The sequence below is a fragment of the uncultured Bacteroides sp. genome, assembly GCF_910586915.1.
GTDB lineage: Bacteria > Bacteroidota > Bacteroidia > Bacteroidales > Bacteroidaceae > Bacteroides.
In genome coordinates, this window is sequence record NZ_CAJULN010000020.1 from 1 (window position 1) to 52204 (window position 52204).

The window sequence follows — 52204 nt, forward strand, 5'->3', positions numbered from 1 at the left end:
GTTTTTTTGTCCGATAGTAAAACAAATGTCAGAACAAGTCTTGACTATTACATATCATCAAATGGTCGAGAACGAACATTTGGTACCCGACACTTATCTCTCTGATGACAAGACAATGGAGACACATTTGGATTGTCAGCAACTCCTGAGCCAACTTAGAGGTACTGTCAATCAAAAACGCGAGTCAATCGACAAACTTAAAGATATAGTGGTTAGTTTCAATCGCAACTTCAAGCCTCAAAATACTTTCCGTTTCAACACGATGCCTGTGACGGACAATGATTATCTGCAAATTGCCGTTGATTTGCAGGAGTTCATGGACAATAACAAAATCGATGAGTTCCGCCGACGTACCAGCGAGCATTATAAAGACATTTTGGGACGTATCTCAACCGAAATTGGTTCGCTGATGAAACGTAGATCGGATGTGGACGGAGTGATACTTGACATCAATCGTGATTTTGTAGAAAAGAACTTTGCTGGAGTCATCAAGAGCATTGAGCTAAGAGCGAATGAATCCTCAGACAAGCTCATGCAACTGCTTATATCCATTCATGATTATACCGTAGAAAATGCGCTCTCTATCGGTGAACTTAATCTTTTCTCAAGCAATAATCGGGATGAAGTGAACCTCAAGGTCGTGGATTATCTGAAGAGTTTATCTCATCAGTTGCAGAACGAACCGAATCGTTCATCTGTATCATTGAGTGACGCATTCCGCTTACAATTTCGAGTAAAGGAAAACGATAACGACACGAACTGGGTCGAGCGTATTAATAATGTAGGGTCAGATGGTACGGACATTCTTGTGAAGGCAATGGTCAATATCATGCTCATCAACGTCTTTAAGAAAAAGGCAGCCCGAAAGAGTGGTGATTTCATTGTACATTGCATGATGGATGAGATAGGACGCTTGCATCCTAACAATATCAAAGGTATTCTCCAATTTGCCAATTCACGCAATATCTATCTCATCAATAGTTCCCCCACATCCTATAATCCTTACGACTATCGTTATACCTATCTTCTGAGTAAGTATGGAGTGAAGACGAGAGTGGAAAAATTATTGAAACGAATAAAATAGTCGGATACAATATGGCAATAAGTGCGTCTATACAAGCATTGATAGCAGGTGAACAAGTCACAGGTTCAAAACTAAGCAGTAAGTTACGGGATGAACTATTGACCGAGGGTATGCTATTAGTTACCTCCCACGGCTCAAGAAAATCATATCGTGCCCGTGATACTGAAGCTTTAAAAAGATTTCTGATCGATAAGGATGAAAACTATCGCATTCTCGAAGTAAATATCTCAGATTCACGCGCTTCTATGGCGACAGAAACAGGTAACTCCAAACTTGTTATGGTTCGTTCCTGCCCAGGATTCCCTGTAAACAGCTATGAGCCTATTGGGTGTAGGCTTAACGGAGAACCTTTTATGGTAAACCCACAAAAAGGGAGTTTTGTTTTTGTCGCAGAATGGGAGACGTTCACAATACCTAAAGACGTAGTAGTGATAGGTATCGAGAATATGGAAAATTTCAGAATGATTCGCAATCAAAGAGTATTTTTCGAAAAATATCTTCAAGCGCATAAGCTTCCGAAAAAAGCACTCTTTGTGTCCCGCTACCCACAATCAACAGATCTTAGAAGATGGCTATGTACTATTCCCAATCATTATCTTCATTTCGGTGATTTTGATTTAGCAGGTATTGGCATATTTCTCTTTGAATTTCAACAATATTTAGGAGCGGAACGTTTTTCATTTCTAATTCCTTCCGATATTGACTCTCGTTTGAAGTCCGGTTCCGGAAAAAGATACGATGAACAGTATTGTCGTTTTAAGGACATTAAGTCAGATGAGAGTGATTTGCAGCAGTTGATAGATCGTATCCATCATGAACGAAAAGGTTATGACCAAGAAGGATATATTATGTTTGAATATTGATATTGCTCCCTCATCTTTTATTCGTTTTAAAAAGTGTAATAAGTCAGATTTATTCGCTTGAAAAAATGTAATTGCTTCCGTTGTCCACTATGGAAAATATTTGTATGCCCTAATAGGAACACTTATATTCAGGTAACAACTATTATATTCTATCGGGTATAATTCTGTCTATTGCATCATTATTATACCCGAAATGGTATAAATCAATATATTTGACAGAATTCCATAATATCGAGCATCTGATATAGTATTCCATCAATAGCAGAATGCCAACTTTGATGAAAATGCCCATAATACCAATGATTTATCGGATGATTGTTGGTTTTGAGATGGTTTAGAAGCATATCCATCGTTTTTCGTTCAAATTGTATATCCTCAATTAATGAAGGATCGTTCTCAGCCCATTGGTTAAGATTGCTTTTTGAGAATAGTTCGCAATATGAAGGTGCGGTATGTGTGACAACTGTATCAATCAAGAAGTTTGCACGGATGGTATTCAGCTTATCAGAATCGTAAATAGGAGCTTTGTTCTGCCAATATAAATTGCGAGAAATATCATTTTCTTGCGGTTCATTTGAATGAACACGGTATTTGCGTTTATCCCATTCATTTATGCGATAGATACGGTCAATAGAGATAGCTCCACCAACACAAAGGATGGTATGATTACAGGCTTGTAGAATAGTATAATCTGGAATAGCGATGAAGCGTTCGAAGTTGAACATTGCTCCATCGAAATAAGCTGGATTATCATGATTACCTCGCACAAACACAATCCAATTGTTGGCTTGGTTCATTCGCTTGACATTTCGTCTAACCATCTGTTCATAGTACTCTTTCTTTTCGAAGCCAAAGCCACAATCCCCGGCTACAATTAGCAAGGTGTCCGTAAGCTGATATTGGATGCAGAGTTTGAACACCAACTGATTAAAGTCTCCATGAATATCACCAGAGACAATAATTGTCTTAGCTTCGGGAAAAGATAGTGAGAATATGCCGTTATGGTTCATCTTATGTTCCTGTTAATAGTGTTTATAGATAGAATTAATCTTTACCAAACAACCCTTTCTCTTTCCACCTCTTGAGTTCCTTATCAAAATCTGAAAGAAACTCATTATCTTGAATCAAGCGAAATTTATCATATTCAGCGTATGCCTTTTCTTTCGCTTGTTCGGCGGAAATGGTGTCAGCCTCATTATATTTATCATACTCATATAGAGTCAAGAAATCATCCAATTGCTTTTTCCAATCTGCCATTGTGGAAATGATTTGCCGTTCGGCACGAAGTTCAGCCAAATCAAGGAAAGCGGTTGAAAGACGATTGAAAGCAGAAACTTCTTTGTCTGATAGGTAATTCTGGACGATAATTGTATCCGACTTTTGAACTCTACCGTCAGGAGCGTTTTTCCACGTGGTAAGTCCCATGTGGGGCATTTGGGCATCTGCTCTTGAATAGATGATTTCGGTAGCCGTTTGATGTGAAGTAGCCCAATGCATCATATCTTGCACCATTTTGAAGAATTGTAGGGTGGTCTCTGCCTTAGGGTCATAATCGGCACTACATTCGGCATAGATATCGGTGATTTTCTGATAATACCGACGTTCTGAAGCTCGTATCTCTCGGATACGTTCTAATAGGTCGTCAAAATAATCTTTGCCAAAATGTTTGCCCTGTTTCAAGCGTTCATCATTCAATACAAATCCTTTTATGCTCATTTCTTTTAGAACCGATGTAGCCCACATCCGAAATTGGCCCGCTTGATAACTGCCCACACGATAACCAACGGCAAAAACCGCATCCAAATTATAGAACAATGTATCATCGTTTTTGCCATCATGGGCAGTTGTTCGAATTTTTCGAATAACTGAGTTCTCGTTCAATTCACCGCTTTTGAATATATCTTTCAGATGATTGTTAATCGTATTCGTTTCGACACCAAACAAATCAGCCATTCGCTTTTGCGACATCCAAAATGTTTCACTATTAAAGATGACCTCTATACGACTTTCTCCTTGTTTCGTCTTATATAGCAATATCTTGGATGATAGACTATTGTCGATTAATTCAGGAGTTGATATTTCTTGTTTGAAATATTCTCTTGCCATTTGCACTTGCGGCTTCTTGCTATCGGCATTTTCCGCAATCATCAAACAAGCGATTCGTGATAGATGTATATTCTCCACCTTACGAAAGGAACCGGAAGCCTGTTTTACCATTTCAATCGTAGGGTTAAAATGCCCGGTAGTATTACAACCTTTCTTATTGGCTATGGCGATAGCTCTGTTTAGGATACGATTGAATTTTTGATATGTACACTATAGCCTAGTGCAGTGCACAGCTCACGAGAAGTCCAGTACTCTAAACCTTTTGCGTCTCGCTTTTTAATTCGCTCAAAGTCGGATTGAATAGGGGATGTGTTGTTCTCGTCTATCATTATTTCAGATTGTTTGAATTATACACCGCCAATCCTTTAATCGTCAACATATATTTCTGACGAGGATGACGGGGCTTGTCTGGGTAGAGCATAGAAACAAATCCCTCTTTTATGGCTGGATTGAGTGAGTATTCCATAAAATTCTCACGGTTCTTTAATCCTACGGAAGCCATCATCTCTTTAACTGATAATCTATTGTTTGCAATAGCCTTTATTAAGCGGCTGATATTCTCATTATCTATTTGTAAGGGATTGTCTGAGCTTGTCGGGGTAGAGATAGCGATATCTTCGGGTGCATTAACCACCATGAAACGATTCCTCAATTCATTGTTTTCTCCTATCAAAAGGTTGCGGAAGAATCGTTCCAAGTAGACAGAATCTCTTTTGATGCCCTTTTGTTGTTTTGATAATTAGCTCTAACTAAAGCATTACGGAAATACCAAGAATGATTGGCGAAAAGGTTATTCTCAACATTGAATCCCATTGAGCGTAAATACTGGATGGTGAACACTGCTGTAGTTCGGGTATTGCCTTCTCCAAACGGATGAATCTGCCACAACCCGGATACGAATTGGGTAATATGACTTACTATTTGGTTTATATCCAATTCCGTATAATCAAAAGCCTTTTCTTGTTCAAGGTCATATTCTATGGCTCTACGGATGTCGGGAGCAGACACATAGAACACCGTATCGCCACGAAGCACCCATTCTTTTTGGGTGATATTGTAATCTCTGATTTGTCCGGCAAACTTGAATACTCCATCAAATATCCGCCGATGAATGGCGGTCAATCCAGCTACGGTAAAGGCAAACGAACGCTCATTCAATAGCTTGGTTATATTGGCAGAAACTTTATCGGCTTCCTCTGTTTCATTATCCTTTTCAGTACGAATGTCTTTTGAATCGTAGTAACTCTTGATAAGTTGTTGTACTTCATCAATGGTTATGTCTCCCTCAATATGCTTGCGAGCAGTTTCAATAAGATAATTTGAGGGCTTCAAGCCATCTACTGCTTGAAGTCCTATTGCTGTTTGCCACGCATAGCCTTTTTCACGCTTTTGCGGCTTGCCTTGTTGGGATGTATTCGTCGAAGTTAATCATTGAATATGTCTGAATTAATCCGCTTCTATTATATTGGTTGATGTTAAATAATTCTCAGTATACCTATAAGATAATCCAAACATATCCCAATTTTTTGGTAAGGTTTTAATTGTGGATTAATTGACATAATTACACTAAGATAATTCAATAAGATTGCAGGATTATAATCTTTGGTTGTTATTTCCAAAACTTGTTGAGAATATTTTAGCCATACACCATACAAGTCCTCTGAAAGATTATAATCTTTCATCTGTTTTAATCCGTCATCAATCAATTCACGAATATATTTGCGGGTTAATTCTTGATTTCTATTATAATTATTCATTTGTATGTTCTTTTTGAATGTCTTTTAATTGCTTTTCTAATTCGGTCGGATCTAGAGTATCACTTTGCTTAATAACATCGTCTCTTAAGAGTTTGATTTTATGTGTTATTTCATCTTGTTTAGCTTGTTCTTTATTAAGCTTAAAACCGTATCCTTCTATACTATTGATAAGAGGCATTATTAATAACAATAACCATAAAATTAATATTAAACTATTTCCGTCAAATTTGCAAATAAAGCATTGATTCACAAGTGTATCAAAGTTTTTGAACACATATATTGATGAGATAATTAACAATATTATGTACCATCCTTTTTTTACCCACTGCAGTTCACAGTTCACTCTACTTGTATCACATAGGAAGTTGTGAATTTTAGAAAATATCTTCATCTCTTTTATTCTAATTGTTTTCTATAAACAGAATCTAGAGTATTTCCATCTTTGTCTTTCCATACCAACCAGCCGTTATTGCTGCTACCAATACAGAAATCTGCGGCAGTACTGGGGCTTGAAAAAGTTTTATCCGATGTTAATACCAATATTCCGTTCTCGTTGGAAGTGTAATCTTGAAGCATCTTTTCTCGTTTTTCTTTCCAGTTGAAAGACGGAACCATTGTTTTGGCAACAATACTCCCTTTTAGGACTGTAAAGCCATCGGAACTGTAGAAGCCCTTTGCATTGCACCCTCTACCTTTGGTGTAGAATAGATGTTCCTCTTTGGGTTGTGATACTTCAAAGATATTGCAACCGATAAATGATGCCAGAAATTTCACATCTTCAAAAAATTCATCCATTGAATCTTGTTGATGCTCTGGTAGATTCGGTGCTTTAGGGATTTGTTTATTATCGCTTAAAACAAAAGCGTTTGCTTTCTTGGCTTCAGCTATCGCTTTATGTTCTAGGTATTGCACATCAACTTTAGTCATATCGGCATCTTTCGACACGAATATAAGTGCTTTTTGCCAAAACACCTTCTTGCTGTCGTGGTCTTTCACACGCTCTTTAAAATTTTCCGTTTCACCAATGTATGCCTGCGGCTTAGTTGATTCATCTTCGCCCAGTAATATATAAAATGCAGGTTTCTGCAACTTCTCTTGAGTATTCAGATAAGAGAGGTTAGAACGTGGCACGACAAACATCTGGCAAATCTTATTGCTGATGAATGCATATTGAGTTCCTTTCGGGTCTCCGTCTATGAGATATGTTGTTACTGTCTTCCCCATAATTATCTTCTGTTTTCTATTGTTCTTTTATTTACGCCGCAATCACCCTACTGATTAGTTTTACATAATCAATAAGTGCTTTAGGGCTATCACGGAAGATAGCTGTGAACTTATTGAAAGGTGGTTGCTGCAATACAACAGTGGCAATATCCCCATTTTCACATACATAACGAATGAGTGTACGCAGATACTCCTCTTGCATACGAGTCAGTTCCGCACCATGAATCAATGCACGATATTTTTCCAATGCTATATCCTGCTCCACGCCAATGATGGAACGGATGAAAGCTGCCACATTATGCTGGTATGGCTTGGTTCTTGTTTGTGCCTCAAACTCTTCTTTTGAACCCAACTCTTCCCAGAAAATCTGTTCCAATCGGGCGATGTCTTGTTCGGAAAGCGGGTCAAGGTGGTATATCTTCTGCAATGTATCGTCATCCGACAAATGTTCTTTGAGATAATCCTCCACCCGGCGGCGATAGGTGCGGATAGGGGTTACATTGACTCCCGAATTATCCTCTTCAAACGTGTCTGTCACATTGATGGTAAACGTTTGTCCTACCGTACCGCCATCCAAGTATTGGATGAGTTCACGAAGCTCTTTCCTGATACGTTCGAGTGAACCCAAACTTTTGGATTCCCAGAAGTGGGGAGACAGCACTTCGTCCAGTACATCCATCTTTGCCATTACCTGCGGAATGGATGCTTTCTTTTCTTTGAGATAAGCGGCTATGTCCATTATCTTCCGCTCTGAGGAGGTTGAATTGACTGTTTCGTCCACCAAGGCAAGTTGAGATTTGAGCACAAGTGCATCAAGTTTCAATGCAGACGTATCGGTAGTGGCGTTTTTAAGCAATGGTGAAATATTGCTTTTCATAGCCATTGCATCGCCAAGCGTCAAACAGGTCATGGCTTCCGGATTGGCGTATGTTTCAACGGCTCTCAGTTGCAGGCGCACATCTATCCGGTTTCTGTTCAAGGCGGCAATTTGTTGGTGCAGAATGTCGGCAAGGTCGTTGTGAAAAGCCTTTGCCTCCTCGTTGCTTTGATACTTGCCGTCTTGCAAGGCGAATTTGATGTCCGTACGCAGATTAAATATCAAACTGACGATGGATTGCGACTTTGTAGGTCGGGCACCTTCGGGATGCATCTCGAAATACTCAAAGTTCCGGTAAAAGTCGAATATCAAGAACTCTTTTTTGTGTTGTCCTTCGCCAAACAGGTTTTCGCACAAGCGTGTACCTCTACCTATCATTTGCCAGAATTTTATCTTGGAATGGATGGGCTTGAAGAAAACCAAATTCACAATCTCAGGCACATCAATACCTGTGTCGAGCATATCTACCGATACGGCAATCTGAGGTTGTTTGCTTACATCTGCAAACTTATCAAGCAGGTCAGACGAATACTTCTCGTAGTTATCGATGACCCTGCAGAAGTCCGGTCCCAAGTCGGGATAGAGTACTGCAAACCGTTCGGCAATAAACACGGCGTGCTTGTGGTTGTAGGCAAAGATGATGGTTTTACCTATCAGGGTATTGTCTTTCACCCGGATGCCGTCGTTCATCAGCCTATTCAGCACATGGTCAACGGTATCTTGGTTGAAAATGTATTTGAATATCTCCGTTGCGTTAATGGTGCGGCTGTACGGGTCATCTGGTTCTAATCCAGCTTTCATTTTCTCATACTCGAAAATCTCTTCCAACTGTTTCCGTTCTCCCGGGGTAAGTTGGTCGGGATTAATACCTTCGGTCAGAATTTTCGAGTTGTCTTTAATCGCTTTGAATGGGTTGAGATAGCCATCGGCAACGGCTTCATCGTATTCGTAGCTGTCAGTCGGTTCGCCTTGCTCCATACCGAACAGGTCGTATGTCGAACGGTCTACTTCATCGCGCGGAGTGGCTGTCAATCCTAAGAGGAGTCCATCGAAATACTCAAAGATAGCCCCGTATTTGCCAAACACACTACGGTGGGCTTCGTCGATGATAATGAGGTCGAACCTGCCTAACGAGAACGTCTTGGTATCTTTATCTAAATGCCCAATCATGGTCTGATAGGTGGCGAAGAGGATGCGTGCCGACAGGTCCACATCGCTATCGCGCAAGGAACTGACCGTCATGTTAGGCAACAACTTGGTATAATTCTTTTTTGCCTGATTGACCAGTTCGATGCGGTCGGCAAGAAACAGCACATTCTTTACCCAGTTGTTTCGCACCAACACATCCACAAGCGAAATGCTGACACGTGTCTTTCCCGTACCGGTAGCCATAACCAACAAGGCACGGCGGTGTTTGTCGTTGTAGTGCTTGCAGACCGATTCAATCACCCGCTTCTGGTAGTTGCGATTGGTTATCTTGTCCGAAATTTGCAAATCGGTAATATCGCCTCGACTACGCTGCGCAATCATACGGCGCAACTCGTCAATGGTATGGAACCCCATCACCTTGCGCGATGGATAGCCGATTCCGTCTATCACGTGGGTCTCAAACCCATTGGTATAGTAGATGACCGGGCGAGGACAAGCATAGCGTGATGCTAGACAATCGGCATACAGTTCGGCTTGATGACGACCGACTGCCGCATCCACACTGGTACGTTTGGCTTCCACTACAGCCAGCGGTATTCCATCGGCATCGAACAGGACATAGTCTGCATAACCCACACCGCCCTCATTCGGCATACCTTGCACCCCTATCTCTATTCCGGCTTGGCGAGGGATGATTTCTCCCCCCTGTTCGTTTACCGTCCAGCCTGCTTCATGCAGCAACAAGTCGATATACAACTTTCGGGTTTCCGCTTCCGAGAGGTCGTTTACCACAGGCTGTGCTTCCACCGTTGTGGGCTGTGCATCCGAACTCTCTTCTACTGCTTGTGCAACACTGTCGGCTGCTTGTGTGGTAACGGTTTGTGTCTGGTCTGTTTGAGGAACAATAGCAAGAGTGTTCGGTTGCGAGGTTGATTGAAGAATCAGTTTTTTGTCAAAATCGGGCAAGGTATCAATCACCCTCCAAGCCAACAGGATAGAACCGATGATGTAATAAAGATTCAGTACGGTGAAGAAGGATTCTCTGCGTCCTACAAATCCATCATCGGCGTGGGCGGCATTGTTTCCAATCTTACGCACATAATGGATGCGTTTCATCAGATCTTCGCTATTGATGAATGCCGTAAAGCGTTCGTCGGTGGTGAGCGAAAGCAACGAGGCACGTTCCCCTATCTGCCATCCTTTCAAGCGGTAAACGGTTTTTACCATCATTTCCAGTGCAAGTCGGGCTTGCATGGCAGAAACCATTGGGTTAGCCACTTGAAAATCCTCAGCCGTGGCACAATAACGATAAATCGTTTTTAATCCGTCAATGTCTTTTATGATGTCGAAGTTCCTCATAACTTTTAGTCTTTTATAAATTCCCAATAGCCATCTTTATCTGATCCGGTGCGCTGAATGACCGTTCCATTCAACTTTTTGATATGTCGTGCAACAGTGGCACGGCCGATGTTTAGGAGTTTCGCATATTCATCGTATGTATATTTCGGGTATTCTTTAATGGCAGCAATAAGTCGGGTTGTCGTGTCTTTAGGCGTTGCAGTATCATTTACAGTATCACCTTCTCCTTTTACAGTATCATTTATGCTTTGCTGATACTGTAAAATCCGATTTTCTAGATTGGTGATATGTTGGGTAAGCATTACATCTTGTATAATGGTACTGTCTTCTTGTTCACGACTGTCAATCAAAGCCTGAATATATTCACCTTTTGTCTCTTTCGTAACAATAGATGGGATAAGACCTAACTGTCGTTGTACGATATTCATCAGCAATCGGGTTGTACGCCCGTTGCCATCAACCCACGGATGAATGGTGACAAGCCGAAAGTGCGCTTCAAAACTCAACCGATAACATGCCGCTATATCGCCTCTATCTATAGATGCCAGTTCTCCGTTTAACCAATCGCAGAAGTCGGCTGTTGCTTTGGGTACTTTTTGAAATGCCAGATAACTTCTGCCTCCGATTCCGGCACTTACGTTGCACCGTCGCAATTCCCCTTTTGAGGAATCGAAACTGCCGCCTATAGTGGAGTATTCCGATCCAGTACGACGCATTACTTTGGCAGACAATTCACATAATAGTTCAACGGTGTATGGCTGTTCGGTTTTCGCCCATTCAAAGCCATAGAGGTATGCGTTTTTCAAATCCACATTCATCATCTGCTCATTCAGGCTTCTCCCTTTGGCTGCAATTCCCTCGTCAAACAACAACTGGTTTTCTATTTCGGTAACAGTCGAACCTTCGATAGCCGTAGAATGGGTAATCAGTGAATAGAGGTAGAATTTTTCATAATCTACCTGCTGGTCTATCCCCGAAGCAGTATATCGGTTGATGGTATCTATCAGTTTTTTATCTATCTCTTTCATACTGTCGGCTTGTTTTAAGAGAAATAATACTGCATCCGTTCTGCCATCAGATTCTCGGCATCGGCTAATTGCTGGCGAATCAACTCTTTTTGCTTTTCGATGGCTTCGACTTGTGAGGCATATTTTTTCTGCATATCAATTAGAGGAACAGGTATAGGCAAACTACTCAATAATTTCTGGTTAATATTTTGAATACCAATGCCATTTGATTTCAAAATATGAGTGTTCTTAAATTCAATATTCGTTAATACAGCTATCAGGTACTTATTTATAATCTCCACAGACTTTCTAAATCGAATGCAGAACCCGCTGAAGGTTACTTCTGTATTATTAGGAAAAACCTCCAAGCATCTGCCAACTAAATTTTTGTTCCCATTAGAACGTACAAATATAATATCTTCATTATGAAGTAAATATTCTTGTGGCGTGTCTTCAACTTCTATATAGGATATATTGTCAAATGAGGAAATACATTTATGGTCTTGAAAGTCTCCAACGCCTATTATTTTCAATGGCTTTCCTCTCTCTCCCTTACTATAGTTTAGTCCATTTTTAAAGTCACCAAGTTTCCCCATTAGTATAATATCCCAACATTTATCATTAACCGAAACATTTCCAAAGGTATCAACGAATTTAGATTGTGTGAGGACATCAAGGTCGGCAATCTGCGCTTTGTAGCCGTCAATCATTTCTTGCAGTGCATCCAATTCAGTCGCTATTGCTTGTTGAATAGATTTGTCTGTTGGGTATTTAATTTTTACCTCTTTCAAGAACTTGAAATGTCTTGCATAACCGTTACTCGGTATGTTTGACCACTTAATGAAATAATATAGGTATTTAGCAGATAAGCTGTTGTTAGGTTGTAATACTTTAACACCATCTGCACCTACACAGAAATCAAAATCTACATATTTGACAGTACGGGTATGGTCTCCGAAGATGACGATACTTCCTAAATCTTTATTGAGATTGTCTTCTGTGTTACAATATCCGGATATAAAGTCTTTTTCCTGAGAAATAATGGGATATTTCCCAGTTAAAAGGTAATCTTTCTTTTGAACTGCATCTTTGACTTTTAGAGTCTTGATAGAATCTTTTATTAAAGTATTCTCCCACTTTGATTTATCCACTTTCATACCCTTACGAATTTAGCAGTTTCTTGAACTTGGCAAAGGCTGCATCAATAGCCTTCTGTCTTTCTTCCATACGGGCAATGATAGCCTCAGGAACTTCGTATTCAACAGCCTCATGCTCTACTTCGTGATAACGCTTATAGCTGAGGTCGTAGCCGTTGGCACGTATTTCATCGGCAGTGACAAAGAATGATTGCTCTTTGCGACTACGATCGGTTTCCGCTTCGAGGTTATGGAAGCGTGAGATGATGTCGGGAATATCGTTCTGTTCAGGTTGTGGGGTGCGCTGTGTCGTCAGTGAGAAACCATCAGCACGCATATCGTAGAACCAGACCTTGTCAGTACCGCCTGTACCTGTCTTGGTAAAGATGATGATGGCGGTGGAAACGGGACTGTAAGGCTGGAATATACCTGAAGGCATCGTGATGACGGCTTGCATACAATGGTTGTCCACCAATGCGGAGCGTATGGTTTTATAGGCTTGTGCATCGCCTGTGAGAACCGTATCCGGTACGATGGAAGCACACCGTCCGCCCGACTGAAGCATCCGCATCATCAAGGCAAGAAACAACAGCTCAGTTTTCTTAGTTTTGACAACCGCTTTCAGCGTATGCGCTATGTCGTCAGCATCGAGACTCCCTGCAAACGGAGGATTGGCAAGGCAAAGGGTATAGCGGTTTGTATCGTTGTTTTCATTCGACAGTGAGTTACGGTAGTACAGATTTGGCTCATCCACATCGTGAAGCATCATGTTCATGCAGCCGATTCGGAGCATAGAAGCGTCCGAATCGGAACCGTGAAATATCTCTTTGCGGAAACGGTCTCCTTCTTCAGTATTGAGCAATTCATCGCTTTGATACTCTGCAATGTATTTGGCCGCTTCCATAATAAAACCGGCGGAACCCATAGCCGGGTCGCAGATGGTATCATCAAGAGTAGGACGCATCAGTTTCACCATCATGCGGATGATATGGCGGGGGGTACGGAATTGTCCGTTAGTACCCGATGCCGCCATGATGCCAAGCATGTACTCATATACATCGCCCATCATGTCTGCACCATCGGAAGTAATTTTTTCAATACCTTCAATAACACGAGATAACAGTCGAGCATTGGTAATCTGAAAAACCGTGTCTTCCATAGCCTTTCTATAAGCCGAACCCTCTTTTCCCATATAACGCAGGAAGATAAACACATCGTTGCGCACCCGATTCAACATTTTAGTCGGCTCCATTTCTTTGAAAACGTGCCAACGCATTTCGTTGTAGGGCACATCTTGATTGGTGGATGGATTATGCCACACACCGCTGGGGAATGTAGGGTTAAGCAAAACATCGCCCGTAAGGTTGGCTATCGCTTCTTTTTCACGTTGCTTATCGTCAAGCATCTTCATGAAGAGCAGATAGATAATTTGTTCAAAGATTGCCGATGGTTGGGTAAAACCATTGTTCCAAAATGTTTGCCATACGTCATCCACCTTTTGTTTTATATCGCCTGTAATCATATTATTTCTGTTTTTAATTTATTGAATGGGTAAAACAAGGATATTCGTTATTTCTCGGATGAATGAATAAGTTCCTTAACATCTACATTTAGGATTTTGGCTATCTCAAACAACACTTCTAAACTGGGTTGCCGTCTGTTACATACATACGCATTAACTATACAGAAACTCTTGCCAAGTTTCTCAGCTAGCCAAGTTTGTTTTATGCCTCTTTCTTCAAGCACTTCTTTTATCCGATTCATGGGTTTATCCATTGCTTTGTCTTTATATCATATATATATGCAAAGATATAAAATATTATGCTATAAAAAGAGAAAAGAGGAAGAAAACTTTTCCTCCTCACTCGATTACATTCAAATGCCGCTCAATCGGATGTAAGTGTTTAAAAAAAGCAAGATTTCACATTTGGTACAATCCTAACCAACCATTTTGGAAAACGTAACTTCCTGCGTCGTTTCGGCTAGCTTGAAGGTTATGTGTGTGAAAGTGTAGTTGGACCAACAGCTGTTACAGAAGCTACGAATATACCTCCTGTGAAATCTTTGCCTGTAATTCTTTATTTAAGTTAAACATTGTCCAGCGGGTGAAAATGTACTTTTGCTTCTTGGCAAAGCGCATTATCATCTGCTGATCTTTTATCTCTGTAATGCCTATCAATGCAAGAAGGCTTTGCTTGTATGCATCATCCACAAAGGGACAAGTCATCATATCAGCCGTGAGAATCGTGAGTTCTGAATTGCGTTTGCGTTCAGATTCCGCAACAAGCCGATACTTCTTTAAAATCTCTTTTTTCAATAAAGCCTTTTGTTCATAATAGCACTTGTGATTCGCATAGTAATACAATAATATAATACATGCGAAAAGGTTATACTGTAGTTCACTTTTACCAATGAATGATTTAATAACTTCCGGTGCGAGTAGATATGCATAGCCTAACTCTTTAGCCAATATTAATAGATAGAGGCTTTCATGCAAGGTGTTTCGATGTGAATCTGTTGTAGTCAGCACCAAGGCTATTTCATCTTGAATCTTTTTAAAGATAATATCCTTGCTTATCGTTTGGAATCTAACCTCTGGATTAACTTTGAAATCACCATGTCGTTTTCCATAGATAATGATGGAATTCATTATCTTCAGTAATTTCAAGGTTGTATTTATCTGCCTGTTGCTATTGAACACGAAGAATGCCACATCAATTAGAGATACAAGATAACTTGTGAGCTTCCTTTGTACTCGTTGTGCATGAATTTCAACCTCATCCTTATTCGCCTCTTCTTTTGACATCAGGCGCTCATACTTCTTGAAACCTATTTCATATCGATTAAGAAAAGCGTCAAGGCGTTGACTTGTCTTCTCAAGCAGATAGTTTGCTATATCACGATATTCAATTCCGCATTCCTTTACTATTGCTTTTATTTGAGCATTTACGCTATTTGCAGACAGGTATATATTGAATTCCCTATCTAATATTTCTCTGTCTTTATCCGATTCTTCATCTTCCGTGTCCTCCTCTTCTTCTGTATTTAATTTTGATTCTACTTCTTCCCAAAGTGAAGTCGAGAATATATTGCTCAGCAAATTTTCAATTCGCTGTTTGGCAATAGTCACCTTTGTTATAAAGGGCCTTTCAAACTCTTCTGTTTTGGATGGACTAATCTGCAATTTGAATTCCTTCAGCCATTTTGTTAGACTTTCCATGAAGAGATTCCTGTCCTTTTCGTCATTATAGAAGAGGAAATAGTCGTCAACATACCGATAACACTCATAGGAGGATTTCTGACGAAGGTCTTTTCCCAATAGTTCCTGTTCAACCTTTTGATCTATATACTGAAGTATAATCTCTGCAAAGATCCGAGAAAACTCCGGACCTATTACGATACCATTCGTCTCGCGAGCATTGACCGATTGCATTAGATTATCAAATGCATCGCCAACCCATGAACCATGATATCCAGGCAAAACCTTTACCTTGTCCGCACCACCTGCTGTTGCCCAACTTATGGTATGGGTATAAATACTATCGAAACAACTCTGTAGGTCGAACTTCACAAGATGTTTGAATTTTTTTTCTGCACGCTGGTATCTGTAATCCTCATAGAACTTGTATATATTTGAATACTTCTCGTAGCTGAAATAAGTTTTCAAATTTTCATATTCATTGAAGAACAATTCAACTTTATCACTTTCATGCCCGGACAACCTTCGGTGAAGTCGATCTCTATAGTAAAAGTATTGTGCTATCTTGTGCGGTTTGCGAAGAGAAAATTTACTTTGGCTGCAAAGATATAGTATAGAATACTTATACTGATCATAAAACTCCACTACCTGCCACTGGTTATATGGATGTATAATTGACAGCGTTCGGGTCTTATTCGTCTTGTGAGCGATATTAAATTGATATGGGTAGAATAGAGCGTTTGGTCGATGTTGAAGTATTTCGATTTTTTTATCCTTTTCATAACAACCAAATAGTAATGCAGCAAAAGCATTCGCATCCTTTTCATCCAGACGTTTAGATTGCTTCAAGACATTCCACGTGATATTATCAACCTTTTGTTCTTCACCAACCCATAAATACTTGGCAAGAAATCGATACAAATATCGGTTTGAGAATATTATAGGACACTCGTAGGGCAAGACATCAGAAAAGAGAACTCGCTCTTTGCTATAACTAAGCTTTATCTTCTTTCTCTTTCTCATACCCACGATTGTTTAATCATTTGTAATCTGATTTTCTTTACCTTATATCGCTTATGAGGCATTGCAAAGCCTTTGACAAAGGATACTTGCTTAAGTTGTTTCTTCAAGGTCGCTTCAATCTGTGGTTGTTTAGCCGGATCAACACCAGCTTTGCCGCCCAATGATATTTGACTGCACCTATATTGAAGATACTGATCTAATCCTTCCAAATCTCTTGCATTGTCTAGCAATTGGTTTGAGTAAAATATACCCACCTTCACACCTCGCTTTGCATTAAACAAATTGACATTGCATGTCAACACGTGTAATGCATCAAATAAATAATGCGCTGCAACATCGTAAGACACAGTATTCAGCAAACTGTCAAATTTCTGAAAAGTCTTTGTTATGCGATCCCCTATCTTTTTCTTTCTATCCTTAGACAAAGAGAAGAAGCCTTGCTTATCTTTGTCTCCTTTGATGGACTGTATCGTATATCCTAAAAGATTAAATTTTAGATTCTTTGTATCCTTGGAATCATATGTGTAGCATTTGTTCGTCCCATCTGTAGGTGTATGAATTTTCAAACCATGTTCAATATACGTATCAGTTAGAGCTTTGATGTAATCATCCAATGACCATTGGTGTTCATCATCTAAATCAGGATGTGCGACGATAATAATATCATCCACATATCTTGCCATGAACACTATTCCTGGTAGTTTACATCTAAGCACCTCATCAATCTTGGACAAATAGAATTCAGATAGTAGCGAACTGATAGCACAACCTCGTGGAATACCAGTTTGTGGAGTCGGTACAAGTGGGCGTAGGTTCTTGTCTTCAAACTCTTTTCGAATGAGTCCGCGCAAGAGGGATTTACTCTTTACATCAAGCAGATTGTTGCCCTCCAAATACTTAAATAATTTATCATGTGGTATCGACTCAAAGCAGTGACAAACATCCGTTCGGATGATATAGTACCTGCTTTTATCTTCCATTAATAATGTCTTTAACTGAAAAAGTATCTCGTGACGACTTGACATTGATATTTTAAACAGTTTCTTCACATTTCTGTAAAGGACTTGCATTGTGAAAAACTCTTCAGCTGTAGCTCCAATAGTATAAAGCGGCTTCTGCGGATCTTCTGACGCATCTGGAGTAAGGTTGAAACGAAAGCTACTTGATAAAATCCTTGAAGACACTTTGCTAAGATGCTCTTGCAACAGGATTTTCTGTTGCTGAGCATTATCTTTCATCAATTGCTTCAATTTGTCAACCTCACTCGTTTCTTCCTCTGTACGCTCAGTTTTTTTCTTTCTCAATATTTTATTTAGGTTCTTTCTCATTTCACGATACTCCTGAGCTTTAGCCAAATATTCAGGTGAAAGATACCTTTTCTGCATCTTTCCCTTCCTATTCACCGTATTGAACGCATCATATAGCGAATCGTAGTTATATGAGAAACTATATTGAGACATCTCTTTGAGTTTATCTATTTTTATATGTATTCGAAGGATACTCATTATTTCCAGTTTGCAAAGATATAAAATTATCTGCTATATAAAGAGAAAAGGAGAGGTATTTTTCCTCTCCTTTTCTCTAAACCAAGTATCAGACATCCAAATCCTTCATAGCCAATCCATAGTTTTCCTGACCGAACAGGTCTTGATGGATGAGCTTCAAACCGAGTGTCTGATAATACTTGTAGTCATCACCTTCGGTACAGAGGTATTTGTAACCGTAGCGTGGCATGTATTCCTTGAAGAAGCGAGCCAAGTCCTTCAGGCTTTCGGCTTGGTTCTTTTTGAAGTTGCTGCGCACAATGATGATAGACCAGTCAGGGAAGTTGCTTCTTCCTTCGCTATATTCCCAAAAGCGGATGTAGCAGTCTAAATCACGCTCGCTGATGTTTACACAAAAGCCATTGGCATTTTGCATCACTCTACAACTGTTTCTGTAGCCGAATTTCTCACACAAGTAGAGATTGAAATCAAGAATCAAATCGTTTTGTAACATAATTAATTGAGTTTAAAAAGTTAATAAATGGTGAATTATAAATGAAAGCCTCGCTTGCGCTTATCCTTTTTCTTTTTCATCAGGCGATTGAACTCGGCTTCTTCTGCGGCAGTGGCATCGTAGGATGAACTGCCGTTCAACAGACCAAGGCCGATGCTTGAACCATTGTCGGAATGGGAAACGCTTTGCTGCACCTCTTCATCTTTATGCGTGAACCCTTGCTTGGGGTATTCAAATGAAGAAGCACAAGCATTCTGCTCCAATCGGTTGTCGATATTCAAATAGCTGAACTCACGGCTGACCTTTGAACCGGAGAAAGAAAAGCCGTTGTACTCAAACTTGACTCCCAGTATTTCCCGTGTAGTCCGGCTGACTTTGAATTTCATATCAATGTCACGGTCAGCAAGAGCTTCTTTCAGTTCATCCCAATTTTGAGCTTTGGGCAGCTCCTCTTTCAACGCTTTGTATATCTCGTGCTTTGCCCGGTCGTATGGACGCAAGCGTTCCTCGTTGATATGGTCCTTGCCATTGGCAAAGTGCAAGCGGTATTTTGCCGTCAGCATCTTACACGCCTTTTCATTTCTGCGGAAGTCGTTCTTGTCGCTAATTGTTTTGCCATCATTATCCACCCGATTGAAAACGATGTGGCAATGCGGATGCTCACGGTCGATATGCCGGGCGATGATGTACTGCGTGTTTTCGATACCCATCAGTTTCATATAGTCGTGGGCGATTTGCAACATCAACACATCATCAGACTTCAAGCGTTCGCTGTCTTCAGGGGAGAAGTTGAGCGAGGTGTGTCCGACAATATTCTTTACCTTGTCATTGAGCAACGCTTGTAATTCAAATTGTTCTGCCATCTGTTCGGGTGTGCCATCCACTCCGGCTGCTTCCAGCAATTTGGATTTCTCCTCTTTCAGGACATAGCGGACACAACCACCGAACGATGTCCCTTTGGTCTGCTTACCTATCATCTTTCAGTTGTTTTATAAGTTGGTTAATACGCAGCGCCATCTCCTCGCATCTTTCGGCAACGGCAAAGAATCCGTAGGTGTTTGCCTGTTTCGCCAACTGGTTGAGGTTGGTACTTTCTCCAATTAACTGACGGATGATGTGGATATGCTCTTTCGTGATTCGTTCACGTATCGTTCCGTTCTCAATGAGCGAACGGATGACTGCGCTTTGAGTCTGCTTGCTCCGTCTGCAAAGCGCACCGAGCCATGCGAATTGGTCGTAAGACAGACGGAGTGTTATCGTATGTTTCTTCTCCATTTTGAATTGCTTTTAGTGAATAATTTGTGACCATCGGGAGCCGCCTCCTCTGACTTTTTGAGGAGCAATTAGTCGGGAAATGTAATACACCGACATTAACTTGCTATAGTAAAAAAGTCTCAAATTCTCTCCCTTTGTTCAAAGTCTGAATCCTCGTTTCTTCGGCGGTGAAACCTTTGGTTGAGGAATGCCTCGTTGTACGCAGATGAGCTTCAAATCAAATGTTTCTATCAGTGTTTTCAAGTTCGGATTCCTCTTAATCATCTGCTGGAGTATGGCTTCATCGGGGCGTACCTTCAACAGGTAATCGGCAATGTCGTACCCCTCTTTCCGTTCGTTTTCGGTTGCGTTGGCTTCCAAATAATCGAACAGTTGCACATCAATTCCATTGCTTTTCATCAACCCGATTTTGCTCTGCCAATAATCGGTCGCTCCCAAATCGGGGAATAATACAACGCTTCTTCCGGTTAGAACGGACTGATTATTGGCATTGAAACAACCGTTCTTTCCACCCGATGCAATCCATAGGAATTGGGGGAGGTAGTAGGAGGCAATGATTGCAGTTTTCTCGCTTTCGACCAATGCCACAGGACGGCTTTTGTCTTCTGAAAGCAAATGCTCACCGAAGAAACATTGCTTCAGATTATAGTCCTCTTTATGTAGTACGGAGTGTACCCATGTGACATGATTGTACGGTTCTTTTATCCGCCTGCCAGTTTCTGGATTGTAAAGCATTATCTTACCTGTACGGACTCTGTTCTGATAATCCATTTGCCAAAATACGGTTGCACCGTCCCAATGCTTGGAAGTGCCAACTTTGTATTTCTCCATCAGTTTCAATGTCTCCGTCTCTCCGAATTGAGCCGATAAGAATTGAAACAGCTTGTTCTCAGGATAGCGTTGTAACGACTGATTGACTATTCCCAAATCAATGTAGGAAGTGGCTATCGGCTCGGCTGTCTTAATAGACGCATAGCTCTGAGAGTTATTTTCGGACAACTTTTCCTTTTCAGATGGATGCCGTTCAAAGTAATCACGGGGTGTGAAATGATAACCGCATTTCTGCTCGTGGTCGCAACGCCCCACGTAATCCGGAAACTGGATTCGCTTCTCCGTATCAATGTACTTGGAGAAACATCTTTTGCGGTGGCAGTTCGGGCAAGTATGCCGGGTGCTGACGCCCTTGTAGGGTTCTAATATGAATCTATGTGTACTCATTGTTTATCTCTTTTTTAGTGTGTCACTTTTGTCGTTATTGTCGTTTTCGCTTGGAAAGTGTCAAAACCGACAAAAATGTCATGGGTTAATCTTTGAATATTCTCCATGCTTCTCTTTGCGGAACAATGTTCCGATATTGTCATTGAGAAAGCGTTGAAATGTCCGCTCTTTCATTCCGTTTTGCTCGGCTATCTGTATTGCTTGAGCGGTGGTAAAGGACGGAGGTAGCAGATTGACTATCGCCTGTTGCTGACTGTTGAGGGCATTTTCATTCAGGATATTTTGTACGCTCAATGCGGATTCCTTGAAATATTCCGTCAGTTTAATGGCTCTCTCCACCGTCAGCAAGTCGATACACGTCTTGTCGCACTCTCCACAAGTCCATCGTGCCAGTTGGATAATCAGGCAGAAGCGAATGATGTATATCTCCAGCTTGCAATAGATGCTCACAATGGTGTCGTTTGTTTCTCGGTCGCATAACTCTGAGAAATGATGCTGCCATTCATAAAGTCTTTTCTTGGCATCCTCTGAAAAGAAAAGAATTTGCGGTTCAATCTCTCCATGCTCATTTAGGCTGCACTCCGATTGTATCAGCTTATCAATGATGTCATTCCATTCTTGCTCTATATCTTTCGGCAGTTCTTTGTCATTCCATCGTGCTTTCTGTTGCAGATTGGGCATCACAAACAGGATGCGGTCGATAAACCCGTTGCTGGAGCGTTCACCTTTAGCCAACTCGTTCAGGATTTTCTTTTGGATAGTACCAATGACCGATATGTACGGACGCTTGATGAAGATGGAACTCTTGGCATTCTTGCGGTCGGATATAGTGGTTTTGGCACTGAACACAGATAGCCAAAATTGTTCTTCCGAACCGTTGTTATAGCGGTTGAAGTTCTTGAACCAAGCGGATAATTCATCGGCCCACAAGCATAGCCCGCGTTTATTCTGCGCATGAATGAGGCTCAACCCTTCGGGCGTTACATCCGAAACCAAGAAGCGTTTGCGGATAGGCTCTTGCGGAAATTGCTCTCCACCGCTTTCAGTACGTTCCTTGCGGCTCATGCTCATCAGCTCATCGTACTTGGCAAGAGCCTTTTCAAATTCCTGATTCTGTCGGTAGTCATAATCAAGAAACGGTTTCATCGCAAAGCTGAGCGGATGGCTTTTGTTAGCTCCCGGTCTTCCAATCAATGCCATATACAGGATGGGGCTTTCCAGCCAGCCTTGTTTGATTTGGGCAAGATGCGTGTTACCTATGCCGATCGCTATTGCCGTAAGGATGGCTGCGGCAATGTAGTCGGTAGGGTAGTTATGACATTCGTGTACCTCACGGATGATGCGTTGTATTTTTGCCGGGAATATGCTGATAGGGAATGCCGTACCGGACAATCTTGTGCTTAAATCAATCGCTTCATCAATGATGGATGCCGGATTAATAGAATATTTACCCATAGCCCAATCCATTAAAATTGTACTGATGATTTGGGCTTGTGGCGAACACCGCTTTGCATATTGGCAAGCATCTCCTCGTATGTCTGCTCAGCAGTCTTTCTTCGTCCGTTCTCAATCCAAGCAAGAAGCTCGTCCTCATAGAAATAGAGTTTCTTGCCTTTCTTGTAAGCCGGAAGTAGCCCTTTGCGTACCAATGTATATATGGTAGGCTTGGCTTTTCGGATGATGTGGCAAGCATCATCAATTTCCACCAATACATGTTTGTCAGATGGCTGTGGCTGGAGTTCCGCTACCATCTTTTTCAACTCGATGACCTGTTCGGTCAGATAACCTACCGCTTCGGGCAGCTTATCAAATGTTACTGTTTCTTTTTGCATACGCCAATCGTCTTTAATTGTTCGACGGCAAAGGAAACAGGTGTTTCAATGGTGGAATCATTCACCAAAATATAACTGAAGAATAACTTTTTGATGGTAATAAGTGATGATTACGAGTAATTTAAGTACCTTTGTGTCATGAAATACCAGTGGTTATTAAAGCTATAAAACAAATTTGTCGTTTATGATACCGCAATTTGAAGAAATACGGATACAGGCATTGAAAGAATTAAGTGCTGGAGTTGTTATGAGAGCTAAAGATTTGCGCATTCCTTTGGCTAAGCATTTTGGATTGACCGATGAGGAAATGAATGCTTGGTATCCTTCTGGTAATGGCGAAATATTCTTAGACCGTATTTCGTGGGCTTTATCGTATCTTTTTATTGCAGGTCTTGTAGAAAAGCCCCAAAGAGGTGATTATAAAATCAGCGAAAAGGGACTGTCTATGCTTTCTTCATGTACAGAGGAACAAATAAATAAGTTCATCAAAGTAACTGTGAATGCGAAAACTCCGAAGAAAAGTTCTAAAAATAAAGATGCTAACAATGCTTTTTCCCATTTGGAAAATGATGATGAACGTACGCCGGAAGAAGAATTGGCAGATTCGTATGATAGAATAAAACAGAATGTGCAATCTCAGATTCTGACAACAATATTAAGTAAAAAGCCACAAGAATTTGAACGGTTAGTTGTGAAATTACTTCAAGCAATGGGGTATGGTGGAGAGGTCAAAAACTCAGGTATCGTAACGAAACTTTCTAATGACGGTGGTATAGATGGTATTATTAAAGAAGATATTTTAGGATTTAACCATATATCCATACAGGCAAAGCGATATGCTTTAGATAATAATGTTCAGCGTCACGAGGTTCAAAGTTTTGTAGGAGCTGTTGCCGGAACGCCATCCAAGAAAGGAGTATTCATTACTACCTCTGATTATACTAAAGGTGCAATGGAGTATGTGGAAAGCCTTAACGGTTCACCAACCATTATCTTGATAAATGGTCAACAATTAACAGAATACATTTATGACTATGGCTTGGGATTGCAAACAGAGAAAGTCCTTAAAGTCATGAAAATGGATATGGACTACTGGGATGCAATGGATAATGCCTGATGGTATTGCAGCTATGCAATTTTTCTATCCAACTTAATCTTACATACAGATTCGGTATGGGACATCTTACGTTCAATGGTAGATATTTCAGAATCACGGAGGGTATGAGCAAATATCCTCTTTATAAATGTGGCTGTCTGTAAGCGTGGTTTGCCAAATGCCTTACCGATATTCCATCCAAAGTGCATGATGTCAATAGTCTTTAGCTGAGAATCAATCTTTATCGGTTCGATTTTAGGTAAGGCATCTGACAGGTAATATTCTGTTACATATCCACACAAGCGATTAAGCGCAGTTTCATCAAGATAGGAAACTAAAGTTTGTTTCGTGTATGCGATAACTTTATTGAGCTTTTCTTGTGAGGCGCGTTCTTTCTCAGCCATAGCATGGGCACGGAGTATCTCATATTCTGATGGTTGGTTGGATTCTTCTATAAAAGTATTGTTGATAGTAGAAGGTGTGGCTTCTTCATTTGGAAGTTCTGCCACATCTTCGTTGAGTTCGGAACATAATGGAGTAGAAACTTCTTCTGTTATGTCAGATGTAGTTTCGATTTCAATTTCGGGTTCAGGCTCAGAAATGATAGGTTCTGAATTTATAGCACTTTCAGCAAGTTCCGAGTTTACTGCTGGAACTTCTACGACTACAGCCTTGTTGCGATAGCACTCAAATCTCATAAAGCACTTTTCTATTGTCGGTGAAAGAATTTGACTGAATACCATTTGCAGATTGAGATAGATAGCTCCCATGATAATGGAGCATACCACCAAAATAAGGTAGCTGCTGAACTCGTCCCAACCATAGTGAAGTACGGTTTGGCGGGCTAAAACACCAATGATGGCGATTGTACCAAAAACAATCAGATGCAATGTTATATGTTCTATCTTTTTCAGCTCCATAGTGGTATGTATTAATCGTTTGTGTGCAAATATATAGGATTAATTTTTGAGAAAATCCATAGTTTTGCCTGTTAATGGGCTTTTGACGATATATTTCATCGCTTTTCACTACGTTACACTCCTAATAATAAGCGCATTGCAAATTTCTTGTTTTTGGATGAAAATAGTTGGATAAATAGGCTTGTGTATCTTAAAAACAAAAATTATCTGCATCATTTTGGGTAAACAATGCAGATAATCAATGGGGTATAGAGATATAGCTTATTAGCAATACAATGTATGGCTTGTACCATTGAGATATAACAAGATGTTATACTCTTGTTTACGAGCGACTTTGTTTATTAGCCATTTCCTAAATACAGCGGAATGTCCGGTGTCTATTTGATAGGATAGGGCTATAACCATATCGAGATTATACACATCGGCATTGTTCCCATTCTCCAACTTGATGTACTTGCAAGCTTCGTGGCTCTTCAAAACATTAGCTTTCAGGATTCTCTTGATTGCTATATGGATAGCTCCAGACGTTGTATAAAACAAGTCTGCAAGTTCCCAAGTGGTCATCCATACTTCGCCATCAGAAATATGGATGCATTGTCCGTTGTTGAGTATGATTCCTCGTTTCATAGTTCTATCTATTTGAGTGATATTTTATTGGCTGTTTCTCGCTTCTTGGAATTGACCAAATCGGCATATATTTGAGTTGTGGACACATTCTTATGCGTTAGCATCTTTGATACAGTGTAAATATCTGTGCCTAAGGATATTTGTATGACCGCATACGAATGTCTGAATCCGTGAAAGGTTATCGGTTTCGTTATTCCTGCCTTTTTGAGCCAGCTTTTCAGTGGGTAATTAATCATACTTCGCTTCAAATCCTTGAAAACTTTGCCTGTTCCGGGTGTGCCGCATAGTTCGTAGGCTTCGTAACTGATGGGGAGTGTCGCTTCCGTCTGGGTTTTCTGTGTTCTGATACGTAAACAATAGCCTTGGTCGGGAGCGATAGTGAAGTCTTCCCATTGCAGATTGAGAATGTCGCTGATGCGTAAGCCTGTCAGACAAGCGAATAGAGAAGCGGCTTTCAATACGGGGATGTCGCAAGGAGTGGCAGCGAGTTGCTTCACTTCGTCCAATGTCAAATACTCCTTCTTCACATCTTGTGGCTCAATCTTATCAAGGTAATCATTGATGTTCTCCCGAAACCATTTGTCCCGATAGGCAATCTTCAACAATCCTCTGAAGGTAGAGTAGTAGCCGGATGCCGAATTGAGGGATATAGGACGGTTGCTGTGTTTGAGTTGCTTGGCATTCAGCAAGTATTCACGGAACTTTTTGCATAAATCCACATTCACATCGCCAAAGGTACATTGCCCTTTGACGAAGTTGTAGAAATGCTGATAGACGAACTGCCATTTCTGGTCTTTGTTCCGGCACATTTTCTTGAAGTAGGCAAGGAAATCGGCTTTCTGCTTGGTCTTGTCTAAGAAACCGAACTCTTCGTTGATGAGCGATTGTACCCGGATGCAGCGGATAGCCTCTGCCTTGTTCAGCATATCATTGTTGAACTCCCGTTCCATCTCGTTTTTCGGGTGAGCATAGATGTAGATGCCAAGGTATTCTCTGCGGCTCATCTGCATCGTTTCGGGGTTACGGACTGCCGGATAATAATCCAGATACAAGGAGATACGATTATTCCGAATCTCTCTCTGACGAACTGTTACTTTTGTACACGTGTGTGTCATACTGTTTAATATTTAGAGTTTTACATTTGTTTGGTGCAAAGGAATAAGGTGATTCAATGGTGGGTACATTCACCGAAAAATAACTTATTCAATCTTTGGAGCAGCAAGCAACCTATCCAGCTCAGGCTTGGAGATAAGTGTGTATTTACCTTTCTTGACCTTTGGGATATTATGGTACTTGGCATAATGATAGAGTTGGTCTCGGGTAAGGTTGAACTTCTCCATCGCTTCAGCTACCGTATAATATTGCGGTTCTTCGGGTGCAGTAATACCTTTGACAATATCCACATGCTTCTTGGAATAGTACACCATGATGCCCTCTTTCTTCTTCGGAATGGCATTCTTGGAAACGAAACAATAGATTGCGGACAAAGTCATACCGAACTTCTCCTGCATTTCTTGGCTACTATACCATTCGGTAATGTCGGGATTCGGAGCTTTCTTAGCGAAGTAAGCGTCCATGTGCTTCTTGCTCCAATAGGTCTTGCCACGATTGAAAGTGCGAGGAATGTTGTTCTTCTTGGCTACCACAAATATCCATGACTCGTTTACATTGTATTTTTCTTTGACTTCGGCTGTAGTGTAGAAGTCGGTGATAGGAGCTTTTTCTTTTAACTGTTTGTTCTCTGTTTCTGGAACAATAAAGACTGTCATATCTTCTATATCAGCTCTACGAACAAGGGTTTTTCTTTCAAATCGGATTACCTTGATTACTCCATTGCGGATATAGCGATATATAGAAGTACGCCCAATATTTAATAACTCGGCTACTTCTGATGGAGTAAGATACTCCTTGTTCAAATTAGGAGGTGTCTTTATGCTTTTCCCTAATTCGTGTTGCAGACTTTCAATGCGCTGTTTCCTAACCCTGTCTTTATAGGCAAGATTGGCGCATCGGTGTGAACAATACTCTGTGGTGGTCTTATGGGCTGTGAAAGCAGCATTACACCACTTACATCTTTTCTGAATGTCGATTTTGCTACTCATTATTTATCCGTTTATTTCGCCAAATCTGTTTCATCGCGTACCACCACGTACCATGACGTACCAGTGTGTCCACGACCTTTCCGACCTAAAATCGGAGAGTAACAAGCGAGCAACAAATGCGGTACAAAAATGAGCTGAAAAAGCCCTATAAACGATAACCATCGCTTATAAGGCTAAAAAGAAAGGCGCTCAAAATGAACGCCTTGATAATCGTTGATGATATATGCTAATCGTTGGTAATCACCACTTATTTGCCGATGCAAAAATGTTTAAAAATATGTTGCAATACCATATCATTTGTAACCTCCCCTACAATATCCGAAATAAAGAAAATGCATTCGCGTATATCCTGTGAAAGAAAGTCTCCTGAAATATGCATATCAAGCCCATTCTGAACTCGATATATTGCATTTAAAGCCTTATTGAGTGCCTCATGATGTCTTACATTTGTTACGATTATATCATTTTGGGTAACTGTGGGCAAATGAGCGGCATTAATAAGAATTTTTAGTAGTTCGTTAGTATTCTCTCTTTGCTTGGCTGAAATAAAAATATGCTCTGTTGATTCTTTTGGGAACTCCTTCAATAAAGCAGATAAACCAACCTTTTGATTTTCCTCCATTAAATCAGCCTTGTTGAACACAACGATTAAATGTTTTCCTTCGCAACGTGGAACTATTTTGCCTGATAACTCTTCAATCTGTGTTGCTGCATTCACAGAATCCACCATCCAAAGAACGATTTCCGCTTGCTCTAACTTTTGGAAGGTACGCTCGATACCCAGGCTTTCAATCATGTCGCTCGTTTCCCGGATACCGGCGGTGTCAATGAAGCGGAAAGTAATTCCACCGATATTGATTGTATCTTCAATCACATCGCGGGTAGTGCCGTGAATATCGCTGACAATCGCTTTGTCTTCGTTCAATAAAACATTCAATAGAGTAGACTTTCCTGCATTCGTTTCACCGATAATGGCTACGGGGACACCATTCTTGATGGCGTTGCCCACACTGAAAGAATGAACCAGGCGAGAGAGCATCTCTTCGATTTCATCTGCCAATTTACGCAACTCCGAACGGTCGGCAAATTCGACATCCTCCTCACTGAAATCCAGTTCCAGTTCGATCATAGAGGTGAAGTTGAGCAACTTGTTGCGTAAGTCGGTCAGTTCTCGGCTGAAGCCACCACGCATTTGGCTCATTGCCAGCCGATGAGTGGCGGCGGAGGATGATGCAATCAAATCTGCTACTGCCTCTGCCTGACTTAAATCCATTTTGCCGTTAAGAAATGCACGTTGCGTATATTCGCCCGGCTGAGCCATTCGGCAACCATTCTTGATGAGTAGTTGCATCACTTGCTGGAGAATATAGGAAGAACCGTGACAGGCGATTTCCGTACTGTCTTCACCCGTATATGAATGAGGAGCACGGAAAAGGCTGACAAGTACTTCGTCAATAATCTCATCGCCGTCGTAGATGTGGCCGAAGGTTAAAGTATATGGTTTCTGCTCACAGAGTCTTTTCCCGGATTTTATCGGTTTGAAGATGCGGCTGGTGATGGCAATAGCTTCCGGACCGGAAACGCGGATGCTTCCGATAGCACCGCCCTGGGCAGTGGCAATAGCACAGATAGTATCTTGGTTCATTGTCTCTTTCTTTTGTTGCTTCTTTTAAATTCTGTCAAGAACAGTCTTGATTAATGTGTCGATTGTATTCTTGTATCCGGTATTGGCTTCTTTAATCAGGCGGTTGGCAATCACCATGCAGACCGTCATCGCCTTGTGTCCCATCAATCGGCTGAGTCCTGCTAAAGCCGAACTCTCCATCTCGAAATTGGTAATCTTGAAACCGTGGTATTCGAATGCTTCAATCTTTTCATTCTGTTTCGGATCTGCCAACGGGATACGAAGCTCACGTCCCTGCGGACCGAAGAAACCTCCGGCAGCAATCGTCACACCGCGTACCATATCGTCTTTGGCGATACGGTCAATCAGTTCTTCGTTGGCATCAATCACGTAAGGAGCGGGAGCACACATATTGCCCGACCAACCCATATGATTGAGGAATGCACGTTCGAACGGCAAGTCGCACACCTCGTTGCGTCCGGCGTAGAAGTTCAATAACCCGTCGAAACCGATGGATTTTTGCGAACAGACGAATGTTCCCACCGGAGTATTGGGCTGTAAGCCGCCACACGTGCCGATGCGCACTAATTCCAGTTGGCGGAACTGTTCCTTTTCTTCCCGTGTGTTGAAGTCTATATTGGCGAGGGCGTCCAATTCGTTCAGAACAATGTCGATATTATCGCAGCCGATTCCGGTAGAGACCACAGTAATCCGTTTTCCTTTGTACGTACCCGTTACGGTTTTGAATTCGCGGCTTTCCACTTCGCATTCTTTGTTTTCAAAATGAGAAGCTACGAGTGCTACACGTCCGGGGTCGCCTACCAGAATTACTTTGTCTGCCAGCCATTCGGGCTTTACGTGAAGATGGAACACCGAGCCGTCTTCATTTATAATCAATTCTGAGGATGGGAAATACTTTTTCATATTACTGAGAGGTTTTAGTTTTACAATAAGATGTTAGCTGTCAATAGAAACGCCGGAACCGGATTTAGGTTCAGAAGAATCATCTTTCTTTTTTCCGCAGGGGAGGAGAGGAGGATGCGTCTTGTGACTGAAATGAAATCGGGTTCCGGCGCTGGGCTTGACTTATTTGCTCAATGGCTGGTTGCCAATGTTGCCGCTTGTCGGTTTGGCAATTGTTTCTCGCATGGAAGTATCCGCTTCGATATTCTTCATCCGGTAGTAATCCATGATACCTAAATTACCGCTACGGAAGGCTTCTGCCATTGCCTTAGGCACTTCCGCTTCCGCTTCGATTACTTTGGCGCGGGCTTCCTGTGCTTTCGCCTTCATTTCCTGTTCGGAGGCGACAGCCATTGCACGGCGTTCCTCGGCTTTTGCCTGAGCGATGTTCTTGTCGGCGTTAGCCTGGTCTATTTGCAGGGCGGCACCGATGTTCTTACCTATGTCGATGTCGGCAATGTCAATAGAGAGAATCTCGAAAGCGGTTCCTGCGTCCAGTCCTTTGCGGAGCACTAACTTGGAGATGGAATCCGGATTTTCGAGTACCGACTTATGATTTTCCGAAGAACCGATGGACGACACGATACCTTCGCCTACACGGGCAAGAATCGTATCTTCGCCTGCACCGCCGACTAACTGACGGATGTTGGCACGTACCGTTACACGGGCTTTGGCAATCAACTGGATACCATCTTTGGCAACAGCCGTTACGGGCGGAGTGTCAATCACTTTCGGGTTGACCGACATTTGTACGGCTTCAAACACATCGCGTCCTGCCAGGTCGATGGCGGTAGCCATTTGGAAAGGCAATTCGATATTTGCTTTGGAAGCGGATACCAGTGCATGAACCACTTTCTCAACGTGTCCGCCGGCAAGATAGTGAGCTTCCAGTTCGTCGCGGGTAATGTTTTTCAGTCCGGCTTTGTGGGCTTCAATCATGCCCGGCACGATGATATACGGCGGAACATTACGGATACGCATCAGGAATAACTGTATCAGTGAGATGTGTACTCCCGATACTTTTGCCGACAACCACAGGAAGAACGGCACGTAATGGAAAAATATTATCAGGAAGATAATACCTCCGGCTATCAGAAAGATAGGCAAGTAGAAAGATGTTTCCATTGATAGTTAGTATTAAAGTGAATATTATTTGTTGTATTTCTCAACCATGATTGTTCCGTTGCTGATGCGACTGACGATGATTGGAGTCTTTTCGTCTAAGAAACCGTCCATAGACTTCACCTCAACGATTTTGTTGTTGATTTCGGCGTAACCGATTTGGGCGAGACGGGTGGTGCTGAGGCCTGTGTCGCCCACCTGGATGCTTTGTTCTGCGCTGCGGTCTATTTGGGAGTCGATATCTTTGTGAAGTGCTAACTTGTCCAGCATTTTCGACCGCATGAACCACACCAACGAACCTATGCAGGCAATTGCAGACACGCCGAGAGTCACCATCCCTTCCGTCATTCCGATGTTGTCAAATGCGTAGATATTGGCATAAATGATGCAGCCCAATGCAGAGATTCCTGCCAGGCTGAGACCGGGGGCAACGAACAGTTCCACCAAGAAAAGTATGATGGCTGCGATAATGAGAACAGCGATAATGAGTACATCCATAGTTCGTTATTATTAATTGATTTGTTTCTTTTCAGCGTTGCGCACATCAATCTCAAGTGCATCCAGTTCGCCGCACATCTGCAAGACACGCTTTTCGAGGTCGAGGATGGCGGGAGCCATTCTTTCTTTTTCCTGTTGGTTGCTTGCGGTATATTGCCGGCGTAGGTTTTCCAGCTTCTCTTCCTGTTGCCGATAGTCTTTTTCCATCTGGCGGTAGCGTTGGAAAAGCTGTTTGGCTTTGGCCGATTTGAAGTCGTTCATCTGGTAATAAGTCGTGTTGTCGTCAACCACAAATTCGAAGTCGACCGTGCGGTGCTGCTCCGGCTTGCGGTTGATAATGGTTTTCAGCCGTTGCTGCGCGTCGGCGACGGTCTGCCGGTCTTTCCATGTCTCTTTCAGCGAGTGTATTTGAGCCAGGCGTATGATTTGCTCCTGTTCCATTGTCTCGTAGTTGTAAGTCTGCTTTGAACTGTTGGGGATGAATACGTAGATACAGACTTTGCCTTCCGGTTGGAAACGGTCGGAAGCAAACCAACCTAAGTTATTGTATTCGTCGACGACGTACATATAGTCGTTGTATGGCGAATTGAACGGCATACCCACATTCTCAGGCACAAGGTAATTGTCGTTGTTCGTGTTGTAGCGGGTGACGAAGATGTCGTATCCGCCCAGCCCTTCGCCGTCGCTTGCATAATAAATGGTAATACCGTCCGACATTACGTACGGATAGTTGGCATTGCCGGAAGCGTTGATGCTGCTGGGAAGCGGTCGTCCGTTGCTCCATTCGTCCAGCAGCTTGTTCTTGGAGAAGATGTTCAGGTTCCCCCGTTCGCCCTTTTCACTGTAATAGATTTTATTTCCGATTTCGGTTTGGTAGACAGTTCCTTCATGGTTGCCTGCTGTCTGAAAGAATTCGTCGAACGTATATAACTTACCCGATTCCTCGCTGATTTTATAAGCGTTCAGAAAGGTAGCCTTGTCGGTTACGAAGCTGTCGATGATGCAAACATCCTCTACGCCTTTGAGCATACGCAGGTCGGCTTTGCTCTTTTCCAACAAGGCTTCGGCCTCTTCTGTGGGTCTTTTGCGCTTCTTCAGTTCGGCGATGTATTCTTCAAAACATTCTACGGCGTCTTCAAACCGGTAGGTTTCGCTGTAAGCCTGTCCTAAATGAAGTTGCCCTCCGGTTACCCGTTTCTTTACTGCCGTTTCGAGGGGCTTGACGGCTTCTTCGGCCTCTCCGGTTTTCAGGCAGCACACGCCGTACCAATAATTATAATTCCCGTTGGCGGGTTGGGTAGTTGCATATTTCCTGAATACAGGTTTCGCTTTTTCGTAGTCGCCTTTTGCAAATAGGGTGCGTGCCTGTTCGAGTGTCTGCGCCGAAACTTCACCGAGGAAGAGGCTGCAAAGTAAAAATAGAATATACTTTCCTTTCATTGTTTTGAGCGTTTACAACAGACGGATTGTTGGAAAGCGTGGTAACTTCCGCTCATCTGTCAATCCTTAATTGTTCAAAAGTACAAATTTATTAGAAATAAACCCTTTTTCGGCGATTCTATTATGTTAATTCTTCTTTAAATCATTCTTTTCGCTTACTTTTGCAGCCGATTTTTGTAAGATATGGCACAATTTACGGAAGAAGAGAAAACCATTCGCCGCATTGATAAGCGGTTCAACAAAGGGGTGGTGCAATACGGACTGATAGAAGAGGGCGATAAAATACTTGTCGGACTGTCGGGCGGAAAAGACTCGTTGGCGCTTGTCGAGTTGCTTGGCAAACGCGCACGTATCTACAAACCTCGTTTCTCGGTTGTTGCCGTTCATGTGGTGATGCAGAATATTCCTTATCAAAGCGACGTTGATTACCTGAAAGCACATTGCGAAACATACGGAGTCCCCTTCCTCCGGTACGAAACGTCGTTCGACCCTTCTACGGATACGCGTAAGTCTCCCTGCTTCCTTTGCTCGTGGAATCGCCGGAAAGCCCTGTTTACCGTTGCCAAAGAACAAGGCTGCAATAAGATTGCTTTGGGACATCACATGGATGATATCCTGGAAACACTGTTGATGAACATCACCTATCAGGGAGCCTTCGGCACGATGCCGCCCCGGTTGGCGATGAACAAGTTTGACATGACAATCATCCGTCCGATGTGCCTGGTCCATGAGTCGGATTTAATGGAACTGGCGGCTTTGCGCGGCTACCGGAAGCAAGTGAAGAATTGTCCCTACGAGTCGCAGTCGAGCCGGAGCGACATGAAAGGGATTCTGCGCCAACTGGAAGCGATGAACCCGGAAGCGCGCTACAGCCTTTGGGGGAGCATGACGAATGTACAGGAAGAATTACTGCCGGATAAAACAGATTAGAACAGATAATTTTGAATCGTTTGTAAAATGAAAGGAATCTATACAATTTTGCTGCTTATAGTGTCCAATGTCTTTATGACATTTGCCTGGTATGGGCATTTGAAAATGAAACAGGAGTATAGTTGGTTTTCCACCCTTCCGCTGATAGGCGTGATTGCCTTTAGCTGGGCCATCGCTTTCTTCGAATACTCCTGCCAGATACCGGCAAACCGTATCGGATTTGTCGGCAACGGCGGCCCGTTCACATTGATGCAACTGAAGGTTATTCAGGAGGTGATAACGCTTGTCATCTTTACTGTGTTTACCTCCGTGTTTTTCAAGGGCGAAGCCTTGCATTGGAATCATTTGGCGGCGTTCGCGTGTCTGATTGCGGCGGTGTATTTCGTGTTTATGAAATAAGCGGACGCTGCTGCGCCTGACATACTGTGTTGGGCTGCTATCTCACCGTTTTACTGTATTTCTCATGCATTTTTGAAGAAAGGCCGAATGGACAACTCCAGTCGGCCTTTCATTATAAGCGGTCGCGATGTGCAGCTCATAGACTGTGAGCCCCGTAAAGAGTATATCCGGCACAGCCGGTCGAAGAAGCCGCTTTATTTCGCGATGTACTTTTTCATTCCTTCCGTATAGTAGGTTTTGAACTCTCCGTCGTCTCCGCTGTAAATGAAGTAAGCGTTGATTTCGGGGTTCGCTTCGCAAAACCTTTCCGCCTCTTCCAGCCCCATCACCATGAAGGAGGTAGCCAGTGCATCGGCAGTCATGCAGTCTTGGGCGATAACGGTGGCAGACAAGATGCTGTGCTGTACCGGATAGCCCGTTCTCGGGTCTATGGTATGGGCATATTTCTTACCGTCTTTGTAGTAATAGTTGCGATAATTGCCCGAAGTAGCCAAACCTAAATCCGAGAGTTCGAGTATCGTTTGCAGGTCTTGGCTGACGGCCAGCGAGTCGTCGACAGGTTTGTTGATTCCAATCCGCCATAGGCTATTCGAAGGGTTCTTGCCTTTTACCACTACCTCGCCGCCGATGTCTACCATGTAATTCCCGATACCTTTCCAGTCGAGCAGGCGTGCCACTACGTCTACCGAATATCCTTTGGCTACTGCGCTGCAACTCAACATCGTACGCGGGTCTTGCTTGATGACTTCACCATGCTCCAATCTCACCTTTTCGTAACCGGTGAATTGCAACAGGCTGTCTATCATCAACGAGTCCGGGAAAGCCCCTTTCTTGAATCCGAATCCCCAGGCGTTGGCAAGAGGAGCTACCGTAATGTCGAAGGCCCCTTTTGTAGCGCGTGATATCTCCATCGAACGCTGGAAGCAGTGCTGGAAGAAGCTGTCGGCAACCAATGCTTCGTTGCGGTTTATACGGCTGATAACTGAATTCGGGTTGAATGGCGACAAGGAGCGGTCGAAACGTTGCAGTTCGGCCTCGATTTCGGGCTTCAGGTCGCTTGCGTGCTCGTAGGTGATTTTATATACTGTCCCGAACACCAGGCCTTGAATGGTGTGGTAGTTGGCCGGCTGGTTGCGTTTGGCCAATATCCAGATAGTGGCTAGAACTAAGAACGCCAGCCAAAGGAAACTCTTCTTTGTTTTCATGCGCTTTTCTTTTGTTTGATTGGAACATTCCGTTTATTGGAAAAACAGGTGTTCGATTAATATTTTGAATCCGATAATGACAAGGATGAGGCCGCCCCATAATTCCGCTTTCAGCTTCCGTGCCAGTCCTCGACCGCATTGGATACCGAAGATAAGCCCGACGAGCGAGAGGACGAACGAGACAAAGCCGATGATGAGGATAGGAGAGAGGATTTCGCTGTAACTCTGCATCCCTAAGAAGGCAAACGAGATGCCGACCGCCAAGGCGTCGATGCTCGTTGCCACCGCCATAGTGAGTACCACTTTCGAACTTGCCGGATTGAACGGTCGGCCGCACTCTTCCTCTTCTTTGAAAGATTCCCAAATCATCCGGCCGCCAAGAAAAGCAAGAATGGCAAAGGCTATCCAGTGGTCTATGCTTTCTATGAAGCGGCTGAAGTTCTTGGCAAACATCCATCCGGCAAATGGCATGACTGCTTGGAAAAGCCCGAATGCAAAAGCCATGATCAGCATGGGGCGCCATTGCGTACGCTTCAATATAATACCGCTTGCAATCGAAACGGCGAAACAGTCCATCGCCAGGCCTATTGCAAGCAACCAAATCTCTAATCCTGTCATTGTATATTCTTAAAGAGGCAATTTGTAGATAAGGGAATAGGTGATTCCCATGTTGTTGGACTTGAACTTTCCGTAACCGGGTACGTACCACGGGTCGCCGTATTCTCCGGTAGAGGCACTCGTCTTGTACTTCATGCGTACGGACCAACCCATGTTGAAGTTCTTGTAAATGCATACTTTGACACCTAAGATGAGCTCCAGCCATTGCACTGAACCTTTCATTCCCAAATGGTCGAACGGTACGCTTCCTCCCCAATAACTGTCTTCCATACTGGGGTTGCCTACGGCGTCGCCCCAAATCGGGTCGCTTGCGGGCATGGTGGATACATCGTACTTGAACGAATTGAAAGCATAGCGGATACCTGCATACAGATAGTTGTTTTTCTCCTTCTTCTTTGCCATCGTATTGTAGTCCATACCGATGCGGAAGAACGGAGCAGCCTTGCTTTTGTAGTGGATACCTGTTTCGTTCCAGGTATCCGTGCCGCCCATACCTACTTCAATGGTAGGGATGAATTTGTTTTTCAGATTGACTGCCACGCTGACTTCTGAACTCATGAAGTCGCCGCCAAGAAGTTTGCTTCCTACGCCATACAAGTCTACGCCGATATACGTACCATTATAAAAAGGTATGGTATCCGCTTCGGCTACCTTGTCCTTTTTCTGCTCTCTTTTAGGGGAATGTGCCGTACGTTGTTGCTGTGCCCGCAACGGAAGCCCGATACACAACAGCAGAAACAGGCTAATCAGTTGTATCCGGCGTGCGGTCGCGATATTTAAAGAATATCTGTAGGTTCTCAATTTCATTGCTATTGGCTTCTTTGTTTCTAAAATAGATAGAGTCCATCTTCTCCGAACTACCGGCCTTGTTGCCGAATGTGGCACTGATGATGTTTTGTTTCATCATATATCCGCATTCCATCGACTGGAAATAGGGGGTATTCCGTTGTACAATATACAGCGTATCCATATCTTTGGGATTCCTTTTCGGGTCATATTGAAGAATAAATACGGTAGAGTCGCTTGTGTAGCGTAGCGGCAGCATTATCTTATGTACTTTTTTCTCATTGTTGAGAATGATAGAGTCGGTTCCGAGTGCTCTGATTGTCAGCGAGTCGAGCGTGTCGTTCAACGCGATGTTCGGTGCAAGGCTCTTGTCTATCGTCTTGAAGGTGCAGTACATCATCGGGCGTCCTGCCAGCGAGCAGTCGTTATCGTCCGAGCACGAACTATGGATGCTTGCAACGGCACCGACAATGACCAATAGGAGAAAGATACGAACTAAATTCTTCATAGTCAGTTATTGAATGGTGAATCAAATTTTCTTTTCTATCTGATAGTTATTCCGTTCGGGCGCATTGCGCGAAATCAGCTCGCCTAAGAATCCGGCAAGGAACAATTGCGTACCTATAATCATTGCCGTAAGCGACAGATAAAAATAGGGAGAGTCGGTTACTAACCGGTAGGACATTCCGTTGGACATGGCATATAGTTTGCTGGCGCCTACGATGATAACGGAAATCATTCCGACAAGAAACATCAGCGAGCCCAACAGGCCGAAGAAATGCATCGGTTTAATACCGAACTTGGAGAGGAACCAAAGGGAAATCAAGTCCAGGTATCCGTTGACAAAACGATTGAGTCCGAATTTGGTAGTGCCATACTTGCGTGCCTGGTGATGTACCACCTTCTCCCCGATTTTTTTGAATCCGGCGTTCTTTGCCAGGTAGGGGATATAACGGTGCATTTCACCGTACACTTCGATGTGTTTTACTACCTCTTTGCGGTATGCTTTCAGCCCGCAGTTGAAGTCGTGCAAGTTTTTAATGCCCGATACTTTGCGTGCGGTAGCGTTGAATAACTTCGTCGGTAATGTTTTTGAGAGTGGGTCATATCTCTTTTGCTTCCATCCGGATACAAGGTCGTAGCCGTCTTGAGTTATCATCCGGTATAGTTCGGGTATTTCGTCCGGGCTGTCCTGCAGGTCTGCGTCCATGGTGATAACCACGTCGCCCTGGGCTTCGGCAAATCCGCAGTAGAGTGCAGGTGATTTGCCATAGTTACGGCGGAACTTTATCCCGCGTACGTGTTCAGACTGAGTTTTGAGTTCTTCTATCACCTCCCAAGAACGGTCGGTGCTTCCGTCGTTGACGAAAATCACTTCAAATGAGAATCCGTTGGCTTGCATTACCCGTTCTATCCAAGCGTAGAGTTCGGGCAGCGACTCTTCTTCATTAAACAAAGGAATTACGACTGATATATCCATTTTCTGTCTGTTGCTAAATTTGCGAATTAAGTTCGGTAGGCTGGTCGCTGTCAGAATTGTCTCTCTTCATCACCAACAGGGCGGTAGGGATGGAGAAGAGACTGCCTCCCAATATATTCCACGACAATTTCTGCATGGTGAGGTCGATGGGGGTAAGAGAGTGCATATTTTCTGTCAGCGTGGTTATCATCTCCTTGTATTGTACCATAGCGGGAGCGTCGGCCATCAGCTTCTCCCAATATTCGATAGGAGGCTGGATGACGAATCCGTGGTCAATGAATTGGAAATATACGTAGTGGGGCAAAGCCGTCAGCATCGAAGCAAACATATACATGAAAGTGCCGAAAAGGACACAATGAGAGAATTGGATGGTTCCGCCGCATACCTTATCCCGGTACATCCGTGTGTAGTAATAGCCTATGAACGGGACGGCGAACGTCAATATGGAAAATAAGAAAAAGAAGAAGGGGATATAAATTCCCAATGGAAGGAGGATGAATTTCAATATCCAATAAACTCCCATATATGTGCCAAAGTGCATGGCGTATTTCTGCAAATAACTTCTGTTTTCTGTCATCATCTTTTGTAAATAGCGCACAAAGGTACAAATAATATCGGTTGGTGCAGAGAATATAGCTGTTAAAGTTAATAAAGCAGGGGAAGATGTTGGCTGAGAACTTTTTTGTGATTTTAATAGGTTGAAATGTAGACGTTTAGTATTTTTGTATGAAAAAAGTTCTCTATAACTATTGCAGAATACATAAAAATACCTACCTTTGCAACCGCAAAACGGGTAAGTCCTATACGGCCAGCTCCCTTCGAATCCTCCAGGGCTTGATCGCAGCAAAGGTAGTTGGTTGTAGCGGCGCGATATAGTAAGCTTGCCCACCCGCCTCTTTAGCTCAGTTGGCCAGAGCACGTGATTTGTAATCTCGGGGTCGTTGGTTCGAATCCGACAAGAGGCTCAAAAAAGTAAAAGCATTCAGGTTATTTGCCTGGATGCTTTTACTTTTTTGAGGATTACCGGGCGGTGCGCCGGTATAATCGTAGAGAGTGCTTGTTTTACTTTATTCTCTGATAACCGTACACTGCCAAGTCGCCAAGTTCTTCTTCGATGCGGAGTAGCTGATTGTATTTGGCCATGCGGTCGGAGCGGCTCAAGGAGCCTGTCTTTATTTGTCCGCTATTGGTTGCTACCGCAATATCGGCGATGGTGACGTCCTCCGTTTCGCCGGAGCGGTGGGAGGTGACGGTTGTATAGCCGTGGCGATGAGCCATGTCGATTGCATTCAACGTTTCGGTCAACGAACCGATTTGGTTCACCTTAATCAGGATGGAGTTGGCACAACCTTTTCCGATACCCATTGCAAGGAAGTCGACGTTGGTGACGAACAGGTCGTCGCCTACTAATTGGCAACGGTTGCCGATGCGTTCAGTCAGTTTCTTCCATCCGTCCCAGTCGTTTTCGCTCATACCGTCTTCGATAGAGTCAATAGGATACTTGTCTATCAATTCTTCGAGGTAATTGATTTGTTCCTCGCTGGTACGTCTTTTCCCTTTCCCGCCTTCGAATTTGGTGTAATCGTATATACCGTCGTGGTAGAATTCGGAAGAGGCACAGTCCATGCCAATCATAACGTCCTTGCCCGGTTCGTAACCTGCCGTTTTGATAGCAGCAAGGATAGCGTTCAGGGCGTCTTCCGTACCTTCGAGGTTGGGAGCGAAGCCGCCCTCGTCGCCTACGGCAGTGCTGAGGCCACGCTCTTTCAGAACCTTCTTCAATGCGTGGAATACTTCGGCCCCCATTCGCAAGCCTTCTCTGAAAGAGGGAGCACCTACGGGGCGAATCATAAATTCCTGGAATGCGATGGGGGCATCACTGTGCGAGCCGCCATTGATGATGTTCATCATCGGCACGGGCATGACATATGTGTTTGTTCCACCGATATAACGGTATAAAGGAAGTTCTAAATAATTGGCTGCGGCTTTGGCTACGGCAAGAGAGACGCCGAGGATGGCGTTGGCTCCTAAGTTGGATTTGGTTTTAGTGCCGTCTAAGGCCAGCATGGTGTAGTCGATTCCTCTTTGGTTGAGTGCAGACGTTCCCACCAACTTTGGAGCAATGATTTTATTTACATTGTCGACCGCCTTTTGTACTCCCTTCCCACTGTAACGCTGCTTGTCTCCGTCGCGAAGCTCCAGGGCTTCGTGTTCGCCGGTGGATGCTCCCGACGGCACTGATGCGCGTCCCATAATACCAGATTCTAATACTACGTCAACTTCTACTGTAGGGTTACCTCTCGAATCGAGAATCTCTCGGGCTATGATTTTTTCAATTTTCATTGTTTCTGTTATTTATTTGAATATCAGTATAACAATGCGATGATGCGTTTTGTTTGAGCGCGGGAGGAATATTTCGCAGAATTTTAGTCTTTGATGATAACGCCCAACAGTGGAAGCAAATCCATCGCCTGCAAAGAGGTGATGACGGCTCCTTTCAAATCGCCGATGTTGAGCGTGATTCCGTTGATGCGGGAAGTACTCAAATCTATTCCGCGAAGCGATGAATGCAAGAAGTCGGCTTCGACAAGGTCGCAGCTGTCAAAGGCGACCGATGAAAAGCGGCAGTCGTTCAGGCTTCCGTTGCGCAGTTGGCTGTGTGCAAAGCGCACCTGATTCATCTTACTCATGGACAGATTGATGTATCCTGCATGGCAGTCGTGCAGCAGCATATGATTGATGGTGGCTTCGGACAGATTGGTTCCCAGCAGCTTGCAGGCGATAAATTCCACCCGGTAAAGAGAACTTCCGGCAAAAGACAGGTTCGATAAGTCGCAGTTCTCAAACCGTACGTCAGTCAGTTGGCAAGAGCGGAACTTGCATTCACTGAATGCCAGATTACGGAATGTACAGTTGGCGAAGCTCTTGTAAGACTTGTCGATGCCTTCCTCTTTTCCTTTGGCAAATGCGAGGTGCGATACCGTCTCTTCCTTGTCGAGCCATTCTTTCAGGGTGGTTGCACTGGTTTCCTGTTCTTCCATGATGGGAGGAACTACGCGGACGGGTTTTGCGGAACTTCTTTTTATCATGCGGCAAAATGACTTTTAGATTCGTACGTTCAGATATGCTTTCCCAAATACCCGCCGGCAAGAGTGGCGGTCAATCCTACTCCTATATTTAATAAGGTATAGACGAGGAATGTTCCGTAGAATTCTCCTTTGAGCAGATTCAGTCCGTCGTTGGAGAAGGTGGAGAAAGTCGTGAATCCTCCACATAACCCTGTTGTCAGAAGCAGGCGGACTTCGAGCGGGAGATGGAACCGTTCTGACAGTGCATAGAACAGCCCGATAAGAAAACTGCCGAGCAGATTGACGGTAAGTGTTGCCCACGGGAAATGATAAGGGACGATTCGTTCGTGCATCCATAGCTGGATGCCGTAACGTAATGCACTTCCGGTTCCGCCACCGATGAAGATATAAATGATTTCTTTGCTCATGGTTGATACTGTGGATTGTTTGCCGGCAAATTTACGGAAAAGTTTCCAATGATTGTCCGCTATCTTCACCTATCTGCCGAATGAAGAAATTATGTCCTTATAATCAGCTTGTTACAGCGCATATATATCCTGCGCGCAGGACATATATATGCTGGACGCAGCATCTATAGACGCTGGACGCAGGACATATATGCGGTGGAAATAGCATCTATATGCACTGAAAATCCCCCTTGTGACGGGTGAAAACAGCCAGTAATTATCCTGTTTTAAATCCGCCTTTCTGCGGACAGGACTACAGAGGTATCCTTTTCCTATAAATATAAGTTTTGCCATTCATTTTAGGAATCTTTTTTTTATCGGACGAATTCTTTTTTGTACTTTTGCGCATCTTTTTAAAACATCATACAATAAAGAGAACGACATGGGAGGTTTTTTCGGAACAGTCTCGAAAACGAGTTGCGTGACTGATTTATTCTACGGCACAGATTATAACTCACATCTGGGTACAAAGCGGGGAGGACTCGCTACTTATAGTAAGGAAAAAGGGTTTACCCGTTCCATCCATAATTTGGAAAGTACTTACTTCCGAACCAAGTTCGAAGGAGAACTGGAAAAATTTAAAGGAAATGCAGGTATCGGCATCATCAGCGATACGGACGCACAGCCTATTGTTATTAACTCCCATCTCGGTCGTTTTGCCATTGTCACCGTTGCCAAGATTGTCAATATCCAGCAATTGGAAGACGAACTCCTCAGTCAGAATATGCACTTTGCCGAACTTAGTTCGGGCTGCACCAATCAAACGGAACTTATCGCACTGCTTCTCATTCAAGGCAAAACCTTTGTCGAAGGCGTCGAAAATGTGTTCAAGCACATCAAGGGTTCCTGTTCTATGCTCATTCTGACGGAAGACGGAAGCATCATCGCCGCCCGCGACCAGTGGGGACGTACCCCGATTGTCATCGGCAGGAAAGAGGGTGCGTATGCTGCCACCAGCGAGTCGTCCAGTTTTCCGAACCTCGATTATGAGATTGAGAGATATTTAGGTCCGGGTGAAATAGTCCGTCTGTATGACGACCGCATCGAACAACTCCGCAAACCGAACGAGGATATGCAGATTTGTTCCTTCCTGTGGGTATATTACGGTTTCCCGACCTCATGCTACGAAGGCAAGAATGTAGAAGAAGTACGTTTCACAAGCGGGTTGAAGATGGGACGCACAGACGAATCGGAAGTGGACTGCACGTGCGGCATTCCCGATTCGGGAGTAGGCATGGCTTTGGGATATGCGGAAGGAAAAGGAATACCTTATCACCGCGCCATTTCCAAATATACGCCGACATGGCCCCGCAGCTTTACTCCCAGCAATCAGGAAATGCGTTCGCTGGTTGCCAAGATGAAGCTCATACCCAACCGCGCCATGCTGCAAGGCAAGCGCCTGTTGTTTTGCGACGACTCCATCGTACGCGGCACGCAGTTGCGCGACAATGTGAAGATTCTGTTCGACTACGGAGCCAAAGAGGTGCATATGCGTATCGCTTGTCCGCCGCTTATTTATGCTTGTCCGTTCGTGGGATTCTCCGCTTCCAAGAATGCACTGGAACTGATAACCCGCCGCATCATCAAGGAACTGGAAGGCGACGAGAATAAGAATCTTGAAAAATACGCCACTACCGGTTCGCCCGAATACGAGAAGATGGTAAGCATCATTGCCGAACGCTTCGGGCTGACTTCTTTGAAGTTCAACACGCTGGAGACCTTGATTGAGGCCATCGGATTGCCCAAGTGCAAAGTGTGCACACACTGCTTTGACGGCAGCAGCCACTTCTAAAAAAGAGATACAGTAAAAAAAGAGCCGTGAATTGCTTTGTAATTCACGGCTCTTTTTTTACCTTTACGGCACTATAAACTATCAATTTGTAATCGTAAATCGTTAAACCGTAAATAGAAATGACTTTAGTAGACAGATTTTTAAAGTACGTGAGCTTCGATACGCAATCGGACGAGACGACAGGACTTACTCCCAGCACACCCAAACAGATGGTGTTTGCCGAATACCTGAAAGCGGAATTGGAATCTTTGGGATTGGAAGATATCACATTGGACGAACATGGCTATCTTTTTGCCACACTCCCTGCCAATACAGACAAAGAAGTGCCGACTATCGGATTCATCGCCCATATGGATACAAGTCCTGACATGAGCGGTAAGGACGTAACTCCACGCATCGTAGCGAAGTATGACGGTTCGGATATCGTACTTTGTGCCGAAGAGAACATCATCCTTTCTCCCGTGCAGTTCCCCGAATTGTTAGACCATCAAGGAGAAGACCTGATTGTAACCGACGGAAAGACTTTGCTTGGCGCCGACGATAAAGCAGGTATTGCGGAAATCGTATCGGCGGTAGTCTATCTGAAAGAACATCCCGAAATCAAGCACGGAAAGATTCGCATCGGCTTCAATCCGGATGAAGAAATCGGCGAAGGCGCTCATAAGTTCGATGTGGAGAAGTTCGGCTGTGAGTGGGGATACACGATGGACGGTGGAGAGGTAGGAGAGCTGGAGTTTGAAAACTTCAATGCCGCCGCCGCCAAGATTGTCTTCAAAGGACGCAATGTACACCCCGGATATGCCAAGAATAAGATGATTAACTCCATCCATCTTGCCAACGAGTTCATCAGTCTGCTGCCTGCGCAGGACAGACCGGAACATACTACGGGATACGAAGGCTTCTATCACCTGATAGGTATTCAGGGTGAAGTGGAGCAAAGCGCCGTTTCCTATATTATCCGCGACCACGACCGCGCCAAGTTTGAAGAGCGCAAGAAAGAACTGCAACGCTTGGTTGACCGGATGAATGCAGCATACGGCGAAGGCACGGTAACTATTGAATTGCGCGACCAATACTATAATATGCGTGAGAAGATAGAACCGGTGATGCATATCATCGACACAGCTTTCGCCGCAATGGAAGCCGTTGGCGTGAAGCCGAACGTGAAGCCGATTCGCGGCGGTACGGACGGTGCGCAACTCTCCTTCAAAGGCCTGCCTTGCCCGAATATCTTCGCCGGCGGACTCAATTTCCACGGACGCTACGAATTCGTTCCCATTCAGAATATGGAGAAAGCCATGAAGGTCATTGTGAAGATTGCCGAACTGGTCGCTTCCAAATAAGCGTTCGTCGCCGTCTCCCTCGCTATCTATAACTTGATACTTAAAACTTAATACTTTTAAAAATATGAAAACCACTCCGTTTACTGAGAAACACATCGCACTTGGTGCTAAAATGCATGAATTTGCAGGTTATAATATGCCTATCGAATACTCGGGTATCATTGACGAACATCTCACCGTCTGTCACCATGCCGGTGTGTTCGATGTATCCCACATGGGAGAGTTTTGGGTGAAGGGGCCGAACGCTCTGGCTTTTCTTCAGAAAGTGACTTCCAACAATGTGGCGGTACTCACTCCGGGCAAGATACAATACACCTGCTTTCCCAACGAAGATGGAGGTATTGTAGACGACCTGCTGGTCTATCAGTATGAACCGGAAAAGTATCTGCTCGTAGTCAATGCGGCAAATATCGAAAAAGACTGGAACTGGTGTGTCGCTCATAATACGGAAGGTGCGGAGCTGGAAAATGCTTCGGACAATATGGCGCAACTTGCAGTGCAGGGTCCGGAAGCGATTCTTGCTTTGCAGAAGTTGACGGAGGTCGATTTGTCTTCTATTCCATATTATACGTTTAAGGTAGGAAAGTTTGCAGGCGAGGAAAATGTCATCATCTCCAATACAGGCTATACGGGTGCAGGCGGTTTTGAACTCTATTTCTATCCCGAAGCTGCCGACAGAATATGGAAAGCAGTTTTTGAAGCGGGCGAAGAGTTTGGCCTCAAGCCGGTCGGTCTGGGTGCGCGTGATACTCTCCGGTTGGAAATGGGCTTCTGCTTGTATGGCAACGACTTGGACGATACCACCTCCCCGATAGAGGCCGGATTGGGATGGATTACTAAATTCGTAGATGGCAAGGAGTTTACCAACCGTCCTATGCTGGAAAAACAGAAAGCGGAGGGAACTACCCGCAGACTGGTCGGCTTTGAAATGGTCGACCGCGGAATCCCCCGTCACGGTTATGAACTCGTGAGTCCGGAAGGAGAAAAGATTGGTGCAGTGACCTCGGGCACGATGTCGCCTACCCGTAAAATAGGTATCGGTATGGGATACGTGAAACCGGAATACAGCAAGGTAGGTACGGAAATCTGTATCGATATGCGCGGACGTAAATTAAAAGCGGTGGTCGTAAAACCGCCTTTCAGAAAATAAGGCACAAGAACTCGTCTTGTTTGATGCAGCCCCGGGTAATTGATTTTATCCGGGGCTGGTGCGTTTTATGCGGGCTATCCCGAAAACATCTCCGTTGATATGTTGCTTATACCATCGGTTTATCGTAATTTTGTCAGCAAATTCGATAAAAATGTCTCATTTACCAACTTTAATAGCCGACCTCGCACTGATATTGATATGCGCAGGCATAATGACCCTGTTGTTTAAGAAGTTGAAGCAACCTTTGGTCTTGGGATATGTCGTTGCCGGTTTCCTGGCAAGTCCGCATATGCCCTATACACCTTCCGTAATGGATATTGCGAACATCAAGACATGGGCCGATATAGGTGTTATCTTCCTGTTGTTTGCTCTTGGATTGGAATTTAGTTTCAAGAAGATTGTAAAAGTGGGCGGTTCCGCCATCATTGCCGCCTGTACCATTATCTTCTGTATGATATTGCTGGGGATAACCGTCGGTATGGCCTTTGGCTGGCACCGGATGGACAGCCTGTTCCTGGGCGGTATGATTGCCATGTCCTCCACTACCATCATCTATAAAGCCTTCGACGATCTCGGATTGAGGAAAAAGCAATTCACCGGATTGGTGTTGAGCATCCTGATATTGGAAGACATTCTCGCCATTGTGCTGATGGTGATGCTCTCCACGATGGCAGTAAGCCACAATTTCGAGGGTGCGGAGATGTTGGAGAGTATAGGCAAACTGCTGTTCTTCCTTATTCTGTGGTTTGTGGTCGGCATCTATCTCATTCCCGAGTTCTTGAAACGTTGCCGCAAGCTGATGGGCGAGGAGACGTTGCTTATCGTATCGCTGGCACTCTGCTTCGGTATGGTGGTGATGGCTGCCAAGACCGGATTCTCTGCCGCCTTCGGAGCCTTTATCATGGGCTCTATCTTGGCGGAAACGATTGAAGCGGAAGCGATAGACCGGTTGGTGAAGCCGGTCAAAGACCTCTTCGGAGCTATCTTCTTCGTATCCGTGGGGATGATGGTAGACCCTGCGATGATTGTAGCATACGCGCTGCCCATTATTGTGATTACCCTGACCGTCATCTTAGGGCAGTCCCTCTTCGGAACCTTTGGCGTGATACTCTCCGGCAAACCTCTCAAGACAGCGATGCAATGCGGATTCAGTCTGACGCAGATTGGCGAGTTCGCCTTTATTATCGCATCTTTGGGCGTCTCGCTGAAGGTGACAAGCGATTTTCTGTATCCGATAGTGGTAGCCGTTTCCGTTATCACCACTTTTCTTACACCTTACATGATTCGCCTTGCCGAACCGGCTTATGCTTTTGTCGATGCTCGCCTGCCCGCTTCGTGGCAAAAGCTGCTGATGCGTTATTCTTCCGGGTCGCAGACTGCGCTCAACCACGAGAATCTGTGGAAGAAACTGATATTGGCGATGGTGCGCATTACGGTCGTTTACTCCATTGTCAGCATATCGGTTATAGCACTCTCTTTCCGTTTTGTCGTACCTCTTTTTAAGGAGAGTTTGCCCCATTTTTGGGCCTCGTTGCTCGGAGCAGTGTTTACTATTCTTTGCATCGCCCCATTTCTGCGCGCTATCATGGTAAAGAAAAACCGTTCGGAGGAATTCTTGACCTTGTGGCGCGACAATCGTGCCAATCGTGCTCCGTTGTTGTCGACAGTAATCATACGCATCATGATAGCGGCACTATTCGTCATCTTTGTCATTTCCGGATTGTTCAAGGCGTCTATCGGGCTGGTTATCGGAGTTGCCGTGTTGGTTGTGCTGTTGATGGTGTGGTCGCGCCGTCTGAAAAAGCAGTCCATCCTGATTGAACGCCGTTTCTTTCAGAACCTTCGTTCCAGAGAGGTGCGCGCGGAATACTTGGGAGAGAAGAAGCCCGAATATGCCGGACGTCTATTGTCGCACGACCTGCATCTGGCTGATATGGAGATACCCGGAGAATCGCAATGGGCGGGAAAGACATTGATGGAATTGAATTTGGGAAAGAACTTTGGCGTCCATATCGCTTCTATCCTTCGCGGCAGAAGGCGGATCAATATTCCGGGAGGTTCTGTCCGCCTGTTTCCGATGGACAAAATACAGGTGATAGGAACCGACGAACAGTTGAGCGTATTCAATGAGGCGATGCAGAATGGGGCGAAGATTGATTGGGAGATTTATGAAAAAAGCGAAATGACTTTGAAGCAGTTTATCGTTGATGGCGATTCTGTTTTCCTGGGTCGGACGATTCGTGAATCGGGTATCCGGGATAAATACCGTTGCATGATAGCCGGAGTGGAAAGCGAGGACGGAGCGTTGATGATTCCCGATGTGAATGCGCCGCTCAAAGAGGGCGATGTGGTATGGGTGGTAGGCGAAAAAGAGGATGTGTACCAGTTAGTCAGTCAAAAGACCAAAGATATTGCGTCGGAAGTAGGTAGTATCAGCCGTAAAGGATAGGTCGTTTTGCTTGTTTCGACTAATAGAAATTTTAGTTTCTACCGCATGAAACTAAAGTTTCCTTTGCATGAAACGATTGTTTCTTTTAGATGAAACTTTAGTTTCATGCAAAGGAAACTGATTTGAAACCCTGTGGAGTTGATGAGACGTTTGTTATTCTTCGCTGTCGAAGTCGAAATCAAAGTCGAAATCGTCCATGAATTCCGGTGTGGTAAATTCTTCCAAGTTGCGGCGGTCTTTCTTAGTCGGGCGTCCGGTTCCGCGTGCGCGGTCTACGAATCCGCTTATTTTGTTCATCTCCAATATTTCGTACTGGTCGGGAGTGGTTACGTTTTCCATCATTTCCGGTACAAGTTTGGCACCTATGCGTTTTTCTATCGCTTGCAACACTTTGAAGGAGTATGTGACGGGCGGCTTTCTTACTTGAATGACATCCCCCGGTTTTACCATGCGTGCAGCTTTTACCAAAGCGCCGTTGATGGTGACACGTCCTTTTTTGCAGGCTTCTGCTGCAATCGTGCGAGTTTTGAAGATGCGGACAGCCCACATCCATTTATCTATTCTTGCTTCAGCCATGATTGGTAGGGTGATTGGTTGGTGGTTAGTGATGTTGCTTTTATCTTTTATTGAACTGGTTCATCGTAATGTTTATTCCTGCCAGGCAGAAGCTCTTGACGATTTCTCCTGCCGTTTCCAGTCTTTCGTCCATCGTTTTCCAGTCTTCATCGGTAAAGTGACCGAGCACATAATCAATCTGTCCGCCACGCGGGAAGTCGTTGCCGATACCAAAACGCAGGCGGGCGTAGTTCTGAGTGCCCAAAGTGGCGGCGATGTGTTTCAGACCGTTGTGTCCGGCATCGCTTCCTTTGCCTTTCAGGCGTAATGTACCGAAGGGAAGGGCCAAATCATCTACTACAATCAGTACATTTTCCAACGGTATGTTTTCTTTCTGCATCCAGTAGCGCACGGCGAGTCCGCTCAAGTTCATAAAAGTCGACGGTTTGAGTAGTATCAACTGCCTTCCTTTGACGGAGAAGCTGGTAGTGAATCCGTAGCGTCCGTCGATGAAGGGAGGGGCACTGTTGGTTTTTGCCAATGCATCTACCGTCATGAATCCGATGTTGTGCCGGGTTTCGTGGTATTCGGGACCGATGTTTCCCAGTCCGACAATTAAGTATTTTATCATTGCTTTTCGATAAAACAGTTTGTTACTATATATGGATAGAAAAGAAAAACGCAGATTAATACAGATTAATGCAGACCGAACATCTGCTTAAATCTGCATTAATCTGCGTTTATGCTAAAATCTCCTTATTATGGGAATAATCTCAGATTATCTGCCTGCTGCGGCTGCTGCACCTCTTGCTGCACGAGTCAACTTAACGGCACATACAACGGCTTCTTTAGCGCTGATCAGTTCAAGGCCTTCGAAGCTTAGTTCGCCTACCTTAACAGTCTTACCCAATCCCAAGTGAGAAACGTTGACAGTCAGTTTTTCGGGAATTGCGTTGTACAGAGCTTTCACTTTGATTTTACGCATCTGCAAAGCCAATTTACCACCGGCTTTCACACCTTCTGCAAGACCTTCCAACTGTACCGGTACTTCCATTACGATGGGTTTAGCTTCGTCAATCTGATAGAAGTCAACGTGCAGGATAGTATCCTTTACCGGGTGGAACTGGATGTCTTTCAAGATAGCGTTTACTTGTTTGCCATCGATATCCAAGTTTACTACGTAGATGTGCGGAGTGTAAACCAAGTTGCGCAGACCTTCGTTGGTTACAGTGAAGTGAACCACTTCGTTACCACCGTAAAGTACGCAAGGTACGCCACCATTCTTACGGATTCCTTTCAAAGCTCTTGCCTGTTCTGAAGAGCGTTCTGCAATTGTTCTTGCAGTTCCTTTTACTTCAATAGATCTCATTTCTTTAAAATTTGTGTTACTCTAAATTAAGTTATTTTGCTTAATTCACCATCACACGATGTGGATTATCACACGATGTTGCAAAAAAGCGGTGCAAAAGTATTCCTTTTTTTTGAATTATCAAAGAGTTGCTTCCTTAAAAGTCGATATCTATTTTGATTTCGCTTTCCAATTTGCTCTCTTCCGCCTCTTCGGCAACCTTTTCTCTCTTTTCTGCGATGTGTCTTTGCGGGCAACCGGGATAGTTGTCGGCAGAGTTCTCGCCGATGAAGTCAATGGCTTCGTTCAGTCCGTCCATAAACTTCTGGAAGTCCTCCTGATATAAGAAGATTTTGTGCTTCTCGAAACTGACCTGAGAATCATCACCTTCTCCCGTTATCACTTTTTTACTTTCTGTAATAGCCAAGAACATCTCATCTTTACGATTCTTTTTTACGTCGAGGTAGTAGATGCGTTTACCTGCTTTGACAGACTTGGAGAACACAATCTCCTTGTCATTCATGTCTGCACTCATTTTCTTTTTAAAGTCTTCCATATCTTACGATCTGTTTATAATCGGCTTCAAAATTGGATATTTTTTTTAAACTGTCAAAAGAAAATGCGCAGAGAATAAAATACTGCATTAAAAAATGTGATTTGCTTGTGAGAATTCATTAAAAATATCTACTTTTGCAATTCGATAACAACAGTATTAATTTGAATTATGATCAACAGAGTTCTTATTCGTCTTAAGATTATACAGATTGTGTATGCCTATTATCAGAACGGCAGTAAAAATTTGGACTCAGCGGAGAAAGAGTTATTCTTTAGTCTTTCAAAGGCGTATGACCTTTACAACTATTTGTTGATGCTGATGATAGCATTGACGGAGTATGCACAGAAGCGCATTGATGCGGCAAAAGCCAAACTGGCACCCACGGCAGAGGAGCTATATCCCAATACAAAGTTTGTGGACAATAAATTTATTGCCCAATTGGAAGTCAATAGACAGTTGGCGGAGTTTATCGCCAACCAGAAGAGAACGTGGGCAAACGACCAGGACTTCGTGAAAGGACTTTACGAGAAAATTATAGAAACCGACATCTACAAAGAAT

General features: G+C 43.6%; 48 protein-coding genes, 1 tRNA gene and 3 pseudogenes. 11 read left to right on the top strand and 41 right to left on the bottom strand.

Going from position 1 to position 52204, the window contains the following annotated elements; all coding sequences use genetic code 11:
- Both QZ331_RS08710 and QZ331_RS08715 read left to right on the top strand, forming a co-directional pair.
- Positions 1-1084, top strand: a 1084-nt coding sequence (locus QZ331_RS08710; protein ID WP_294629537.1) for an ATP-binding protein, incomplete at its 5' end; no start/stop codon positions are given.
- An 11-nt stretch (positions 1085-1095) separates the two neighbouring features.
- A complete protein-coding gene (locus QZ331_RS08715) occupies positions 1096-1947 on the top strand; it encodes a hypothetical protein (protein ID WP_294629538.1) in 852 nt (283 codons plus the stop codon).
- A 203-nt stretch (positions 1948-2150) separates the two neighbouring features.
- On the opposite strand, the gene QZ331_RS08720 is transcribed toward QZ331_RS08715, so the two are convergent.
- From QZ331_RS08720 to QZ331_RS08810, 19 genes and pseudogenes are all read right to left on the bottom strand, one after another.
- On the bottom strand, positions 2151-2957 hold the full coding sequence (locus QZ331_RS08720; protein WP_294629539.1) for a metallophosphoesterase: 807 nt from the start codon (positions 2955-2957) through the stop codon (positions 2151-2153).
- 34 nt (positions 2958-2991) lie between these two features.
- A pseudogene (gene rhuM, locus QZ331_RS08725) lies at positions 2992-4382 on the bottom strand (RhuM family protein).
- Positions 4382-5485 (bottom strand): annotated as a pseudogene (locus tag QZ331_RS08730) (Fic family protein). The pseudogenes rhuM and QZ331_RS08730 overlap by 1 nt, the downstream one beginning before the upstream one ends.
- Before the next feature lie 43 nt (positions 5486-5528).
- Positions 5529-5810 carry a hypothetical protein gene (locus QZ331_RS08735; RefSeq protein WP_007665830.1) on the bottom strand — a complete coding sequence of 94 codons (282 nt, stop codon included), beginning with the start codon at positions 5808-5810 and terminating at the stop codon, positions 5529-5531.
- Positions 5803-6201, bottom strand: coding sequence for a hypothetical protein (locus QZ331_RS08740; RefSeq protein ID WP_007665829.1), 399 nt, complete (start codon positions 6199-6201; stop codon positions 5803-5805). Before QZ331_RS08740 ends, QZ331_RS08735 begins: the two co-directional genes overlap by 8 nt.
- A gap of 5 nt (positions 6202-6206) precedes the next feature.
- Positions 6207-7034, bottom strand: coding sequence for a GIY-YIG nuclease family protein (locus tag QZ331_RS08745; protein WP_257421551.1), 828 nt, complete (start codon positions 7032-7034; stop codon positions 6207-6209).
- Between the two features lie 31 nt (positions 7035-7065).
- Complete coding sequence (locus QZ331_RS08750) at positions 7066-10419, bottom strand: DEAD/DEAH box helicase family protein (protein WP_270459780.1); 3354 nt, start codon at positions 10417-10419, stop codon at positions 7066-7068.
- Positions 10420-10424: 5 nt separating this feature from the next.
- On the bottom strand, positions 10425-11447 hold the full coding sequence (locus QZ331_RS08755; protein WP_257421541.1) for a Fic family protein: 1023 nt from the start codon (positions 11445-11447) through the stop codon (positions 10425-10427).
- A gap of 14 nt (positions 11448-11461) precedes the next feature.
- Positions 11462-12583, bottom strand: a complete 1122-nt coding sequence (locus QZ331_RS08760) for a restriction endonuclease subunit S (protein ID WP_257421537.1) — start codon at positions 12581-12583, stop codon at positions 11462-11464.
- 4 nt (positions 12584-12587) lie between these two features.
- Complete coding sequence (locus tag QZ331_RS08765) at positions 12588-14084, bottom strand: class I SAM-dependent DNA methyltransferase (RefSeq protein WP_294629540.1); 1497 nt, start codon at positions 14082-14084, stop codon at positions 12588-12590.
- A gap of 47 nt (positions 14085-14131) precedes the next feature.
- Complete coding sequence (locus tag QZ331_RS08770) at positions 14132-14338, bottom strand: helix-turn-helix transcriptional regulator (protein WP_135185654.1); 207 nt, start codon at positions 14336-14338, stop codon at positions 14132-14134.
- Between the two features lie 262 nt (positions 14339-14600).
- On the bottom strand, positions 14601-16784 hold the full coding sequence (gene drt3b / locus QZ331_RS08775) for an antiviral reverse transcriptase Drt3b (RefSeq protein WP_294629541.1): 2184 nt from the start codon (positions 16782-16784) through the stop codon (positions 14601-14603).
- Positions 16781-18169, bottom strand: a complete 1389-nt coding sequence (drt3a, locus tag QZ331_RS08780; protein WP_294629542.1) for an antiviral reverse transcriptase Drt3a — start codon at positions 18167-18169, stop codon at positions 16781-16783. Before drt3a ends, drt3b begins: the two co-directional genes overlap by 4 nt.
- A 208-nt stretch (positions 18170-18377) precedes the next feature.
- Entirely contained in the window at positions 18378-18782 is a 405-nt protein-coding gene (locus tag QZ331_RS08785) for a hypothetical protein (protein ID WP_270459796.1), read from the bottom strand.
- A gap of 35 nt (positions 18783-18817) precedes the next feature.
- The gene (locus QZ331_RS08790; RefSeq protein ID WP_135185658.1) at positions 18818-19759 is read right to left on the bottom strand and encodes a relaxase/mobilization nuclease domain-containing protein; all 942 of its coding nucleotides are present in this window, start codon (positions 19757-19759) and stop codon (positions 18818-18820) included.
- The gene (locus QZ331_RS08795; RefSeq protein ID WP_294629543.1) at positions 19749-20057 is read right to left on the bottom strand and encodes a MobC family plasmid mobilization relaxosome protein; all 309 of its coding nucleotides are present in this window, start codon (positions 20055-20057) and stop codon (positions 19749-19751) included. Before QZ331_RS08795 ends, QZ331_RS08790 begins: the two co-directional genes overlap by 11 nt.
- A gap of 138 nt (positions 20058-20195) precedes the next feature.
- Entirely contained in the window at positions 20196-21275 is a 1080-nt protein-coding gene (locus QZ331_RS08800; protein WP_270459805.1) for a DUF6371 domain-containing protein, read from the bottom strand.
- 78 nt (positions 21276-21353) lie between these two features.
- Entirely contained in the window at positions 21354-22730 is a 1377-nt protein-coding gene (locus QZ331_RS08805) for a DUF3987 domain-containing protein (protein ID WP_270459808.1), read from the bottom strand.
- A gap of 11 nt (positions 22731-22741) precedes the next feature.
- Positions 22742-23107 (bottom strand): helix-turn-helix domain-containing protein, encoded by a 366-nt coding sequence (locus QZ331_RS08810; protein WP_036633149.1) that lies wholly within the window; start codon positions 23105-23107, stop codon positions 22742-22744.
- 184 nt (positions 23108-23291) lie between these two features.
- Here QZ331_RS08810 and QZ331_RS08815 point away from each other — a divergent pair, with 184 nt between their 5' ends.
- Complete coding sequence (locus QZ331_RS08815; protein ID WP_036633148.1) at positions 23292-24224, top strand: restriction endonuclease; 933 nt, start codon at positions 23292-23294, stop codon at positions 24222-24224.
- Positions 24225-24235: 11 nt separating this feature from the next.
- Here the strand turns inward: QZ331_RS08815 and QZ331_RS08820 are convergent, their stop codons facing one another.
- The 9 genes from QZ331_RS08820 to QZ331_RS08860 all read right to left on the bottom strand — a co-directional run bounded on the left by QZ331_RS08820 (position 24236) and on the right by QZ331_RS08860 (position 33499).
- Positions 24236-25123 carry a hypothetical protein gene (locus tag QZ331_RS08820; RefSeq protein WP_036633147.1) on the bottom strand — a complete coding sequence of 296 codons (888 nt, stop codon included), beginning with the start codon at positions 25121-25123 and terminating at the stop codon, positions 24236-24238.
- 264 nt (positions 25124-25387) lie between these two features.
- Complete coding sequence (locus QZ331_RS08825; RefSeq protein WP_098032458.1) at positions 25388-25750, bottom strand: lipofamily protein; 363 nt, start codon at positions 25748-25750, stop codon at positions 25388-25390.
- Positions 25751-25758: 8 nt separating this feature from the next.
- Positions 25759-26865, bottom strand: a complete 1107-nt coding sequence (locus QZ331_RS08830; protein WP_036633146.1) for a site-specific integrase — start codon at positions 26863-26865, stop codon at positions 25759-25761.
- Positions 26866-26949: 84 nt separating this feature from the next.
- Positions 26950-27852, bottom strand: a complete 903-nt coding sequence (locus QZ331_RS08835; protein WP_294629544.1) for a helix-turn-helix domain-containing protein — start codon at positions 27850-27852, stop codon at positions 26950-26952.
- Between the two features lie 247 nt (positions 27853-28099).
- Positions 28100-29497 (bottom strand): tRNA uridine-5-carboxymethylaminomethyl(34) synthesis GTPase MnmE, encoded by a 1398-nt coding sequence (mnmE, locus tag QZ331_RS08840; RefSeq protein WP_294629545.1) that lies wholly within the window; start codon positions 29495-29497, stop codon positions 28100-28102.
- A 24-nt stretch (positions 29498-29521) separates the two neighbouring features.
- Positions 29522-30400, bottom strand: a complete 879-nt coding sequence (locus QZ331_RS08845; RefSeq protein ID WP_294629546.1) for a nucleoside phosphorylase — start codon at positions 30398-30400, stop codon at positions 29522-29524.
- 162 nt (positions 30401-30562) lie between these two features.
- Positions 30563-31564: a flotillin-like protein FloA gene (gene floA / locus QZ331_RS08850; protein WP_294629547.1), complete on the bottom strand. Its 1002-nt coding sequence runs from the start codon at positions 31562-31564 to the stop codon at positions 30563-30565.
- 24 nt (positions 31565-31588) lie between these two features.
- A complete protein-coding gene (locus QZ331_RS08855) occupies positions 31589-32059 on the bottom strand; it encodes an NfeD family protein (protein WP_294629548.1) in 471 nt (156 codons plus the stop codon).
- Positions 32060-32071: 12 nt separating this feature from the next.
- Complete coding sequence (locus tag QZ331_RS08860; RefSeq protein WP_294629549.1) at positions 32072-33499, bottom strand: tetratricopeptide repeat protein; 1428 nt, start codon at positions 33497-33499, stop codon at positions 32072-32074.
- A gap of 183 nt (positions 33500-33682) precedes the next feature.
- Here QZ331_RS08860 and QZ331_RS08865 point away from each other — a divergent pair, with 183 nt between their 5' ends.
- A complete protein-coding gene (locus QZ331_RS08865) occupies positions 33683-34429 on the top strand; it encodes an ATP-binding protein (RefSeq protein ID WP_294629550.1) in 747 nt (248 codons plus the stop codon).
- Between the two features lie 27 nt (positions 34430-34456).
- The gene (locus QZ331_RS08870; protein ID WP_294629551.1) at positions 34457-34828 is read left to right on the top strand and encodes a DMT family protein; all 372 of its coding nucleotides are present in this window, start codon (positions 34457-34459) and stop codon (positions 34826-34828) included.
- Positions 34829-35022: 194 nt separating this feature from the next.
- Here QZ331_RS08870 and QZ331_RS08875 read toward each other — a convergent pair whose 3' ends face one another.
- Genes QZ331_RS08875 through QZ331_RS08900 form a run of 6 tightly spaced genes read right to left on the bottom strand, consistent with a single transcriptional unit; the run spans position 35023 to position 39494 of the window.
- Entirely contained in the window at positions 35023-36033 is a 1011-nt protein-coding gene (locus tag QZ331_RS08875) for an FAD:protein FMN transferase (RefSeq protein ID WP_294629552.1), read from the bottom strand.
- Between the two features lie 33 nt (positions 36034-36066).
- Positions 36067-36651 carry a manganese efflux pump MntP family protein gene (locus tag QZ331_RS08880; protein WP_294629553.1) on the bottom strand — a complete coding sequence of 195 codons (585 nt, stop codon included), beginning with the start codon at positions 36649-36651 and terminating at the stop codon, positions 36067-36069.
- Between the two features lie 9 nt (positions 36652-36660).
- The gene (locus tag QZ331_RS08885) at positions 36661-37458 is read right to left on the bottom strand and encodes a DUF6048 family protein (RefSeq protein WP_294629554.1); all 798 of its coding nucleotides are present in this window, start codon (positions 37456-37458) and stop codon (positions 36661-36663) included.
- Positions 37394-37945, bottom strand: a complete 552-nt coding sequence (locus QZ331_RS08890) for a DUF6452 family protein (RefSeq protein ID WP_294629555.1) — start codon at positions 37943-37945, stop codon at positions 37394-37396. Before QZ331_RS08890 ends, QZ331_RS08885 begins: the two co-directional genes overlap by 65 nt.
- A 21-nt stretch (positions 37946-37966) precedes the next feature.
- Positions 37967-38917 carry a glycosyltransferase family 2 protein gene (locus QZ331_RS08895; RefSeq protein ID WP_294629556.1) on the bottom strand — a complete coding sequence of 317 codons (951 nt, stop codon included), beginning with the start codon at positions 38915-38917 and terminating at the stop codon, positions 37967-37969.
- A gap of 13 nt (positions 38918-38930) precedes the next feature.
- A complete protein-coding gene (locus tag QZ331_RS08900) occupies positions 38931-39494 on the bottom strand; it encodes a DUF4199 domain-containing protein (protein WP_294629567.1) in 564 nt (187 codons plus the stop codon).
- Between the two features lie 314 nt (positions 39495-39808).
- On the opposite strand from QZ331_RS08900, the gene QZ331_RS08905 reads away from it, so the two are divergent.
- Positions 39809-39882 (top strand) — tRNA-Thr (locus QZ331_RS08905).
- 97 nt (positions 39883-39979) lie between these two features.
- Here the strand turns inward: QZ331_RS08905 and eno are convergent.
- The 3 genes from eno to crcB form a co-directional block, all read right to left on the bottom strand.
- On the bottom strand, positions 39980-41260 hold the full coding sequence (gene eno / locus QZ331_RS08910) for a phosphopyruvate hydratase (protein ID WP_294629557.1): 1281 nt from the start codon (positions 41258-41260) through the stop codon (positions 39980-39982).
- An 83-nt stretch (positions 41261-41343) separates the two neighbouring features.
- Positions 41344-42006, bottom strand: coding sequence for a pentapeptide repeat-containing protein (locus QZ331_RS08915; RefSeq protein WP_294629558.1), 663 nt, complete (start codon positions 42004-42006; stop codon positions 41344-41346).
- Between the two features lie 29 nt (positions 42007-42035).
- Entirely contained in the window at positions 42036-42413 is a 378-nt protein-coding gene (crcB, locus tag QZ331_RS08920; protein WP_294629559.1) for a fluoride efflux transporter CrcB, read from the bottom strand.
- Positions 42414-42834: 421 nt separating this feature from the next.
- On the opposite strand from crcB, the gene QZ331_RS08925 reads away from it, so the two are divergent.
- The 4 genes from QZ331_RS08925 to QZ331_RS08940 all read left to right on the top strand — a co-directional run bounded on the left by QZ331_RS08925 (position 42835) and on the right by QZ331_RS08940 (position 49186).
- Positions 42835-44244: an amidophosphoribosyltransferase gene (locus QZ331_RS08925; protein WP_294629560.1), complete on the top strand. Its 1410-nt coding sequence runs from the start codon at positions 42835-42837 to the stop codon at positions 44242-44244.
- 119 nt (positions 44245-44363) lie between these two features.
- Positions 44364-45587 (top strand): peptidase T, encoded by a 1224-nt coding sequence (gene pepT / locus QZ331_RS08930; RefSeq protein WP_294629561.1) that lies wholly within the window; start codon positions 44364-44366, stop codon positions 45585-45587.
- 64 nt (positions 45588-45651) lie between these two features.
- Positions 45652-46737, top strand: coding sequence for a glycine cleavage system aminomethyltransferase GcvT (gcvT, locus tag QZ331_RS08935; protein ID WP_294629562.1), 1086 nt, complete (start codon positions 45652-45654; stop codon positions 46735-46737).
- A 151-nt stretch (positions 46738-46888) separates the two neighbouring features.
- Positions 46889-49186 (top strand): cation:proton antiporter, encoded by a 2298-nt coding sequence (locus tag QZ331_RS08940; RefSeq protein WP_294629563.1) that lies wholly within the window; start codon positions 46889-46891, stop codon positions 49184-49186.
- A gap of 153 nt (positions 49187-49339) precedes the next feature.
- Here the strand turns inward: QZ331_RS08940 and QZ331_RS08945 are convergent, their stop codons facing one another.
- From QZ331_RS08945 to QZ331_RS08960, 4 genes are all read right to left on the bottom strand, one after another.
- Entirely contained in the window at positions 49340-49762 is a 423-nt protein-coding gene (locus QZ331_RS08945) for an RNA-binding S4 domain-containing protein (protein WP_294629564.1), read from the bottom strand.
- A 40-nt stretch (positions 49763-49802) separates the two neighbouring features.
- Positions 49803-50369, bottom strand: a complete 567-nt coding sequence (gene pth, locus QZ331_RS08950) for an aminoacyl-tRNA hydrolase (protein WP_294629568.1) — start codon at positions 50367-50369, stop codon at positions 49803-49805.
- Positions 50370-50519: 150 nt separating this feature from the next.
- Entirely contained in the window at positions 50520-51110 is a 591-nt protein-coding gene (locus QZ331_RS08955; protein ID WP_294629565.1) for a 50S ribosomal protein L25/general stress protein Ctc, read from the bottom strand.
- Between the two features lie 136 nt (positions 51111-51246).
- Positions 51247-51645 carry a PUR family DNA/RNA-binding protein gene (locus tag QZ331_RS08960; protein ID WP_294629566.1) on the bottom strand — a complete coding sequence of 133 codons (399 nt, stop codon included), beginning with the start codon at positions 51643-51645 and terminating at the stop codon, positions 51247-51249.
- A gap of 168 nt (positions 51646-51813) precedes the next feature.
- On the opposite strand from QZ331_RS08960, the pseudogene QZ331_RS08965 reads away from it, so the two are divergent.
- Positions 51814-52204, top strand: a pseudogene (locus QZ331_RS08965) (transcription antitermination factor NusB); the annotation flags it as partial.

Bases quoted from the DNA above. Each gene is read 5' to 3' on its own strand.
- QZ331_RS08715 (WP_294629538.1), top strand. From the start codon at position 1,096: ATGGCAATAAGTGCGTCTATACAAGCATTGATAGCAGGTGAACAAGTC.
- QZ331_RS08720 (WP_294629539.1), bottom strand. From the start codon at position 2,957: ATGAACCATAACGGCATATTCTCACTATCTTTTCCCGAAGCTAAGACA.
- QZ331_RS08735 (WP_007665830.1), bottom strand. From the start codon at position 5,810: ATGAATAATTATAATAGAAATCAAGAATTAACCCGCAAATATATTCGT.
- QZ331_RS08740 (WP_007665829.1), bottom strand. From the start codon at position 6,201: ATGAAGATATTTTCTAAAATTCACAACTTCCTATGTGATACAAGTAGA.
- QZ331_RS08745 (WP_257421551.1), bottom strand. From the start codon at position 7,034: ATGGGGAAGACAGTAACAACATATCTCATAGACGGAGACCCGAAAGGA.
- QZ331_RS08750 (WP_270459780.1), bottom strand. From the start codon at position 10,419: ATGAGGAACTTCGACATCATAAAAGACATTGACGGATTAAAAACGATT.
- QZ331_RS08755 (WP_257421541.1), bottom strand. From the start codon at position 11,447: ATGAAAGAGATAGATAAAAAACTGATAGATACCATCAACCGATATACT.
- QZ331_RS08760 (WP_257421537.1), bottom strand. From the start codon at position 12,583: ATGAAAGTGGATAAATCAAAGTGGGAGAATACTTTAATAAAAGATTCT.
- QZ331_RS08765 (WP_294629540.1), bottom strand. From the start codon at position 14,084: ATGATTACAGGCGATATAAAACAAAAGGTGGATGACGTATGGCAAACA.
- QZ331_RS08770 (WP_135185654.1), bottom strand. From the start codon at position 14,338: ATGGATAAACCCATGAATCGGATAAAAGAAGTGCTTGAAGAAAGAGGC.
- drt3b (WP_294629541.1), bottom strand. From the start codon at position 16,784: ATGAGAAAGAGAAAGAAGATAAAGCTTAGTTATAGCAAAGAGCGAGTT.
- drt3a (WP_294629542.1), bottom strand. From the start codon at position 18,169: ATGCAGAAAAGGTATCTTTCACCTGAATATTTGGCTAAAGCTCAGGAG.
- QZ331_RS08785 (WP_270459796.1), bottom strand. From the start codon at position 18,782: ATGTTACAAAACGATTTGATTCTTGATTTCAATCTCTACTTGTGTGAG.
- QZ331_RS08790 (WP_135185658.1), bottom strand. From the start codon at position 19,759: ATGATAGGTAAGCAGACCAAAGGGACATCGTTCGGTGGTTGTGTCCGC.
- QZ331_RS08795 (WP_294629543.1), bottom strand. From the start codon at position 20,057: ATGGAGAAGAAACATACGATAACACTCCGTCTGTCTTACGACCAATTC.
- QZ331_RS08800 (WP_270459805.1), bottom strand. From the start codon at position 21,275: ATGAGTACACATAGATTCATATTAGAACCCTACAAGGGCGTCAGCACC.
- QZ331_RS08805 (WP_270459808.1), bottom strand. From the start codon at position 22,730: ATGGGTAAATATTCTATTAATCCGGCATCCATCATTGATGAAGCGATT.
- QZ331_RS08810 (WP_036633149.1), bottom strand. From the start codon at position 23,107: ATGCAAAAAGAAACAGTAACATTTGATAAGCTGCCCGAAGCGGTAGGT.
- QZ331_RS08815 (WP_036633148.1), top strand. From the start codon at position 23,292: ATGATACCGCAATTTGAAGAAATACGGATACAGGCATTGAAAGAATTA.
- QZ331_RS08820 (WP_036633147.1), bottom strand. From the start codon at position 25,123: ATGGAGCTGAAAAAGATAGAACATATAACATTGCATCTGATTGTTTTT.
- QZ331_RS08825 (WP_098032458.1), bottom strand. From the start codon at position 25,750: ATGAAACGAGGAATCATACTCAACAACGGACAATGCATCCATATTTCT.
- QZ331_RS08830 (WP_036633146.1), bottom strand. From the start codon at position 26,865: ATGACACACACGTGTACAAAAGTAACAGTTCGTCAGAGAGAGATTCGG.
- QZ331_RS08835 (WP_294629544.1), bottom strand. From the start codon at position 27,852: ATGAGTAGCAAAATCGACATTCAGAAAAGATGTAAGTGGTGTAATGCT.
- mnmE (WP_294629545.1), bottom strand. From the start codon at position 29,497: ATGAACCAAGATACTATCTGTGCTATTGCCACTGCCCAGGGCGGTGCT.
- QZ331_RS08845 (WP_294629546.1), bottom strand. From the start codon at position 30,400: ATGAAAAAGTATTTCCCATCCTCAGAATTGATTATAAATGAAGACGGC.
- floA (WP_294629547.1), bottom strand. From the start codon at position 31,564: ATGGAAACATCTTTCTACTTGCCTATCTTTCTGATAGCCGGAGGTATT.
- QZ331_RS08855 (WP_294629548.1), bottom strand. From the start codon at position 32,059: ATGGATGTACTCATTATCGCTGTTCTCATTATCGCAGCCATCATACTT.
- QZ331_RS08860 (WP_294629549.1), bottom strand. From the start codon at position 33,499: ATGAAAGGAAAGTATATTCTATTTTTACTTTGCAGCCTCTTCCTCGGT.
- QZ331_RS08865 (WP_294629550.1), top strand. From the start codon at position 33,683: ATGGCACAATTTACGGAAGAAGAGAAAACCATTCGCCGCATTGATAAG.
- QZ331_RS08870 (WP_294629551.1), top strand. From the start codon at position 34,457: ATGAAAGGAATCTATACAATTTTGCTGCTTATAGTGTCCAATGTCTTT.
- QZ331_RS08875 (WP_294629552.1), bottom strand. From the start codon at position 36,033: ATGAAAACAAAGAAGAGTTTCCTTTGGCTGGCGTTCTTAGTTCTAGCC.
- QZ331_RS08880 (WP_294629553.1), bottom strand. From the start codon at position 36,651: ATGACAGGATTAGAGATTTGGTTGCTTGCAATAGGCCTGGCGATGGAC.
- QZ331_RS08885 (WP_294629554.1), bottom strand. From the start codon at position 37,458: ATGAAATTGAGAACCTACAGATATTCTTTAAATATCGCGACCGCACGC.
- QZ331_RS08890 (WP_294629555.1), bottom strand. From the start codon at position 37,945: ATGAAGAATTTAGTTCGTATCTTTCTCCTATTGGTCATTGTCGGTGCC.
- QZ331_RS08895 (WP_294629556.1), bottom strand. From the start codon at position 38,917: ATGGATATATCAGTCGTAATTCCTTTGTTTAATGAAGAAGAGTCGCTG.
- QZ331_RS08900 (WP_294629567.1), bottom strand. From the start codon at position 39,494: ATGACAGAAAACAGAAGTTATTTGCAGAAATACGCCATGCACTTTGGC.
- eno (WP_294629557.1), bottom strand. From the start codon at position 41,260: ATGAAAATTGAAAAAATCATAGCCCGAGAGATTCTCGATTCGAGAGGT.
- QZ331_RS08915 (WP_294629558.1), bottom strand. From the start codon at position 42,006: ATGATAAAAAGAAGTTCCGCAAAACCCGTCCGCGTAGTTCCTCCCATC.
- crcB (WP_294629559.1), bottom strand. From the start codon at position 42,413: ATGAGCAAAGAAATCATTTATATCTTCATCGGTGGCGGAACCGGAAGT.
- QZ331_RS08925 (WP_294629560.1), top strand. From the start codon at position 42,835: ATGGGAGGTTTTTTCGGAACAGTCTCGAAAACGAGTTGCGTGACTGAT.
- pepT (WP_294629561.1), top strand. From the start codon at position 44,364: ATGACTTTAGTAGACAGATTTTTAAAGTACGTGAGCTTCGATACGCAA.
- gcvT (WP_294629562.1), top strand. From the start codon at position 45,652: ATGAAAACCACTCCGTTTACTGAGAAACACATCGCACTTGGTGCTAAA.
- QZ331_RS08940 (WP_294629563.1), top strand. From the start codon at position 46,889: ATGTCTCATTTACCAACTTTAATAGCCGACCTCGCACTGATATTGATA.
- QZ331_RS08945 (WP_294629564.1), bottom strand. From the start codon at position 49,762: ATGGCTGAAGCAAGAATAGATAAATGGATGTGGGCTGTCCGCATCTTC.
- QZ331_RS08955 (WP_294629565.1), bottom strand. From the start codon at position 51,110: ATGAGATCTATTGAAGTAAAAGGAACTGCAAGAACAATTGCAGAACGC.
- QZ331_RS08960 (WP_294629566.1), bottom strand. From the start codon at position 51,645: ATGGAAGACTTTAAAAAGAAAATGAGTGCAGACATGAATGACAAGGAG.